General features: G+C 55.8%; 41 protein-coding genes (1 of these 41 running past the window's edge). 20 read left to right on the top strand and 21 right to left on the bottom strand.

The window, feature by feature from the left end; genetic code table 11:
* The 6 genes from selB to fdnG form a co-directional block, all read right to left on the bottom strand.
* Positions 1–1,329, bottom strand: the 5' portion of a protein-coding gene (gene selB, locus ACO0LO_RS22435) for a selenocysteine-specific translation elongation factor (protein WP_422967571.1). 603 nt of this gene lie to the left of the window's left edge; the window shows 1,329 of its 1,932 coding nt (coding positions 1–1,329); its start codon is at positions 1,327–1,329; its stop codon lies beyond the left edge, outside the window.
* A 13-nt stretch (positions 1,330–1,342) separates the two neighbouring features.
* Positions 1,343–2,794, bottom strand: coding sequence for an L-seryl-tRNA(Sec) selenium transferase (gene selA / locus ACO0LO_RS22430; protein WP_422967569.1), 1,452 nt, complete (start codon positions 2,792–2,794; stop codon positions 1,343–1,345).
* Positions 2,791–3,855 (bottom strand): formate dehydrogenase accessory protein FdhE, encoded by a 1,065-nt coding sequence (gene fdhE, locus ACO0LO_RS22425; protein WP_422967567.1) that lies wholly within the window; start codon positions 3,853–3,855, stop codon positions 2,791–2,793. The genes selA and fdhE overlap by 4 nt, the downstream gene beginning before the upstream one ends.
* A gap of 173 nt (positions 3,856–4,028) precedes the next feature.
* The gene (locus tag ACO0LO_RS22420) at positions 4,029–4,676 is read right to left on the bottom strand and encodes a formate dehydrogenase subunit gamma (RefSeq protein WP_422967565.1); all 648 of its coding nucleotides are present in this window, start codon (positions 4,674–4,676) and stop codon (positions 4,029–4,031) included.
* Positions 4,663–5,586, bottom strand: coding sequence for a formate dehydrogenase subunit beta (fdxH, locus tag ACO0LO_RS22415; RefSeq protein WP_422967564.1), 924 nt, complete (start codon positions 5,584–5,586; stop codon positions 4,663–4,665). Before fdxH ends, ACO0LO_RS22420 begins: the two co-directional genes overlap by 14 nt.
* A gap of 33 nt (positions 5,587–5,619) precedes the next feature.
* Positions 5,620–8,691, bottom strand: a complete 3,072-nt coding sequence (gene fdnG, locus ACO0LO_RS22410) for a formate dehydrogenase-N subunit alpha (protein ID WP_422967562.1) — start codon at positions 8,689–8,691, stop codon at positions 5,620–5,622.
* Positions 8,692–9,054: 363 nt separating this feature from the next.
* Between fdnG and ACO0LO_RS22405 the strand changes: the two genes are divergently transcribed.
* On the top strand, positions 9,055–10,647 hold the full coding sequence (locus ACO0LO_RS22405) for a methyl-accepting chemotaxis protein (RefSeq protein WP_422967561.1): 1,593 nt from the start codon (positions 9,055–9,057) through the stop codon (positions 10,645–10,647).
* Positions 10,648–10,778: 131 nt separating this feature from the next.
* Complete coding sequence (locus ACO0LO_RS22400) at positions 10,779–11,387, top strand: hypothetical protein (protein WP_422967559.1); 609 nt, start codon at positions 10,779–10,781, stop codon at positions 11,385–11,387.
* Here ACO0LO_RS22400 and ACO0LO_RS22395 read toward each other — a convergent pair.
* Entirely contained in the window at positions 11,384–11,671 is a 288-nt protein-coding gene (locus ACO0LO_RS22395; protein WP_422967558.1) for a hypothetical protein, read from the bottom strand. The two genes, ACO0LO_RS22400 and ACO0LO_RS22395, sit on opposite strands and share 4 nt — an antisense overlap.
* A gap of 161 nt (positions 11,672–11,832) precedes the next feature.
* Between ACO0LO_RS22395 and ACO0LO_RS22390 the strand changes: the two genes are divergently transcribed.
* The gene (locus ACO0LO_RS22390; RefSeq protein WP_422967556.1) at positions 11,833–14,202 is read left to right on the top strand and encodes a DNA polymerase II; all 2,370 of its coding nucleotides are present in this window, start codon (positions 11,833–11,835) and stop codon (positions 14,200–14,202) included.
* Between the two features lie 153 nt (positions 14,203–14,355).
* On the opposite strand, the gene ACO0LO_RS22385 is transcribed toward ACO0LO_RS22390, so the two are convergent.
* The 5 genes from ACO0LO_RS22385 to ACO0LO_RS22365 form a co-directional block, all read right to left on the bottom strand.
* Positions 14,356–14,748, bottom strand: coding sequence for a single-stranded DNA-binding protein (locus tag ACO0LO_RS22385; protein WP_422967554.1), 393 nt, complete (start codon positions 14,746–14,748; stop codon positions 14,356–14,358).
* 124 nt (positions 14,749–14,872) lie between these two features.
* Positions 14,873–16,030 (bottom strand): HlyD family efflux transporter periplasmic adaptor subunit, encoded by a 1,158-nt coding sequence (locus ACO0LO_RS22380; protein WP_422967552.1) that lies wholly within the window; start codon positions 16,028–16,030, stop codon positions 14,873–14,875.
* A 15-nt stretch (positions 16,031–16,045) separates the two neighbouring features.
* On the bottom strand, positions 16,046–17,617 hold the full coding sequence (locus ACO0LO_RS22375; protein ID WP_422967550.1) for an efflux transporter outer membrane subunit: 1,572 nt from the start codon (positions 17,615–17,617) through the stop codon (positions 16,046–16,048).
* Positions 17,618–17,645: 28 nt separating this feature from the next.
* Positions 17,646–19,205 (bottom strand): DHA2 family efflux MFS transporter permease subunit, encoded by a 1,560-nt coding sequence (locus ACO0LO_RS22370; RefSeq protein ID WP_422967548.1) that lies wholly within the window; start codon positions 19,203–19,205, stop codon positions 17,646–17,648.
* Complete coding sequence (locus tag ACO0LO_RS22365; protein WP_422967546.1) at positions 19,202–19,636, bottom strand: MarR family winged helix-turn-helix transcriptional regulator; 435 nt, start codon at positions 19,634–19,636, stop codon at positions 19,202–19,204. Before ACO0LO_RS22365 ends, ACO0LO_RS22370 begins: the two co-directional genes overlap by 4 nt.
* 365 nt (positions 19,637–20,001) lie before the next feature.
* Between ACO0LO_RS22365 and ACO0LO_RS22360 the strand changes: the two genes are divergently transcribed.
* The gene (locus ACO0LO_RS22360) at positions 20,002–22,161 is read left to right on the top strand and encodes a discoidin domain-containing protein (protein WP_422967544.1); all 2,160 of its coding nucleotides are present in this window, start codon (positions 20,002–20,004) and stop codon (positions 22,159–22,161) included.
* A 104-nt stretch (positions 22,162–22,265) separates the two neighbouring features.
* Here the strand turns inward: ACO0LO_RS22360 and ACO0LO_RS22355 are convergent, their stop codons facing one another.
* The 4 genes from ACO0LO_RS22355 to ACO0LO_RS22340 all read right to left on the bottom strand — a co-directional run bounded on the left by ACO0LO_RS22355 (position 22,266) and on the right by ACO0LO_RS22340 (position 27,610).
* Positions 22,266–24,044 (bottom strand): RecQ family ATP-dependent DNA helicase, encoded by a 1,779-nt coding sequence (locus ACO0LO_RS22355; protein WP_422967542.1) that lies wholly within the window; start codon positions 24,042–24,044, stop codon positions 22,266–22,268.
* A gap of 227 nt (positions 24,045–24,271) precedes the next feature.
* The gene (locus tag ACO0LO_RS22350) at positions 24,272–24,778 is read right to left on the bottom strand and encodes a spore coat protein U domain-containing protein (protein ID WP_422967540.1); all 507 of its coding nucleotides are present in this window, start codon (positions 24,776–24,778) and stop codon (positions 24,272–24,274) included.
* A 336-nt stretch (positions 24,779–25,114) separates the two neighbouring features.
* Positions 25,115–26,068 carry an alpha/beta fold hydrolase gene (locus ACO0LO_RS22345; protein ID WP_422967538.1) on the bottom strand — a complete coding sequence of 318 codons (954 nt, stop codon included), beginning with the start codon at positions 26,066–26,068 and terminating at the stop codon, positions 25,115–25,117.
* Positions 26,069–26,095: 27 nt separating this feature from the next.
* Positions 26,096–27,610 (bottom strand): flavin-containing monooxygenase, encoded by a 1,515-nt coding sequence (locus ACO0LO_RS22340; protein ID WP_422967536.1) that lies wholly within the window; start codon positions 27,608–27,610, stop codon positions 26,096–26,098.
* Between the two features lie 282 nt (positions 27,611–27,892).
* On the opposite strand from ACO0LO_RS22340, the gene ACO0LO_RS22335 reads away from it, so the two are divergent.
* The 9 genes from ACO0LO_RS22335 to ACO0LO_RS22295 all read left to right on the top strand — a co-directional run bounded on the left by ACO0LO_RS22335 (position 27,893) and on the right by ACO0LO_RS22295 (position 37,335).
* Positions 27,893–28,534 (top strand): TetR/AcrR family transcriptional regulator, encoded by a 642-nt coding sequence (locus ACO0LO_RS22335; protein WP_422967534.1) that lies wholly within the window; start codon positions 27,893–27,895, stop codon positions 28,532–28,534.
* Between the two features lie 186 nt (positions 28,535–28,720).
* Positions 28,721–29,254: an ECF-type sigma factor gene (locus ACO0LO_RS22330; protein WP_422967846.1), complete on the top strand. Its 534-nt coding sequence runs from the start codon at positions 28,721–28,723 to the stop codon at positions 29,252–29,254.
* Between the two features lie 75 nt (positions 29,255–29,329).
* Positions 29,330–32,164: a serine/threonine-protein kinase gene (locus ACO0LO_RS22325; protein ID WP_422967533.1), complete on the top strand. Its 2,835-nt coding sequence runs from the start codon at positions 29,330–29,332 to the stop codon at positions 32,162–32,164.
* Between the two features lie 430 nt (positions 32,165–32,594).
* Positions 32,595–33,401: a hypothetical protein gene (locus tag ACO0LO_RS22320; protein ID WP_422967531.1), complete on the top strand. Its 807-nt coding sequence runs from the start codon at positions 32,595–32,597 to the stop codon at positions 33,399–33,401.
* Between the two features lie 25 nt (positions 33,402–33,426).
* Positions 33,427–34,164, top strand: a complete 738-nt coding sequence (locus ACO0LO_RS22315) for a hypothetical protein (protein ID WP_422967529.1) — start codon at positions 33,427–33,429, stop codon at positions 34,162–34,164.
* 137 nt (positions 34,165–34,301) lie between these two features.
* The gene (locus ACO0LO_RS22310; protein WP_422967527.1) at positions 34,302–34,511 is read left to right on the top strand and encodes a hypothetical protein; all 210 of its coding nucleotides are present in this window, start codon (positions 34,302–34,304) and stop codon (positions 34,509–34,511) included.
* A gap of 144 nt (positions 34,512–34,655) precedes the next feature.
* Positions 34,656–35,609 carry a hypothetical protein gene (locus ACO0LO_RS22305; RefSeq protein WP_422967525.1) on the top strand — a complete coding sequence of 318 codons (954 nt, stop codon included), beginning with the start codon at positions 34,656–34,658 and terminating at the stop codon, positions 35,607–35,609.
* Complete coding sequence (locus tag ACO0LO_RS22300) at positions 35,564–36,130, top strand: lysozyme (protein ID WP_422967523.1); 567 nt, start codon at positions 35,564–35,566, stop codon at positions 36,128–36,130. The genes ACO0LO_RS22305 and ACO0LO_RS22300 overlap by 46 nt, the downstream gene beginning before the upstream one ends.
* Before the next feature lie 374 nt (positions 36,131–36,504).
* On the top strand, positions 36,505–37,335 hold the full coding sequence (locus ACO0LO_RS22295; protein ID WP_422967521.1) for a hypothetical protein: 831 nt from the start codon (positions 36,505–36,507) through the stop codon (positions 37,333–37,335).
* A gap of 97 nt (positions 37,336–37,432) precedes the next feature.
* On the opposite strand, the gene ACO0LO_RS22290 is transcribed toward ACO0LO_RS22295, so the two are convergent.
* Positions 37,433–38,272, bottom strand: a complete 840-nt coding sequence (locus tag ACO0LO_RS22290) for a hypothetical protein (RefSeq protein WP_422967519.1) — start codon at positions 38,270–38,272, stop codon at positions 37,433–37,435.
* Positions 38,273–38,639: 367 nt separating this feature from the next.
* On the opposite strand from ACO0LO_RS22290, the gene ACO0LO_RS22285 reads away from it, so the two are divergent.
* The 3 genes from ACO0LO_RS22285 (at position 38,640) to ACO0LO_RS22275 (ending at position 44,816) form a co-directional block, all read left to right on the top strand.
* Positions 38,640–38,876 carry a hypothetical protein gene (locus tag ACO0LO_RS22285; RefSeq protein WP_422967518.1) on the top strand — a complete coding sequence of 79 codons (237 nt, stop codon included), beginning with the start codon at positions 38,640–38,642 and terminating at the stop codon, positions 38,874–38,876.
* 1,002 nt (positions 38,877–39,878) lie between these two features.
* Positions 39,879–40,862, top strand: a complete 984-nt coding sequence (locus ACO0LO_RS22280) for a hypothetical protein (RefSeq protein WP_422967516.1) — start codon at positions 39,879–39,881, stop codon at positions 40,860–40,862.
* Positions 40,863–41,039: 177 nt separating this feature from the next.
* Positions 41,040–44,816, top strand: a complete 3,777-nt coding sequence (locus tag ACO0LO_RS22275; RefSeq protein WP_422967514.1) for a hypothetical protein — start codon at positions 41,040–41,042, stop codon at positions 44,814–44,816.
* 184 nt (positions 44,817–45,000) lie between these two features.
* Here ACO0LO_RS22275 and ACO0LO_RS22270 read toward each other — a convergent pair whose 3' ends face one another.
* Positions 45,001–45,924: an AraC family transcriptional regulator gene (locus tag ACO0LO_RS22270; protein ID WP_422967512.1), complete on the bottom strand. Its 924-nt coding sequence runs from the start codon at positions 45,922–45,924 to the stop codon at positions 45,001–45,003.
* 101 nt (positions 45,925–46,025) lie between these two features.
* On the opposite strand from ACO0LO_RS22270, the gene ACO0LO_RS22265 reads away from it, so the two are divergent.
* The 3 genes from ACO0LO_RS22265 (at position 46,026) to ACO0LO_RS22255 (ending at position 48,484) form a co-directional block, all read left to right on the top strand.
* Positions 46,026–46,862, top strand: a complete 837-nt coding sequence (locus tag ACO0LO_RS22265; RefSeq protein ID WP_422967510.1) for an NmrA family NAD(P)-binding protein — start codon at positions 46,026–46,028, stop codon at positions 46,860–46,862.
* Positions 46,863–46,945: 83 nt separating this feature from the next.
* Entirely contained in the window at positions 46,946–47,962 is a 1,017-nt protein-coding gene (locus ACO0LO_RS22260) for an alpha/beta hydrolase (protein ID WP_422967508.1), read from the top strand.
* Between the two features lie 90 nt (positions 47,963–48,052).
* On the top strand, positions 48,053–48,484 hold the full coding sequence (locus ACO0LO_RS22255; protein ID WP_422967506.1) for a nuclear transport factor 2 family protein: 432 nt from the start codon (positions 48,053–48,055) through the stop codon (positions 48,482–48,484).
* 303 nt (positions 48,485–48,787) lie between these two features.
* On the opposite strand, the gene ACO0LO_RS22250 is transcribed toward ACO0LO_RS22255, so the two are convergent.
* The 3 genes from ACO0LO_RS22250 to ACO0LO_RS22240 form a co-directional block, all read right to left on the bottom strand.
* A complete protein-coding gene (locus tag ACO0LO_RS22250) occupies positions 48,788–51,430 on the bottom strand; it encodes a DUF2235 domain-containing protein (RefSeq protein ID WP_422967504.1) in 2,643 nt (880 codons plus the stop codon).
* 172 nt (positions 51,431–51,602) lie between these two features.
* Entirely contained in the window at positions 51,603–51,947 is a 345-nt protein-coding gene (locus ACO0LO_RS22245; protein ID WP_422967502.1) for a hypothetical protein, read from the bottom strand.
* Positions 51,948–51,962: 15 nt separating this feature from the next.
* Positions 51,963–53,342: a hypothetical protein gene (locus ACO0LO_RS22240; protein WP_422967500.1), complete on the bottom strand. Its 1,380-nt coding sequence runs from the start codon at positions 53,340–53,342 to the stop codon at positions 51,963–51,965.
* A gap of 2,088 nt (positions 53,343–55,430) precedes the next feature.
* On the opposite strand from ACO0LO_RS22240, the gene ACO0LO_RS22235 reads away from it, so the two are divergent.
* Entirely contained in the window at positions 55,431–57,014 is a 1,584-nt protein-coding gene (locus tag ACO0LO_RS22235) for a hypothetical protein (protein WP_422967498.1), read from the top strand.
* Positions 57,015–57,671: the final 657 nt, after the last annotated feature.

Genomic DNA, 57,671 nt, shown 5'->3' with positions numbered 1-57,671 from the left:
GCGGCTCGCCAGTGCATCCAGCGCCGTCTGGGAAATGAGAATCGCATCATCGCCGCGCAGCCTGACCTCGGTTACGTCCTTCATCGCGCCCAGCCGTTCCGTGGGCAGGTGCGACAGGCGCGCCAGCAAAGAACGCTGCAAACCCAGCAGACTATGCTGCAGCAGCAAGGCTGTGTCATTGGTGTCGACATAGAGCGACAATGCGTCCAGCCAGGATTTACGCGCGGCAGTACGCCGTTTGCGCTCCGGGCCGAAAGGGTCAAGTACCTGGCCGCCGCCGATGGACCGCGTGGCCTGGGCGTTGCGCAGCAAGAAACGGTCACCCGGCACTGCATGTACCGGAGCCTCAAACACCAGTTGCGCGCGGGCATGCTGTCCCGGCGCGATAATGTCGCCGCCGTCGCTATCCAGCATCAGTACGTGCGCAATGCGGTGCGCTGCGCCCAGGTGCACATGCACTTGCGACCAGGGTTTCAGCGTCAGCCCGGCCTCGGCCAGCAGATGCAGGTCCACGTCCAGCCGTACGGAGCATTGCGCCATCGCGGGCGCCAGCACCCAGTCTCCGCGCGAAATACGCTCCTTGTCTGCGCCGGCAATATTCAGCGCCAGCCGCTGTCCCGCATGGCCGCTATCGGCGGCGCGGTTTTGTGCGTGGATGCTGCGCACCCGCACGGTATCGCCTGAAGGCGCCAGTTGCAGCGTATCGCCGATAGCAACCGAGCCCGCCAGCGCGGTGCCGGCGATGATCGTGCCCTGGCCGCTCAGGGTGAATACACGGTCTATCGCCAGCCGGAACAGGCGCTGTTCGTGTTGCTGCGGTATCGCCCGCGCCACATCGGCAAGATGCTGCTTGAGTGCGCTAACGCCGGCGTCGCCTGGCATGCCTGCCTGGGTGCGGAAAATTTTCGCTCCGGCAAACACCGTGGCTTCCAGCAGCGATGAAACAGCGGATTCGACTTCGGCAATGCGTTGCGCATCGGCGCGGTCGATTTTGGTCAGCGCCACCACGCCGTGGCGTATTCCCAGCATTTCCAGTATCGCCAGGTGTTCGCGGGTTTGCGGCATGATGCCGTCGTCGGCAGCCACCACCAGCAACGCATAGTCGATGCCGCTGGCGCCGGCAGCCATGGTGTGGATCAGTTTTTCATGGCCGGGCACGTCGATCAGGCCCAGCACGTCGCCATTCGGTAGCGGCGTATAGGCGTAGCCTAATTCTATCGAGATGCCGCGCGCCTTTTCTTCCTTCAGGCGGTCGGTATCGACGCCGGTCAGCGCGCGCGTCAGCGTAGTCTTGCCATGGTCGATGTGGCCCGCAGTGCCGACGATCATCAGAAGCCGATCCTCATTGCGCTTCTCCGCGCAGCAAGTTCAGCTGCTGCAGAAATTCCTGCTGCTGTCCGTGTTCCAGGCAGCGCAAATCGAGCCATAGCGTATCCTGCGCTATCCTGCCCAGTACCGGGCGCGGTAATTCGCGCAATGCTTTTTCCAGTTTGCCGAGCGCATTGCTTTGCCGCTGCTCCGGGTTGGCGCGTATGGCCAGTCCGTAGCTGGGCAACTGGTCCACCGGCAGTGCGCCGCTGCCGATCTGGCTCAGCATTGCTTGTGTGCCGACCAGGTAAGCGCCGCCAAGCACACCCTGCAAGGGGGACGCGATTTCCTCCGCCTGCCTTTGCATCGCCTCTCTGGGCCGGGTCAGCAGGCGTAGTGTCGTCAGCCTGTCGCGCAGCAATTCCGGTGCGCGATACAGCGCCAGCACCGGCTCCAGTGCCGCCAGCGTCAGCTTGCCTACGCGCAGCGCCCGCTTCAGCGGGTTGCGCTTGATCCTGGCGATCAGGTCGGCGCGGCCGACAATGATGCCTGCCTGCGGTCCGCCCAATAATTTGTCTCCGCTGAAGGTGACAAGGTCGGCGCCGGCGGCGACGGTTTCGCGGACGGTCGGTTCGCGCGGCAAGCCGTATTCAGACAGGTCCACCAGCGTGCCGCTGCCCAGGTCCACCGCGGTAGGAATGCCGCGCTCGCGCCCCAGTGCGACAATCTGCTCCAGGTCTACGCTCTTGGTAAAGCCGCTGATCGCGTAATTGCTGCAATGGACCTTCATCATCAGCACCGTATGCGGGTTGACGGCATTTGCATAGTCGGCTGCGTGGGTGCGGTTGGTAGTGCCTATCTCGCGCAGCTTTGCCCCCGCGCGCAGCATGATATCGGGAATGCGGAAGGCGCCGCCTATCTCCACCAGTTCGCCGCGCGATACGATCACTTCGCTGACGTCGCGTTCCGGCGCCAGCGTGCTTAGCAGCAGCAGTACCGCTGCCGCATTGTTGTTGACCACAGTCGCGGCTTCGGCGCCGGTCAGTTCACACAGCAGATTTTCGACGAGGTCGTCACGGTCGCCGCGCTTGCCGGTCTCCAGGTCAAATTCCAGGTTCATCGGTGAGGTCATTGCCCGCATGACTGCCTGTACCGCAACGTCGGGCAGCAGCGCACGGCCCAGGTTGGTGTGCAGTACGGTGCCGGTCAGGTTGAACACGCATTTCAGCGGCGATACGTCTGCGTCCGCCAGCCGGCTGGCCGCTGCGGCGGTGAGGGCGGGAATATCATCCGTTGCCACTTTCGGCACGGCGCCGCCCAGTGCATCGGCGCGCAGTTCCGCCAGCAGCTTGCGTAGCTCTGCCAGCACGCGGCTATGACCGTATTTTTCCACCAGGTTTCGCCCGGATGCCGAGCCCAGTATCTTATCCACGGAGGGCAAATTCACCGTTCTCACCACAGGGTTTTCAGGCGTCGGCTCCATCATTCCGGGGCTGACTCTGAAGCTGATTCTGGCGTTGATTCTGGCGCTGATTCTGGTGCTATATCGCCGAACCACAGCAACGGATTGATGCTGGCGCGCGAGTAGCCGGCTTCGCTGACCAGCACGTCCAGCGTCAGGCTGGCGAGGTCGTCCGCCAGCGGTTCGACGTCATAATCATGCTCTTGGTTGAAAATCTTGTGGTAGCCGTGGCAGTCGTCGCAGGTCTCCGCGCGCGCAAATTTGCGCGGGTCGTTGGCTTTGTTGACAGGGGCGGCAACGGCATCATCGGCATCCAGCGAACCCAGCCCCTGGTAGGCGATCTTGCCGTTCTGTTCGCAGCATGAACATTTGACGCGCACCATGTGCCATTCGCTGGAACACAGGCCGCATTGCAGGTAACGGTAGCCCTGCGACTGGCCGCCTATGCGGATGACGCTGGCCACCGGGTGAGAACCGCACACCGGGCACAAAGTGCCGGTTTCCAGCACCGGCACCAGCTGCGGGGGCAGGCGGCTGGCATGGTAGGTCCACAACACCTGCAGCGCGGCGGCGATGAAAGGCGCCTGCGCGGCATTCAGGCCATCGATGCGCTGTGCGATCACGGCGTCCGCCAGTTCTTCCACAGCGTCGGCATCCAGCACACGCAAACCGGCAATCACTGCAGCCAGTTCTACTTGCTTTTCCGCAACAATATCCAGTTTGTCGAGCAGGGTGGCCAGTATGCCGCGCCAGGCCGGGCTGCGCGGCGCAAAGGCCGCCAGCGGCGGCATTGCATGCTGTTGCGCCAGTTCCATGGCGGCATGATCGGGCAGCGCAATGCCGGAGGCATCCAGCGCCGCCAGCGTTTCGGCTTGTGCGGCGACAACTTCCATCATCAACGTCAGGTAGCCGCTCAGGGCCGGGTTGACTGGTATGCCGGGTACTTCGCCCGCAGCAAGCCTGCGCAGACGCGCAGCGCGCGGACTGAATACGCTGCCTGCATCTGGCGGAGGCAGCCTCAGCCGGGGGAAGGCCGTATGGTCCAGGGATTCGATTTCGCCGCGTTCGAGTATGCGTTGTACCAAAAGGTTTCCTATTCCAAAACAATGCGGATACGCCGGTGCAGCCGGGAAGCGGCTGTGCAAATATTGTAATACGGTTTGCACCTGCGGCGGAGCAAACGGCCAGTAAAGAATCGGGTAAAAAAAAGCGGGCCGCCGGTTTGCCGGCAGTCCGCTTTTACCGCAAGTTGCTTCCGCTACTTCGCGCGTGCGCTTTTTACAATTTCCTCAAACCAGCGCTGGTGGTGTTTCCTTGCCCAGCCATAGCTGACCGTGCCGCGCACCATCGCGCCTATCGATCCCTTGACCCAGATGCCTGCATAGATGTGCACGATAATGCTGGTAATCAGCGTAAACGCGCACACGGCGTGCAGCAGTGCCGCCGCGCGGATTACCGGGATGGGGAAATACCATGAAAAATACGCGCGCCAGATCACGATGCCGGACAGCAGCAAACCCAGCATGCAGGCGATCAGCGTAAAGAACAGCAGTTTCTGGCCGGCATTATAGCGGCCTACCTTGGGCAATTTGTCTTCGCGGTTGTTGACCACATCGTCCATTTGCTTCAGCCACTGCACATCGCCCGGTTCGGGCAGATTGTGGTGCCAGAAGCGCAGCACCAGAATCGCAAACGACAAAAACATCACCAGGCCGATAAACGGGTGCAGGATGCGCGTCCATTGTCCGCCGCCGAGCAACTGGCTCAGCCAGAACATCGAAGGATGGAACATGGCCAGCCCCGATATCGCCAGCAGCACGAAGCAGATCGCCGTGATCCAGTGGTTGCTGCGCTCGTTGGGCGTGTAGCGCAGTATCACTGGGTTGTTGTGTTTATCCCGGTTCATTGTGGTTCTCCTTCAGATCGGCTGCCGCCTGCTTTGCCTCGCGTTCCTCTTCCTCGCTGACCTCGTTCGGTCCGACGCGGGTGTAGTGGAAGAAGCCTGCCAGCGCCGCTGCCGCCATGCCTGCAACGGCCAGCGGCTTGGTCCAGCCTTTCCAGAAGCTGACCATCAGGCTGATATGCGGATTGTTCGGCAACCTGTGGTAGATGGATGGCGTATCCGCATGGTGCAGCACATACATCACATGCGTGCCGCCGACCCCCGCCGGGTTGTACAGCCCCGCCTTGTCGAAGCCGCGCGATTTCAGGTCCACGATGCGCTCTTCCGCATGCTCTATCATGTCTTCCTTGGTGCCGAACACAATTGCGCCGGTAGGGCAGGTCTTGACACAGGCCGGCTCCTGGCCGACGGCCACGCGGTCCGAGCACAGCGTGCATTTGTAGGCGCGATTGTCCTGCTTGGAGATGCGCGGTACATCGAAGGGGCAGCCGGCAATGCAATAGCCGCAGCCTATGCAATGCTCTTCGTTGAAATCGACGATACCGTTGGTGTACTGCACGATGGCGCCCGGCGCCGGGCAGGCTTTCAGACAACCCGGATCTTCGCAATGCATACAGCCATCCTTGCGGATCAGCCATTCCAGGTCGCCATGCTGGTTTTCATGTTCGGTGAAACGCATCACCGTCCATGAATGCTCGGTCAGGTCGCGCGGATTGCTGTAAGTGCCGTCGGTGTCGCCGACCTCGTCGCGCAGGTCGTTCCATTCCATGCACGCGGTCTGGCAGGCCTTGCAGCCTATGCACTTGGTGACGTCGATCAGCTTTGCCACCGTGCCGGTCACAGGTTCGCGTATGGCCGGCTGCTGCACCGTCGTTGCCGACACGCGTTTGATATCGAGAGACTGGTATGCCATATATTTCTCCTTGTCTGATCAGCCTGGGCTGGCCTAGGCTTTTTCCACTTTCACCAGGAAGGACTTGAATTCCGGCGTATGGGAATTCGCGTCGCCTACTGCAGGTGTCAGCGTGTTGATCAGATAGCCCTTTTTGGCTAGTCCCGTAAAACCCCAGTGTAGGGGCAGGCCGACGGTCTGCACCTTCTTGCCCTCTATCATCAGCGGCTTGATGCGTTTGGTGACAAGCGCCTTGGCAATGATGTGCCCGCGTTTGGAGCTGACCTTGATCCTTTCGCCAGCCACGACGCCGACTTCTTTGGCCAAATCTTCGCCTATCTCCACAAACTGCTCCGGCTGTATGATGGAGTTCAGCTTCGCGTGCTTGGTCCAGAAGTGGAAATGCTCGGTCAGCCGGTAGCTGGTGGCCACATGCGGGAAATCTTCGTGCGTGCCGAACTGTGCCTTGTCGTCGGCAAACACGCGTGCTGCCGGGTTGCTGGTGGCGCGCGGGTTTTTCGGATGCAACGGGTTGTAACCTATCGGGTTCTCAAACGGTTCGTAATGCTCGGGGAACGGGCCTTCGTTCATCGCATTGCGCGCGAAGAAGCGGGCCACCCCCTCGGCCATCATGATGAAAGGCCCCATACCGTTTTCCGGAGGCTCGTCCACCTTGAAGTCCGGCACGTCCGCGCCGCCCCAGCTGCTGCCGTTCCAGGCAACCAACTTGCGGGTCGGGTCGAAAGGCTTGCCGGCCACGTTGCAGGACGCGCGGTTGTACAGCACGCGGCGGTTTGCCGGCCAGGCCCAGGCCCAGTTCAGCGTCTGGCCTATGCCGGTCGGGTCGCTGTTGTCGCGTCTGCCCATATTATTGCCGGCCTGCGTCCACGCGCCGCAGAATATCCAGCAGCCGCTGGCCGTGCTGCCGTCGTCGCGCAGCTGTGCAAACGACGCCAGCTGCTCGCCTTTTTTTGCCAGCTGTTTGGTAGCGTCCTTGGGGTCGAACAGGTCGGTCAGCGCCTTGCCGTTGTATTCCTTCGCCAGTTCTTCCGCGGTCGGGCTTTCCGGTTTGGAATACGGCCAGGTCAGATTCAGGATAGGGTCCGGAAACTTGCCGCCGTCTTTCTGGTACATCTTGCGCATGCGCAGGAAGATGCCGGACATGATCTCCAGGTCGCTGCGTGCCTCGCCCGGCGCCAGTGCGCCCTGCCAGTGCCATTGCAGCACGCGGGAAGAGCTGACCAGCGAGCCGTTCTCCTCGGCAAAGCAGGTCGTCGGCAGCCGGAACACCTCGGTCTGTATCTTGGAAGGGTCCACCACGTTGAATTCGCCGTGGTCTTTCCAGAACTCCGCCGTTTCTATCGCCAGCGGGTCCATGACCACCAGGAACTTCAGCTTGGATAAAGCCTCGGTGGTCTTCTGCTTGTTCGGTGCCGATGCCAGCACATTGAAGCCCTGCGCGATGTAGCCGTTCATTTTCCCCTGGTGCATCAGCTCCAGGCCCTGCATCAGGTCGTAGGATTTGTCCAGCTTGGGCAGGTAGTCGAAGGCCCAGTTATTGTCCGCCTTGGCTGCATCGCCCCACCAGGATTTCATGAAGCTGACATGGAATTTTTTGTAATTCTGCCAGTAGCTGAGCTGGTTGGGCCGCAGCGGCTTGCTGGCGCGCGCGGCGATGTAGGCGTCGAAATCCTGCTCGGTTTCCGACGGCAAGGTCATATAACCCGGCAGCAGGTTGGACATCAGTCCCAGGTCGGTCAGTCCCTGGATGTTGGAGTGCCCGCGCAGTGCATTCATGCCGCCGCCGGCGATGCCGATATTGCCCAGCAACAACTGCACCATCGCGCCAGTGCGGATGATCTGCGCACCGGTGCTGTGGTGGGTCCATCCCAGCGCATACAGGATGGTACCGGCGCGGCCCGGCACCGCGGTCGACGCCAGCATTTCCGCTACCTTGGTAAACTTCTCGGGCGGCACGCCGCAAACGCGGGACACCATGTCCATCGTGTAGCGCGAGTAGTGCGTCTTCATCAATTGATATACGCAGCGAGGATGCTGCAGCGTCGGATCTATCTTGGCATAGCCGTCCGCCCCCATCTCATAGTTCCACGAACTCTTGTCCGCATACTTCTCGGTTTTTTCGTCATAGCCGGAATACAGGCCGTCGTTCAGCGCAAAATCCTCGCGCACGATGAAAGGCATGTCCGTGTAATTCTTGACGTACTCGTGCTGTATCTTGTCGTTGGTCAGCAGGTAATTGATGATCGCGCCCAGGAACACGATGTCGGTGCCGGTACGGGTCGCCACATAATAATCGGCAACCGAAGCGGTACGCGTATACCTCGGGTCGACAACGATCAGCCTGGCCTTGTTATGCGCCTTGGCTTCCGTGACCCATTTAAATCCGCAAGGATGTGCTTCAGCGGCATTGCCGCCCATGACCAGGATGACATCGGCATTCTTGATATCTACCCAGTGATTCGTCATCGCTCCACGGCCAAACGTCGGGGCAAGACCTGCCACCGTCGGACCATGTCATACACGCGCCTGATTATCGAATGCCAGCATCCCCATGCTGCGGACTGTCTTGTGTGTCAGGTAGCCCACTTCATTGGTGGAGGCGGATGCCGCCAGCATGCCGGTGGACAGCCAGCGGTTGACGGTTTTGCCGTCGTCCGATTTTTCAATGAAGTTGGCGTCGCGGTCCGTCTTCATCAGCTTGGCGATGCGGTCCAATGCATCGTCCCACGAGATTTTCTGCCATTCGTTGCCGCCCGGCGCGCGGTATTCCGGCGCCAGCAGGCGGCTGGGGCTGTGGATGAAGTCGATCAGGCTGGCGCCCTTCGGGCACAGCGTGCCGCGGTTGACCGGATGATCTGCGTCGCCTTCAATATGGATGATGCTTGCGGTCGCGTTCTTGGCGCCATCGCCAAGTCCGTACATCAGGATGCCGCAGCCCACGGAACAGTAGGGGCAGGTGTTGCGGGTTTCGGTGGTGCGCGCGAGCTTGTACTGGCGCACCTCGGCAAGGGCCGCTATCGGTGCAAAACCGAGCAGGGCCAGGCTGGAGCCTGCAACCGTGGAACTGGTTACCTTGAGAAACTGGCGGCGTGACATTTGTATCATGCTGACCTCTCAGTGGCGGAACCTCGCCGGAGCGAAGCTGGGTGAGACTACAAGTAAGAAGAAGCTGAGAATAAGTATATGCCGCTTTGCAATCAATTGCTGAATTTGATGAGATTGCCGGTACGCAATGTCTGCTTGCACAAATGGCCGCTGCATTGCAGTACCGAACCCGGAGTAAATGCAGGTATCCGGCCGGAGGGAGGCGAAAGGCGCAACTCACGCAAGCGGTTACTACGGATTGACGAAATAGTTTTCTTGGGCAACACTTTGTTACATGGAGTATTATCAAGAAATTATCGTGCCATCTGCTCTGGATGGCGACAGGGCCTGTGAAGGTTTTGCAGTTGACGTAAGGTATGCAAAATGAACAAACTGCTTCCGCAAAAACGCCGCATCAGGCATTTTGCCGCCCGCTTCCGTGCAGCCGTGTCCGGCGATATCACCGTCGATACCAGCCAGGTCATCGATGTCGCCGGCAGGGCGACGCCGGTGTTGCGCCATGGGCAGGCCGTCGTCAATCTGGATTTTGCGCTGGTGGACGGCTTTGCGCGGCAGACCGGCGTTGCCGCCACCGTCTTCGTGAAGGATGGCGGCGACTTCATCCGCATTTCCACGTCGATCAAGAAAGAGAACGGCGAACGCGCCGTCGGCACGCCGCTGGACCGCGCGCATCCCGGCTACAAACGCCTGATCGCCGGCGAATCCTATATAGGCTACGCCACCTTGTTCGGCATCCAGTACATTACGCAGTATGACCCCATCCGCGACCGCGGCGGCAATATCATCGGCATACTGTTTGTCGGCATCAACGTCAGCGACCAGCGGCAGATGGGCATCAGCGCCAAGGTGTCGCTGCTCACTTTCTTGCTGGTCAGCCTCGTGCTGGCTGCCGTTATCTGGAGCCTGGGCTCGTCGGCGCAGGAGCTGGCGCCGCAGCGCGCGACGGAGCTGGCCGGCCTGCGCAACCGCTACCTGCTTATCGCCATCATCGCCGTCGGCGTGCTGTCCGTGCTGCTGAACATGCTGGTGCAGCGCATGGTCAGCCGGCCGCTGCAAGAGGCGATGAAAGGCGCGCAGAAGCTGGCCGCCGGCGACCTGACGATGCTGCTGCACATCGGCCGCCGCGATGAAATCGGCCAGCTGATGCAATCCATCAACGGCATCGGTACGGGCCTGGCGGGCGTGGTCGGCAGCGTGCGCGCCGGCACCGACCAGCTGGCGCTGGTGTCCCGCGAAATCGCCAGCGGCAATACCGACCTGTCATCCCGCACCGAATCGCAGGCCAGCTCGCTGGAAGAAACCGTATCGTCGATGGAACAGCTGACGTCCACGGTGCGGCAGAACGAAGTCAATGCGCAGCGCGCCAAGGAACTGGTCACCTCCGCGTCCGGCGTTGCCACACAGGGCCGGCATGTGGTGTCCCAGGTCGTGGACATGATGGGCAGCATCCAGCAAAGCTCACACCGCATAGGTGACATCATCGGCACCATAGAGGGCATCGCCTTCCAGACCAATATCCTGGCGCTGAACGCCGCCGTGGAAGCGGCGCGTGCCGGCGAGCAGGGCCGGGGCTTTGCGGTGGTGGCCACGGAAGTGCGCAGCCTGGCGCAGCGTTCTTCGGGCGCAGCCAAGGAAATCAAATCGCTGATCGACGATTCCGTCAACCAGGTCAACGCCGGCAACCAGCTGGTGGAGCAGGCAGGCAAGACCATGGGCGATATTGTCGCATCGGTACAGGACGTGGCTGACATCATGAACCGGATCGCTGCCGCCGGGCGCGACCAGAGCGAAGGCATAGGCGAAATCAACCAGGCCATTGCGCATATCGATGAAATGACGCAGCAGAATGCTGCGCTGGTGGAGCAGGCCGCTGCCGCCACGACCAGTCTGCACGAGCAGGCCGCCAAGCTGTCGCAGGTGGTGGGCGTGTTCAAGCTGGTACAGGCGGGGCGCTAAGGCCTTGAGGTGCAAAGCATGATATGCAGGCAAGCGCTCACTCAGCAATTACCCAAAAATTCACGGATATCGCAGACCTGAAAAAATTAGGCCAACTGGCTTCGCAATCCGAAAAACTGTCCGGATTGTTCTTGCCCAGCGTATCCGATGCCTACCTGGAAAGCCGCTTAAAGCTGATGATAGTCGGCAAGGAAACTCGCGCATGGACGGGCGGCCTGCATCGCGCCGCCGGTTTCCGCGATGAACAATCGTACGTCGAGTTCTCGATGCAAGCCCATGCGGACTTCCTGTTGATGCAGCCGCAAAAGCACAAATTTTTCCAGTTCTACCGGCAGGCGGTCAATGCTGTCGCAGTGACCGAGCCTGCTGCGGGCAACAATGCCGTGTGGGCCAACTTATTCTGCGTCAGCTCCAACGCCAATAGTCCTACGGATTTGCCGGCAGCGATATTCAGGGATATCCGTGACATGTCCCGGGCACTGCTGCTTGCGCAGGTGGATATCCTGAAACCGGATGCGATCCTGTTCGTTACCGGCCCCGGCTATGACCGCTACCTGAAAGAATTCTTCGCCATCACCGATGGCATCGTGCATGAACCCAGGGCATTGTGGTCGTTCCGGGCTAACGGCATCCCGGCTTTTCGCACCCATCACCCGCAGTGGGAAAAAGGCAGGCAATACCGGCTGCGGGCTTTGCAAGAGATATTGAAGCCGGCGCCCGCGCGCGTGTCTATTGGCTAGCGCCTGGGTAATGCAAACATCGCGTCTGCAAGCGCATCGGCAATGGCGGAAATCTCGTCATTGACTGCCAGCGAAGCCAGCAGCCTGGATACGGCACTGCGGTCCGGCCGCCCGGTTTGAAATTGCTCCTGCACCATGTCTATCACCTCATCCATGTCGTCCAGCGAGCAGGCATCCTGCGCCCGCTCACTGACGGCCACGCGCAGCCTGGCGAAAAGCGCCGCTACGTCGGTGTCATTTTTTCGTGTTTCTTCGGGAAGAAGGGGGTTGTCGCTGCCGGTCATATCATTCCATCTGGAGAGTCTGGGGCATCCACTACAATATCCACTATAGCGCAGCCTGCGCAAGTTTTCCAAAATCGAGGAATGCACATCCGCAGCCCCGCAGGGACGGACTTGGCCGATAATACGGATATTGCCCGAAAAGAGCCTTAGAGAGTCTTCACTTGAATCAGAATACCCGCCCGGCGTTCATCCTTACCCGCCACTGGCGCGATACCGCAGACGGAACCGAAATAGAATTTTGGGTAGCGACCGACGACGGCCCCCGGAACATACTGCTGCGGTCGCAGACGTCGGTCGCGTTTGCGGCTGCGGAGCATCGTGAACAGATAGAATCCCTGCTGGCCGGCGTGCCCGGCGCCAATGTCCAGCCGCTGGCGCTGAAGACCTTCAGGCAAGAGCCGGTAATCGGCATATATTGCAAACAATACAGGCAGATATCCCGGCTGGAAACGGCGCTGATGCAGCGCGGTATCCGGTTGCACGAAGCGGATATACGCCCGCATGAACGCTTCATGATGGAACGCTTCATCACCGCCTCGGTACAGATAGAAGGCGGCGACGAAAATGCCGCAACGATACTGGACTGCAAACTCAAGCCCGTCAGCAATTACCGCCCTGCGCTCAGCATGGTGTCCATCGATATCGAAACCAGCGCCCATGAAGACCTGTATTCCATTGCGGTAGAGGGCTGCGGAGACCGCAGGGTCTTCATGCTGGGCGCCGCGCCGGAAGAACAGCCGGGCTGCGATTTTGTGCTTGAATATTGCGAGTCGCAAAAGCAGATGCTGGAACGGCTCAACGACTGGTTCCGCACCTACGATCCTGATGTCATCATAGGCTGGAGCGTCGTACAGTTCGACCTGCGCGTGCTGCAGGCGCATGCAGAAAAATGGAAGGTTCCGCTGATCCTCGGCCGCGCCGGCAAAGCCATGGAATGGCGCCGCCATAGCGCAAAGAAGAGTCATTATTTCGCCTCCGCCGCCGGGCGCCTGATCATAGACGGTATTGAGGGCTTGAGAGCCGCGATGTGGAGCTTTCCTTCATTCAGCCTGGAAAACGTCGCGCAGACCATGCTGGGCGAGGGTAAGTCCATCGACAATCCCTATGACCGCATGGCTGAGATTGAACGCCGCTTCCACGAAGACAAGCCGGCGCTGGCAAGGTACAACCTCAAGGATTGCGAGCTGGTCACACGGATTTTTGCGAAGGCCGGCCTGCTGGAGTTTGCGATGGAACGTGCCAATGCCACCGGCTTGCAGGCAGACCACTTCGGCGGCTCCATCGCTTCGTTCAGCCACCTGTACCTGCCCCGCATGCACCGCGAAGGCTATGTGGCGCCCAACGTGGGGGAGATACCCGGCACCTCCTATCCGGGCGGTTTTGTGATGGAGTCGCAGCCCGGCCTCTACGATTCGGTGCTGGTGCTGGACTACAAGAGCCTGTATCCCTCCATCATCCGCACCTTCCTGATCGACCCCATAGGCCTGGTAGAAGGAAGCATTGCGCAAGATCCGGCAGACGCCGTGCCGGGGCCGAACGGCACGGTCTTTTCCCGTACGCGGCATTGCCTGCCGGAGATCGTCCGGCAGATCTGGCAGGGCCGCGACGCCGCCAAGCGCGACAAGAATGAATCGCTGTCGCAGGCGCTGAAGTTGCTGATGAACGCGCTGGCCGGCGTGCTCGGCGCATCGGAGTGCCGCTTCTTCAACCCGGACCTGGTATCGGCGATCACGCTGAACGGCCACCGCATCATGAAGCAGACCCGCATCCTGGTTGAGGAGGCCGGCTATGACGTCATCTACGGCGATACGGATTCCATCTTTGTGTGGCTGAAGCGGAGCCATAGCGAAGCCGAGGCACACGAGGTGGCCGACGAATTGGTCGGCAAGGTCAATCAATGGTGGAAGGAGCATCTGAAAGCGACGTCCGGGCTCGAATGCTGGCTGGAACTGGAATTCGATACGCACTACCAGAAATTTTTCATGCCGACGATCCGTGGTGAAGAGTACGGCAGCAAGAAGCGTTACGCCGGCCTGGTGGTCTCGCCGGATGGCGCCGAAGAAATCATCTACCGCGGGCTGGAAACCGTACGTAGCGACTGGACGCCGCTGGCCCAGCAGTTCCAGCAAGCGCTGCTGATGCGCGTCTTCAAGGGCGAGCCCTACCGGGAATTTGTGCTCGACTATGTCGGCAAGACGCTAAGCGGCGAATTCGACGAGCTGATGGTGTACCGCAAACGCCTGCGCCGCCAGCTGGACGGCTACCAATCCAATGTGCCGCCGCATGTGCGCGCCGCGCGCCTGGCGGATGAATACAATGAAAAGCACGACAGGCCCAAGCAGTACCAGAACGGCGGCTGGATCAATTACGTGATCAGCATCAACGGCCCTGCGCCCACGGAAATCGCCGGTGCGAAAATCGATTACCAGCACTACCTCAGCAAACAGCTGCAGCCTATCGCCGATGCCATACTGGCGCCGCTGCATGACAGTTTTGCCGGTATCACCAATGTACAGGGCAGCTTGTTTTAAAGCACCGGGATAGCCGTAGAACCGCTGACGAGTTGCTTGAGCCGTCTACAAAAGCAAGGGGCGTAGCCTGGATGGAGCGCAGCGCAATCCGGGAGCGCGCCACAGGCCGCGGGTAAACATCCCGGATTGCGCTGCGCTCCATCGGGCTACTTATCAGGTTGACGAGAAGTCGTCTTCCGGATCTGCGTCATGCGGAGAAACCGTATCTCCCGGCTTCGTTAGACCTTGCGCCGCCAGCCGCTTGCGCTTGACATGATATGGCGTCAGCACCGCATGGGCGATCAGGTCTACCGCCGGGCGCGCATTGCCCTGCTTGTCTTCCCATACCTTGGGCGTCAGTGCGCCGGAAAGCGCAACGCTGTCGCCGTCGCCCATTTCCGTCAGTACATATTGCACATGGTCGTCGAAGGCGATGACGTTGCAAAAGATGTGGTCGCCGTCGGCAACGGCCACCTTCAGCTTGCAGGTGACGTATTCGCTGCCGGACTGGCCCGCGCGTTTTTGGGCCGGGCCGTACAGCCGGCCGGTGATGAGGGCGTCTATCATGATAGGGGAGGGAGCTTGCGTAAGCTGTTACAGGGTATAGCGCGGATCTTACAGGCTATTACCCGCCTGCGGTAGCAAAGACGGCGGCGGATGGCCGTCTTTGCCCGCATGGGATTACCGAAATTTATTTAGCCAGATTCTTTTTGACAATGGCATCGGCCGCATCGGCGGCTTCCTGAACCGGCTGGCTCAGCGTCTTGGTTGAATACATGGGTGCTGCCGACATCGGCGCGCCCAGCATCGCGCCATCGGCATGGCGGATGTCTATCGTGACGATGGTGGACAGGCCCACGCGCAACGGATGCGCTTCCAGTTCCTTGGCATCCAGCGACACCCGCACCGGCACCCGCTGCACGACCTTGATCCAGTTGCCGGTCGCATTCTGCGCAGGCAATAGCGAGAAGGCGCTGCCGGTACCGGCGGACAGGCCCAGCACCTTGCCGTGGTACACCACTTTATTGCCGTATACATCCGCCTCTACCCTGGCGTCCTGGCCGACGCGGATATCGCGCAGTTCGGATTCCTTGAAGTTGGCATCCACCCATAGCTGGTCTAGCGGCACGATGGACATCAGCGCTGTGCCTGGTGTGACGCGGCTGCCGACCTGCACGCTGCGCTTGGCCACATAGCCCGTTACCGGCGCCAGTATTGCGTTGCGGCGCACGGCCAGCCAGGCTTGCACAAAGTCCGCTTTCGCGGCGAGCACGCTGGGGTGGCCTTCTATATTGACACCGGCAACGCCGGAGCGGTTGGCATCTGCCTGCTTGACGGCGACTTCCAGCGCCGCCTTGGCGTTTTCCACCGCCTGTTTTGCATGCGCGATGTCTTCACCGGAAACGGTATGGTCGGCCGCCAGCGGCAGGCGGCGGGCCAGGTCGTCGCTGGCGTCTTTGAGCGCCAGCTTGCGCAGGTCTATCGTTGCATCGTATTGCGCCACGTTGGAATAACGCTCGCGCAACTGGCGCACCGTTGTGCCCAGCCGTGCCTCGGCCTGGCTCAATGCCACGTCGGCGTCGATAGGGTCCAGCTTCACGACTTCGGCGCCGGCCTTGACCATCTGTGTTTCATCGGCACGTATTTCCTGCACATTGCCGGCCACCTGCGAAGACAGGTTGACCAGATTGCCGCCGACATAGGCGTTGTCGGTATCCACTTCCTTGGACAGCACCAGCACATAGTAGATGGCATAGGCGATCCCTATCAGGATGAAGACCAGCGTAATGCCCAGCAGTACAAACTTGCGTTTGCTGGAATTTGGATTGGTTTGGGTATCAGTCGTCATTGCAAAAATTCCGTTTTATTTTGTTGTCTGGGTCAGCGCGGCGGTGGGTGCAGTAGGTGCGATAGGCGCAATAAGCGTAGTAAGCGCGGAAGCCGGAGATGCCGATGCTGCGGAGGGAACATCCGCGCGGTAGCCGCCACCCAGCGCTTTCACGAGCGACACTTCGGTCTGCAACTGCTGGTCCTTCAGCTGCAGGCTCGCATATTCCTGTTTGGACAGGGCCAGCTCTGCATTGAGCACCGCGCCGCGTTCCGCCAGGCCCTGCTTCAGCCTGGCTTGCGCCGTCTTCAGCAGGTCACGGCTGGCGTGCACGACCTCGTCCTGCTGTGCGATCTGGTTTTCCACGCCGCGCATATTGACGGCCTGCTGCGCCACATCGCGCACGGCATTGAACACACTCTGGTTGTAGTCGGCGATCATTTCATTGCGCTCCGAGCGCACCGAGCCCAGCCTTGCCTCCAGCCGCCGGCTGTCAAACAGCGGCAAGGTTAGCGTGGGGCCGATGAACAGCGTGCGGCTGTTGCCCGCAAACAGCTTGTCCAGCGACAGCGAATCCAGCCCTACTGATCCGGTCAGGCTGATATCCGGGTAGAAGGCGGCTTTTGCCGCATCCACACTGCTTAGCGCGGCTTCCACGCGCCAGCGCGCTGCCTGCAAATCCGCCCGGCGCGCCAGCAGTTCCATGCCCAGCGACGCCGGCAGCGTATGCGGCACGTCGGCCAATTGCTGCGGCTTCAGGCCGGCCAGCGCATTGCTGTCGCCGGCTACCAGTGCGCGTAAAGCTTCTTTTTCCATGCCTGCCTGTGCTTCCAGTTGCGCCGCCTGCCGGTTCAGCATGCTGAGGTCGCTCTCGGCCATGCGCTGCTGGTCGGCCGTCGCCAGGCCGCTCGCAATGCGCCGGGCCTTGTCGGCGACCAGGCTGTTTTGTATCGCGATGGTCTGGCGCAGGTTTGCCAGTTGTGCCCAGCCGCCTTGCAGGCTGAAGTAGCTCTGCGCAATGGCTGCGGCCAGTGTCTGTTCGGCCTGCGCATAATCGGCGCGGCGCGCATTGGTTTCACCCAGTGCAGAAGCTATCTGCGCGCGGTGCTTGCCCCACCAGTCGAAGTCATAGCGTGCCTGCACCTGCAATATCGTCTCGGAATAGGTGGCGCCGCCTATGGGCGCCGGAAACAGGCCGTTGCTGGAATAGCGCTGCCGGTTGGCCTGCGCGTTCAAATTGATATTGGCGCCTTTGTCAGCGTTATTGAACTCCAGCGATGCGCGCGCGGCGTCTATGCGGGCGGCCGCCACTTCCAGCGTGGGGCTGGCGGACAGGGCTTGCGCGACCAGGCTGTTCAGCTGCGCATCGCCATACTGCGTCCACCACTGCCGGTCGGGCCAGCCTTCGCGCGCGAGCCTGATGCCTGCCGCCACCTGCGCAGAGGCGATGTCCTGCTGCGGGTACAGGTTGTGGTCTTCCGGCACCGAGGCGCAGCCTGCCATGCCTATCGTTAGTGCCATTGCTGCCAGCAGCGGCAGGGCACGGGGTTTGTAGGTCAATCCTTGCACGGTCTTTTCTTTTCCTGCCCGTTGAAAGGGCTTGGTCATTATCGGGTTCATTGTCGGGTTTATCGAGTTAGTCCATCGCAGCATGGTCAACGACCACGGGTACATTTTTCTTGGGCGGGCGTATTACCAGCAGCATCGGCAATACCAGCAGCGTCAGGATCAGCATCAGCCAGAAGTCGTTGACATAGGCAATCATCGATGCCTGCCGCGTGATCTCGCCATTGATCACCTGCAGGCCGTTCTGCGTCGCCAGGTTGTAGGTGGATGCCACCAATGCATCCTGGTAAGCCGGGCTGGCGTTCGATACCTTTTCCACCAGCGATGCATGCGCGATCTGCGTATTGCGCACCAGCAGCGTCTGCACCAGCGCAATGCCGATGCTGCTGCCGATATTGCGGATCAGGCTATAGATCGCCGTGCCCTCGGCCCGCATTTCCGGCGTCAGCGTGGCAAAGGTCGCCGCGCTCAGCGGTACGAAGACCAGGCCCAGGCCTACGCCCTGGATCACGCCCGGCCACACGATGTCGCTGGGCGCCAGCACCAGCGTATAACGCGACATCTGCCACAGCGAGAATGCGGTAATCGAGAAGCCTGCGGCCAGCAGCAGGCGAAAATCCACCTTTCCCACCAGACGGCCCACCAGCAGCATCGCCATCATCGTGCCGAAGCCGCTGGGCGCCGTCACCAGACCGGCGATCTTGGCCGGATAGCCCATTAGCCCCTGCAGCATGGAAGGCGTCAGCGCGCGCGTCGCAAACAGCACCAGGCCGACGATGAAGATGAACATCAGCCCTGTCACATAGTTGGAATTCTTCAGCAGCCGGTAATCGAAAAAGGATTTGCCGGCCGGCCGCAGCGCCGTGTGGGCGATGAAATAGCAAAAGCTCATCGCCAGCACTATTGCCTCCACCCAGGTTTCGCGCGACGCAAACCAGTCGTTCTGCTCGCCGCGGTCCAGCAGCATCTGCAAGGCGCCGATGGCAATGCTCAGCGTGGCAAAACCGAACATGTCAAAACTCATGCGCCGCGCCGCCGGGGTCGTGCGTATGTATTTCCAGATACCGTAAAAGGCCAGAGAACCGATAGGCACGTTGATGAAGAATACCCAGCGCCAGTTATAGCTGTCCGTCAGCCAGCCGCCCAGCGTGGGGCCGAGGATGGGGCCTATCATCACCCCCATGCCCCACACCGCCATGGCCGAGCCATGCTTTTCGCGCGGGTTGATGTCCAGCAGCACTGCCTGCGACAGCGGCACCAATGCTGCGCCAAAAATGCCTTGCAGCAGCCGCGCGCCGACGATCTGCGCCAGCGACATTGATATGCCGCATAGCACGGAGGCGAGCACGAAGCCCGCCACGGAAACCAGGAAGATGTTTTTCTGGCCGAAGCGGTCGCACAGCCAGCCTGTCAGCGGCGTCGTAATCGCAGCGGCCACGATGAATGAGGTCAGCACCCAGGTGATCTGGTCCTGCGAGGCAGACAGGCTGCCCTGCATATGCGGCAACGCCACGTTGGCAATGGTGCCGTCCAGCGCCTGGATGATAGTCGCCAGCATGATGGAAATCGTGATCATGCGGCGGTTGATGCCGGCGTCTGCCGGCGCAACGGCGGGCGATACGTCGCTCATAGCGCAGACTCGGCAGCGGCGTTCAGCGCCTCCAGCAGTTCGGTGGCCGCCTGCAGTTTCGCGGCATCAAAGCCGGCCAGGAATTCGATGCGGAATTGATCGGCCACATCTTTCACCTTGCCGTACAGCACGTTGCCGGCCTCGGTCAGCACGACCAGCTTCACGCGCCTGTCGGTCTGGCTGGGCAGGCGTTCTACCAGCTCTGCTTTCACCAGCCGGTCCAGCATGGAGACCATGGTCGGGTCTTCCACGCCCAGCTTGTGTGCCAGCTCGGTTTGCGACAACGGCTTGCCGGCCTTGGCGATGACCGCAATGGCCATCCAGCTGGCTTGGCCCACGCCCAGATGCTTGAGGCGGCGGTCCAGCGCTTGGCGCCAGCTGCGCGCGGAGTTATGCAGTGCCGCGGAAAAGCGTTCTTCTATGGTTGACAACGATAAGCTCTCTAATGGTTAGATGTCTAATCATAAGATAGCACGGTTTCTTGTGAAGAACAACGGCAGCGAGACGAGATAACCCGAGACGGCAGAGCCCTACAGGCTGTAGGAGGAAATTGAGGAAGGCGTTAAATTTTCTTAAATTTGATCTAACTCCGGCTAAAAATATCTCAAAATGGCAAATGCAAGCAATCTGTCACAGGAGTAATTAAGTGTAACTTTTATCAAAATGTCGCCAAGCTGTAATAGTCTTTTCATACTCTCAGGAAAGTTTTTGCATCATCGGCGTCATCGCGTGAGCGCCAAAAGGCCGCCGCGCACCCCCTATACGATTTAAATATTCGATACCCAGGAGAATAAAAATGCGCAGCACTGGACCAGGATTCATGCGGCAGCTACGACAGATACCCACGCTTATTTTCAGCCTCGCGCTGGTGCTGACGCTGGCAGCTTGCGGCGGCAGCAGCGAAAGCGATAACGACAGCGGCAAGAACGCGGTTGCCGCCAGGGGCGCCGTAAGGGCAGACCTGGTGCCGCAAAAGAGCGCCAAACGTGGCGTTGCCTACGGCGGCAACTCGGCGGCGGATTTGACAGTGCTGTCCAAGGGCATCAGCTGGTGGTACAACTGGTCGCCAACGCCGGAAGCCGGCGCCGCGGGCGTCTATAAATCGCTGGGCGTGGATTTCGTGCCCATGGCCTGGGGCGGCACGCCGACCGTTGACCAGTTGAGTTCGCAAGTGCCGGATGGCGGCAAATACCTGCTGGGTTTCAACGAACCGAATTTTAAATCCCAGTCCGACAAGACGCCTAGCCAGGCTGCCGCGCTGTGGCCGGTACTGCAGGAAGTGGCCAAGCGCAAGGGCTTGCAGCTGGGCGCGCCCGCCGTCAACTACTGCGGCGATTGCGTATCGGAAGGCGGCGTCACCTTTACCGACCCCGTTGCCTATATGGATGCCTTCTTCGCCGCCTGCCAGGGCTGCCAGATCGATTATATCCCCGTGCACTGGTATGCCTGCGATGTCAGCGCGCTGAAAAGTTACATCGACCGCTTCCGTAAATACGGCAAGCCTTTGTGGGTAACGGAGTTCGCCTGCGGCGACAATCCGCACGACAGCATCACACTGGCGGTGCAAAAGAACTACATGACAGCTGCAGTCAACTACCTGGAAAACGAGCCCATCGTCGCCCGCTACTCGTGGTTCTCCGGCCGCAATAGCTCCATCCCCAATGTCAATCTGCTGGGTGCGGACGGCCAGCTGACCGAACTGGGCCAGCTCTACGTCAGCCTGCCATTCGGCCTGGGCGACGTGCAGCTGACGCCGCTCTCAGCCAGCGCTTCCGCCTCCGAAAACGCCGACACCGGCCCGGCCAAGGCCATCGACAATAACCTCGGCACCCGCTGGTCCAGCGGCTTTACCGACCAGCAATGGCTGACGCTGGACTTCGGCGCCTCCGTCAATGTCACGCATGTCAGGATCAACTGGGAAAATGCCCACGCCAGCGAATACCAGCTGCAAACCTCGCAGGACGGCCTTGCCTGGACGACCATCAAATCCGTCACCGGCAGCAACGGCGGCATTGAAGATATCACCGGCCTGAGCGGCAGCGGCAGGTACCTGAGGATGAATGGCGTCAAGCGCTCCACGCCTTACGGCTACTCCATCTACGAGATTGCCGCCTGGGGTTCGCTGACACCTGCGCCGCAGGGAACAGTGCGCGCCACCGCGTCTTCTTCCGAGAATGCCGACCTGGGCCCGGAAAAGGCGATCGATAAAAACGCCGGCACCCGTTGGTCCAGCGGCTTTAGCGATGCACAGTGGATCACGCTCGATTTCGGCGCCGTCACCAGCCTGTCCCGCGTGCGCATAGATTGGGAAAACGCCCATGCGACCGAATACCAGATCCAGGTGTCCAACGACAATGCCAACTGGACCACGATCAAATCCATTACCGGCAGCAATGGCGGCGTGGAGGATTTCCCCAACCTGTCCGCCAGCGGCCGCTACCTGCGCATCAACGGTCTCAAGCGTTCCACGCCTTACGGCTATTCGATCTATGAGATAGAAACCTGGGGCGGCGACACGTCCAACCCCGTCGCGCCACCACAGTCTACCGATCCGGTGGCGCTGACCGCAGTGGCCGCTGCCGCTTCCGGCTCTGAAAACGGCGGCCTCGGACCTGAAAAAGCCATCGATAAAAACATCGGCACCCGCTGGTCCAGCGCCTTCAACGATGCACAATGGATCACGCTGGATTTTGGCGGCATGGCCAGCTTTTCCCGTGTGCGCATCAACTGGGAAAATGCCCACGCCAGCGAATACCAGATCCAGGTGTCCAGCGACAACGTCAACTGGAGTCTGGTCAAATCGGTGACTGGCAGCAATGGCGGCGTGGAAGATTTCTCCAGCCTGTCGGCCAGCGGCCGCTACCTGCGCATCAACGGCGTCAAGCGTTCATCGCAGTACGGCTATTCGATTTTTGAGATAGAAACCTGGGGCACACCGCCCACGGCGCAGAAGTAAGGCTTGACCGTCTGAAGTTGATTTGCCTCCCCCTCCGAAGGGATTTACGGGCCATTTTGGCCGTTTTTTTTACTCGAGAAAAGGGCAGGGACAAGAGTAAAAGGCTAAGCAGGGGCGACAAATTCCGCCATGAAGGTCTTGACGGCATGGGTAGGAAACTCCACCGTCACTTGGTCGCCGGCCACGGCCACCACGGTGCCGATGTCGAACTTGGGCACCTTCACCTGGCTGCCGATGGCAATCAGCGGACCGGTCTGCGGCACTGGTGCGTCAGGCAACTGCGTCTCCATCGTCAGCGGCAAAACCGTATGCTCGCTGCCATCCGTCTCCATTGTGGGCATCAGGCTGGGCGGGGACAAGCAGTTGTCGCAGGTGCAGCAGCGCTCGAAGCTGCTGTCGTCGCCGAAATAATCCAGCAACAGCTTCCAGCGGCAGAAGCCGCTTTGCGCATAGCCGACCATCTGTTCCAGCGCGGTGCGGTCGCGTTCCTGCTTGTCCGTGTAGCCTTGCGCCAGCACAGCAAACAGGTTGGCCTTCGGCACAAGCTGTCTGACCGCGTAGTTCAGTCTGCGGTCCTGGCGCAGCAGCTTGCCGTCCTTGAGCAGCTTCAGGCAGATCTTCAGCTTGCTCGCAGAGATAGTATCCAGCCTGCCTTTGATATCGGCGAATGAGAACGAGGCCTGCTCCGAACCCATTTCCTTCGCTGCGCCAAATACCGCGTGCAGCTCTTCCGCCACGGGATAATTCTTGGCCAGGAAAAATTGCTGTATCCGTTTGTCGTCCGCAAAATACAGCAGCGTACAATCCGCCGGTAAGCCGTCGCGGCCCGCGCGGCCCGATTCCTGATAATAGGCTTCCAGGTTGGCCGGCACCTGCAGATGCAGCACAAAGCGCGTGTCGCTCTTGTCTATGCCCATGCCGAAAGCATTGGTCGCCACCATGATGCGGCGCTCGCCTGTCATGAACAAATTCTGGTTTTCCTTGCGCTCGCGCGCCGGCAGCTTGCCGTGATAGCAGGTCACGCTCTCGCCTGCCTGCTGCAACTGCTCGTACAGCTCCTGTACCGCTTTCACCGTGGCGGCATAGATGATGCCCACGCCCGCAGTCTCGTGCACCAGTTTCAGTGCCTGCGCCTGTTTTTCGTCCGCGTTGGTCGCCTGAATCACCCGGTAGCGCAGGTTGGGGCGATAGATGCCGGTATTCACCACGTTTAGTTTGGGCAAGCCCAGTTGCCTGCCGATGTCGGCAATCACATCTTCGGTGGCGGTAGCCGTCAGCGCCAGCACGGCAGGGCGCCTCAGCGCACTGATTGCCGCCGCCAGTTCCAGGTAGGCAGGGCGGAAGTCATGGCCCCATTGCGAAATACAATGCGCCTCATCGATGACCAGCAGCGAGATGCTGGTGCCATGCAGCACCTGTAAAAATTCCGGCGAGGTCAGCCTCTCCGGCGTGCAAAATACAATGCGGGCCTGGCTGTTCCGGATACTGTCCAGCGCCGCCAGCTCTTCCTCGCGCGCCAGGCTGCTGTTGACCTGCACTGCAGGGATGCCGATATCCGCCAGCTTTTCCAGCTGGTCTTTCATCAGCGAGATCAGCGGAGACACGACAACGGTCGTGCCCGCCAGCATGGATGCGGGAATCTGGTAGCACAGTGATTTTCCGCTGCCGGTGGGCATGATCGCCAGTGTATCCTTGCCGGCCAGCACGCTGTCGATGACCGCCTGCTGGCCGTCACGCAGGCGTTCCACGCCGAATACCTTGCGCAGCAAGCTGGCGATGGTTTTTTTTACCGCAAGGGATTTTTTTGCATCGGCCCTGGCGCCCGCCGGCGGCGTGGATGCGATGCCTTCTGCGCTCCCTTCAGTGATGCCTTGTTTGTTCATGCCTTTCATTTGCTCTGGCTTTCTGCATGAGGTGAAACCCGCAAACTGCGGTATGTCTGTTTTGCCAATGTAATGTCAGGCGCCGCCAAGAGCTATAGGAAGCCGGCCAAGGCGCGCGTAGGAGCAGGAGAGGGAGGCAGGTTCAGCGGGCGTGCTTAACACTGCGGCAGAATAAAAAACGCCACCGTCAAGGTGGCGTCCATACCTGTACGTTCAGAGCATGCAGATCAGTAAGTGACTGTCACCATCACCGAATCGGTAAAGGTGCCGGTAACGCCCGGCGTCTGGCCCGAAGGGATGCGTGCATACACATTGGTGGTGGCGCCCGAGCCTGTGCCTACATGCGGCACGCCGGTCAGCGCCGTGTTGCCCCATGTAGTGGAGCGGCCTGCGTCCTGGTACAGCGAGTAGCTCAGGTAAGCCGGTGTTGCCGCACCGTTGGACAGACGGCGCAAAGGAGAAGCGTCGCTGGAGCCGGAAGCTGCATTCGCACCCTGGCTCAGCGTGATCACGGCAGGCGCTGCCAGCGAGCAACTGGTCGTGACCGATGCCGATACGTCCTGGTTGGCCGTTGCATTGGTATTGAGCGGGTCGTAAATCGTCGTAAAGCCGGTCGTGCTGACCGTGCAGTTGTTCGTCACGGTGACGGTATTGGTCATCGTGGTGGACACATTGGCTGCATGCAAAGTTTGCACTGCACAAAGTGCGCTTGCTGCAATGGCGACATGCTTCATGAGAGTGAGCTGCTTGCTAAAAAAGGCAAATTTCATTTTTATTATCGTTGCAGAGCACGGTTAAATGTGTTTCAGAAGGTTAAATTTTAGTAGGTTTCCCGTTTGAAATATACGTGTTGTTGTGTATTTTTGGTGATTTAGGGCAATTTATTTAGACTTGAACTCAGCAAGATAGCGTTGCGATAACGCAAGTTGGTGAGTAATCATGCATTTTTACTCTTAACGTGCCGTTACGCCAACTTTAAAGCTTTACCGGTGCGTGCCGATAAGCCGTCACCGCCGGGTTCACGCCGCGTTTATTTCTGCTGGGTGTTGCCTGATATTTCTACGAGGGGCTTAAATAATTTTTTGTGCAGTGCGTGATATCCATGCCGCCACATGCTCCGGCATCGTTATCGGCAGCATATGGCCGCCTTCGACAAGCTCCAGTTGCAGCGCAGGCAGCGCGGCTTTCATCGCTTGCCCCTGTACCTGCCAGTCCAGCACGCGGTCCTGTTTTCCATATAGCATGGCAAAGGGCAGCGCCAGTGACGCATAGGCATTCATCATTGCAGGCAGGTCGTCTGGTACTGCCATCATGTCGGAAGACGTCGCATGGAAGCTTTTCGGCCGCAGCCCCAGTAGCCCGCCTGCCGCTATCGCAAAATTCTTTGGCGGCCGTTCCGGGCTGAACACCATGTCCAGCACCGCCTGGCCTTTGAAGACTGACATGGGCACCGCCATCGTCCAGGCCACAAAGCGGCGCACCGCCGGGGAAGGGATGGCGAGCGCGCGGAACGAGGCCGGCACGTCTTCCACCAGATGCGTCAGCGGCGCGATCAGTGCCAGCCCGCCGGCGCTTTCCGGATGCCGCAGCGCCACGTTCAGCGCCACGGCGCCGCCCAGCGAATGGCCGACCAGCAGCGGGCGTTGCACGCCCAGAGTTTGTATCAGTTTAGCCACCACGTCGCCCTGCGCATTGAGCCGCGCCGGCATGCTGTCCGGCCGCGTGGAGTGGCCGGAGCCCGGCCTGTCGATGGCGATCACGCGGAAGCGGCTGGACAGCAAGCTCATCAGCGCATACGCAAAATGCCCGGATTGCCCGCCCAGGCCGTGGATCATGACAATTACCGGGCCGCTGCCCTCATCCAGATAGTGGATGTGCGCGCCGTCGATGTCGATGAACTTGCCCTTAGGCGGCAAAGCTTTCTCGACGCGGCCGGCGATGATGCCGCTGAAAGCCGCCAGCCCCAGTAAAAATAGCAATATGAACAGTGCGCACGCAGCGATACAGGCTAAGAGTAGGGTCATTGCATTCCTTTATGGATGAGATGGATGTTAAACAGCAGCGCCGGCCCGCCCGAATTCCATCGCGCCGTCCTTCAGCGTGCTGAACTTCAGCGCCATCGTATCGAGCACATAATTCTGGTGCAGCTTCCACGGCTTTTTTGATCCCTGCTTGGGCAGTATGCCGGTCGCGCGCTGCACGTAGCCGGAACTCAGCGCCAGTGCCGGTTCTTCCGTAACGGACGGGTCGTTCCTGCGCGGCGCGCACCACGCGTAGCCGCCCGCATCCATGTGGCGGATCAGGCGGCACATATACTTGGCCGACAGTTCGCACTTCAGCGTCCATGACGCATTGGTATAGCCCATTGCCACCGCCAGGTTGGGCACATCGCTGTACATCATGCCCTTGTACATAAAGGCCTGCGACAGATCCACGGGCGCACCATCGACCTTCAGCTGCATGCCGCCCATCATCTGCAGTTGCAGGCCGGTGGCGGCCACGATGATATCCGCCTCCAGTTTTTCGCCGGAGGCGAGCAGCAGCCCGGTTTGGGTAAACGCGGCGATGTGATCGGTGGCGACGGAGACGGTGCCGGCGCGTATCGCAGTGAACAGGTCCGCATCCGGCACCAGGCACAGGCGCTGGTCCCAGGGTTTGTAAGTGGGCGCAAAGTGTCTGGCCACGTCGTAGTCCAGTCCCAGCTGTTTTTGTATTTCATTGAGCAGGTGGCGCTTGACGGCGCCCGGCTTTTTGCGCGCCAGGTTGAAGAAGTAAATGCTCAGCAAGATATTCTTGAAGCGCGTCAGGCTGTGCGCAATGCCGGCGGGCAGCTTGCGCTGCAGCCATGCGGAAACAGGGTCGATCGAAGGGCGCGCGACAATATAAGTGGGCGAGCGCTGCAGCATCGTCACATGCGCGGCGCGCTGCGCCATCTGCGGCACCAGTGTCACCGCCGTGGCGCCGCTGCCGATAACGACCACGTGCTTGCCGTCATAGTCCAGGTCCGCCGGCCAGTGCTGCGGGTGCACCAGGCGGCCGGCAAACTGTTCCATGCCCGGCCATTGCGGCATGTAGCCGTCCGTATAGTTGTAGTAGCCGCTGCACATGGACAGGAAATTGCATGACAGCCGCACGGGCGTGCGCTGCGGCCCCACCTCGGCATCCACCGTCCACCTCGCCGTGCTGGAATCCCAGGAGGCGTGCGTCACGCGATGGCCGAAGCGTATCTTTTGCTCTATGCCGAACTCTGCCGCCGAATCCCGGATGTAGTTGCGGATGGCGTCGCCGGAAGCAAACGACTTGTCGCTGCGCCAGGGTTTGAAGCTGTAGCCCAGCGTATACATGTCCGAATCCGAGCGCACGCCGGGATAGCGGAACAGGTCCCAGGTGCCGCCTATGGCATCGCGGCCCTCCAGGATGGCAAAGGTCTTGCCGGGGCAGGTGGTCTGCAGATGATAAGCGGCGCATACGCCGGACAGGCCGGCGCCGACGATCAGCACGTCGAAATACAGCGTGTCTTCTCCTGCCTGCGCGCCTGGCGCACTACTCTGTTCATTTTGAAGCATCAGGGTCTCCTGTTGTCCATGTCCGGCAAAACCGTCCGGTGGCCTGTTGTGTTTATAAGTGTTCTGTTTGGCAGGCTTGCCGGATATTGTTTATCTTGTCATGCACCCGGCTTCATTCGATATTAGGGTGTTCACCCTAAATGTGCAACCTAAATTAGGGTGCTTACCTTAAAATGCTGCAATATGCTTATATTAAGCTGTGCTCTAAGCCCCGGTTTGCGGTGCCCGATGCAAGCCAGGGCTCACAGCGCAGCGTTTGAACCCAGAAAGATGCAGTCCACCATGACCACAGAACAGGCCCCCAGCCGCCGTCCCACGCGCGCCCGCATACTGGATGTTTGCCAGCAACTGTTCAACGAGAGCGGCCCGCTGGCCGTGACCACGGCAGAGATCGCGCTGGCCGCCGGCATCCAGGAAGGCAACCTGTACTACCACTTCAATAAAAAAGAGCAGATCCTGGAAGCCTTGTTCGATGATTTCGAGCGCGCGCTGCGCGACGTCGCCGTGGCCGACCTGGCCCATGGCGACAAACCGGAGCGCTTTGGCCTCTATATGAGCGGCTGGTTCAGCCTGATGTGGGAATGGCGCTTCTTCTACCGCGACGGCGCCGCCGTCTGCAGCCTGGCGCCGTCGCTGCTGTCCCGCATAGAATCGCTGGCCGATGAAGTGCAGCGCAATGTACGGCGCGTGCTGGACAACATGCAGGCTGCGGGTTTGCTCAAAGCCACACCCAGGCAGATGGAGCAACTGGTGGTCAACGGCTGGATAGTGTCCACCTACTGGATAGACTACCTGCGCTCACGGCATGGCATCAACGCCATCACGCGCGACCATATCAGCTGGGGCGCGGCACAGGTCATGGGCCTGTTCGAGCCTTTCCTGACGGCGAAGGGGACAGGCATGCTCAGCATAGGCGCGCACTGAGCCCACTCTGATGATCAGCGCTGTCGGCCAGCCTGCATGCCGCCCTTCCGAAAGACAGCACGCTGATGTTTTTCTTCAACCTGGATAAGTTTCCCGACATGGAAAAATTGCAAGGGCAACAAAACCTGTGTAGGCTGATGTTGCTGTAATTGATAAATTTTACACGGCGTCGTGTGATAGCCCGGTCTGGCAAAGTCTGACGAACATAAAAACCAAGCATCCATGCAAACTGACTTTGAAGCCCTCTATGACGACCTTCGGCGCCTGGCCCGGTCCCAGTTAAGCCGCAATAAAACCATCACGCAGCTGAATGCCACGTCGCTGGTGCATGAATCCTATCTGCGCCTGCTGAACGCAGGGCAGCTGCGCACCGACGAACGCGGCGAATTCATGGCCTACATGGCGCAGGTCATGCGCAGTGTGATCGTGGATTTTGTGCGTGCCCGCTCGGCGGAAAAGCGCGGCGGCAACAATGAACATATCAGGCTCGATACCGACATGAGCGAAAAGCTGCCCACGCCGGAAGCCGAGATTTTGCACGTCCACGAGGCGCTGGAAGTCTTGTCGGCCTCCGACCCGCGGCTGGGCAGCGTCGTTGAGATGCATTATTTCGGCGGCATGTCGGAATCTGAGATCGCCGCCGTCCTCGGCGTCTCCGACCGCACGGTGCGCCGCGACTGGGAAAAGGCCCGCCTGCTGCTCGCCGTCGCCCTGCGATAGTCAGCTAGTCAGCTAGTCAGCTAGTCAGATAACCCGATATTTTCTTTCAGTGTCTTACCATAAAAAGAGGCTTCGATGATAGACGCGGAACAGCTCAGCAAAATCTCTTCACTGCTTGACGTGGCATTAACCCTGGAGCCCGAAGCCCGCGCGCATTTTATCGAACACCTGCCGGAACCGGACGCGCAGTTCAGGGAAGTGCTGTACAAAATGCTGGCGTTGTCCGAGCAAGGCACCGGCACAGGGATGATCGACCAGCTGCCGCAATTTGACGATCTTCCCGACGCCGAGGATTTAGTTGAAGGGGAAATGATAGACGGCTACCGGCTGCTGCGCGAACTGGGGCACGGCGGCATGGGCACGGTCTGGCTGGCCGAACGGGCCGATGGCCTGATCCGCAGGACGGTTGCGCTCAAGCTGCCGCTGGTGAACATGCCCCACAAAATGCTGCTGCAGCGTTTTGAAAGGGAACGTTCCATCCTCGCCGCCTTGTCCCATCCGCATATCGCGCGCCTGTATGACGCCGGCGTGAGCAAGGCAGGGCAGCCTTACCTGGTGATGGAGTATGTGGAAGGCATCAGCATCAACGATTATTGCGATGCCAACCGTCTGACGATACCGCAGCGCCTGCAGCTGTTCAGCCAGGTGCTGGAGGCGGTCCAGTATGCGCATGCCAACCTGATCATCCACCGCGATCTGAAGCCGGCCAATATCCTTGTCACCGGCAACGGCGAAGTGCGCCTGCTGGATTTCGGCATTGCAAAGTTGCTGGAAACCGGCGAGGCCGCCAAAGATGGCGGCCTCGCCGATAAAGCCGACATCACCGGCTTTGCCGGATCGCCGCTGACGCTGGATTACGCGTCGCCGGAGCAGCTGATGTCGGAGCCGGTCAATATCGCATCCGACATCTATTCACTGAGCATACTGCTGTATGAACTGCTGAGCGGAGAACGCCCCTATCACCTGAAAGGGCTGACCCGCGGCCAGGTAGAACAGCTGGTGCTGGCGCAGCAGCACAAGGCCCCAAGCGCCGCGCTGGATAAGGCTTCTCCCACCCTCTCGCGTTTCGATACCAAATACAAGCAGCTGGTGCGCCAGCTGAAGGGGGATCTGGATACCGTCATCCTCAAAGGCTTGAAGCGCGACCCGGCGGAGCGCTATGCCACCGTCGATGCGCTGTCCCAGGACCTGCAGCGCTGGCAAAATCATGAACCGGTGCGCGCCAGGCCCGATACCCGCTGGTATCGCACCAGCCGGTTCATCCAACGCAACCGGCTCGCCGTCAGCCTGTCCGGCATTGCCGTAGTGAGCCTGTCGGTAGGCTTGGGGATTGCGATATGGCAGGCGCAAAGCGCGCAGCGCGAAACCAGGGCAGCAGTGGCGACCGAAGCTTTCCTGACAGGCCTGTTCAAAGCCAATTCAATGGACCAGGATGATCCTGTCCAGGCGCAGCAGACAACGGCCCGCGTGTTGCTGGAGCGCGGGTCCGAGCGCATCATGGGTGAGTTGAATAATGCACCCGAAACCAAGCTGCGCATCCTCAAGACGCTTGCCTCGCTGAACCAGGATCTGGCGCTGGATGAACCCGGCTACCTGCTGCAAAAAAAGAGGCTGGAAATATTCCGCAGCCTGCATCCCCGCCAGAGCCCGGCGCTGGTGACGGAGCTGTTGGACACTTTTTTTGCCGCCAACTCCTCCGTTTCGGGCCTGGCCGGCGCACCGGATTATTTGCAGCAGGCAGAAAAAATGCTGGACGCGCTGGGCGATTATTCATCCCCGCAACGCGGCCGCCTGGAGGTGGGTAAAGCCTATCTGCTGGACAGCGACAACTGTGCCGCGGCAAAACATTCGCAGCGCGGCGTCGAGTTGCTGCGCCGCGCGCCGCCGTCGGAAGAGCTGACCGATGGTTTGCTGGTGCTGACCGTTAACCTGACCTACTGCGGCAATAGCGAGAAGGCGCTGGCGACAGGGCAGGAAGCGATCAACGTCATGAAGGCGACCGGGCGCCGGGCAAAACTCTATTATGCGTATGCCGCCATGGCCGACGCCTATTCGGCGCTGGGCAAGATCGATCTGGCCATACAAAGCTCCCGCGAGTCCATTGCCGCGGCACAGAAAAAGCTGGGCCCTCACGACGTTCCCAACAGCAACCTGCTGGCCGTCTCTTCCAACCTGGCAAAAAAACTGGTGCGTGCCCACCCGCGCGCTGCGCTCGACCTGACTCAGCCATTGACTGAGCTGGCGATGAAGGATGTGGAGCACTGCGATAAAGACACGCTGGTGTCGATATTGATACAGCAGGCGCTGGCGCACGAACTGCTGGACCAGGGCGATGCCGCAGTCAAGGTGATTACGCAGGCCAATGAGCTGCTTGCCAGCTTCGATGCCGAAGACGGCCAGCGCGTCATGCTTTACGATGCCCAGGCCGAAATCCTTACCACCCAGGGCATGCTGGACCGCGCAGCCCAATCGCTGGCCAAGGCGGCGGAGCTGCATGCCAAGCTGCACCACACCGGCACCGGGCAGATGGATTTCCATGTGCTGCACCAGGTGGATTATCAGCTGCGGCGCGGCGACGCTGCCCAGGCCAAACGTGATCTGGACGGCGCCTTCCTGAAAAACAAGGACCCGAAGGTCGTTTCAAGGCAGCGGCTGGAATTGGCCGTGCGGAGAAGCGAAGTCGCCCTGATGCGGCATGACTGGGCGGAAGCCTTGGCCGATGCCAGGGAAACGCAGGAAACCGCCAAGCGTTTCTCCACGCCGCTGTTCGTGCGTGACCTGCAAGCCAGGGCATGGGCAGTGGAAGGGCATGCTTTGCAAGCGCTTGGCAAACCGCAAGATGCCGCTTCGGCACTCAAAAACGCGGCCGCCATCCATGCAGATATGCTGGCGGGCGTGCCAGCCATTTAATCAACCTTGCCGGTACATCTGGCTCTGGCAATATAAAAATCCCCAAAATCAAGGCCCGATCGGCATTCGCCGAGATCAGCCTTGATTTTTTGCATCCGCAGGACAGGGCCGGTATCGGCCCTGTCCCGGGTTTGCCATCCGCTGAATTCCTTCCTCCCTGTCTTTCACCGCCAGGCAAGACGCCGGCACCGCTGTTTCTCTGTCATCTCAAATATTTTCAGAATGCGTGTCCGGTTTGCCGATGCAATTCCGTACTCATGCATGAGAGCTTTTAAATTTAAAAGTTTTTACTGAAGCCGGATCGAAAAAACCGCCCGCTTGCCGCCGAATGGCTTGCCGCGGTAACTCATTTTTCGGGTATTCAGAGAGAAGGATCGTAATCATCTAAAGCACCGGGCAATGTGAAAACCTATCACCTAAGAGATAAAAAATGCTTAAACGAGGAAAAATTTTGCGGGATACCAGCATCGGCGACGGCTTGCTATCCATCGACGGCCAGCAATATCCATTCAAGCTGGATGGAATCTGGAAATCCGATGTGTCACCCAAAGTGGACATGGTCGTCGAGGCGGCATTTAGCGGCGCCAATGAAATCAGTTCCATCACGGTAGTGGCGGACAACCAGCTGGCGAAAGAGCAGGCAGAGCTGGCCGTGGCCGCCATGAAAGAAAAGAGCGCCCAGCTGGCATCGGGCGTCGTCGCCAAATTCGGTATTGAAGTGTTGGTCGCGATGGCCTTGCTGATCCTGGGATGGTTCTTTCTCAATACCGTATCCATACAGATTTCTTCCAGCTACGGCGTCGGCATTAGCTTCTGGCAGACCCTGGCGATTGTTAATTCACCGGCTGGCGTGATGAATTCATTTGGCGCTGGCGGCATAGGCGGCGGTAGCGGCGGCTACGGCTTCCTGGCTATCGTGGCATTGATTGCGCCGATGGCGCCCTTCTTCTGGAAGGACCCACGCGCGCATCTCGGCGGCTTGCTCCCGCTGCTGTTCATGATCTTGATGGCGGCCATGATCTATTCCGGCATTCATGACGGCATGAAGCAGGCGCAAAACGCCGCCTCCAGCTTTGGCGGCCAACAGGCGCAGCAAATGATCGCCGATATGACGGCCAGCATGACGGCGCAGGCAATGAAAGCAATCTCCATCGGCATGGGCGGCTATCTGTCGGTTGCCGTGGGCCTGTATTTTGCCGGCAAGGGCGTCATCAAATTCCTGGCTGCCAAAGCCTGAATCCATTCACACCAGAGGAAATACCATGTTCAAATCTTTTGTAACCTGCTTCGCAGCGGTGCTGGCTATTGGCCTGGCCGGCTGTGGCGACAAGGTGCCTGCCGACACGTCCAATAAACCCAACCTGGCGGATGCGACGTCGCAAAAAACGGTGGAGGCCGCCAAACAGGTAGCGGTGCAGTCCAATCTGCCCAAAGCCAACCGCGATACGCCGATAGACAGTTTTGTCGAATACAACAGCGGCAACCAGCTGATGTTCGCCTATCTGGCCCTGAACGCGATGCCTATCGACTACAAGGAAGTGTTGAGCCGCTATTCGATGGACTACGCCCGGCAATCCGACGAGTTCAAGAAAAACGACCTGCTGACTGCGCTGAAACCGAAAGTCGATAGCGAAGTCGCCAAGGCCAAATCGCAGCGCTACGTGAAGATGTTCGTCAGCAATCCGATTGAAAAATTCGATTTTGAGAAGAAGGGATTTCCCGTATCCGAATCCATCTGGCAAGCGACCAACTACCGTTATTTTTCCGACAATGCCGAATACAAGATCGGCTTCACCAATGGCGAAGGCTTCCGTTATCTGAAGCCGGTCTCGGAAGAAGACGCCAGAAAAATAGAAGAAATGCGAAGCAAATACGTGCCGCTGCAGATGGCCGTGTATTGCTACCTGCAGGATGCCGATATCTCCAACAAAACCATCAAGGCCGAAATCATCAAGATCACACTGGTCGACAAAAAGGGTGACGTGCTGGCAAGCCAGTGAGTGCGATGGCGGAGGCGGCGCGGCAGTGAAAATTGCTTCGCCATAAGGCTTCGTGCCTCAGCCCCCGACATCGGCACTGCACGACGAATATCGAAAAATTTAAAAAAATCAGATCCCCATTGTGAGGAGATACAGCAATGAAGCTCAGGACAAATAAGGGCCAGCACCTCTGGAGCATATTTTTAATCATGGGCGTAGTGGTCGAAGTTGCGGCAGTGCTGCTCATCATCAAGGTGGACCCCACAATGGTTCACGTTACGGCCAATGTAGAACTCTTAAATCAAGATAAAGCAGCCAGCCCGGGGATATGCGGAAAACAGACCGAATGGTTCATCTGCGCACCGTAAGTTAGCGCAAAGCGGGGTTGCGCGAGCAGGGCCGATACCGCTCCTTGTTGATGAAGAGGGCCACGGCCTATTGGAGCCAGTCCTCCGTCAAGGCGCGGGAAGCAGCGAGTATGTCCAGAAACACTTTTTACAGGAGCACTTCCCTTGAGTAACGACTACGACGGCGGCCGCAATGACGGCGGCCAGTTCGATGGCGGATTGGGCATGAATGCGACCCATAGCGAGCAGGCGATGTATGGCGTGACCTCACACGACACGCCACAAGGCGCGGCTGCGAAGGTGGAGTTTGCCCGCAGAGCCGCTGGACTGGCCCCCCACACGGGTGCATTTATCCCCACCGGGCAGACGGGCGGTGGCGGATATTCGGGCCATCGCGATATCGGTGATGGCAAGGGCACGCGGTTTTTCGTCTACCTGTGGCGTTTTGTGCTCTGGTGCATCCTGGCGCCTGCTATCGTCGCCGGGCTCTGCTGGGGAGCACTCTGGGAAGGGCGAGTGCTCGACGGCCCTACGCTCGCGCGCCGCCTGGCTGCCTCCGCATTCCCCGGCGAGGTATTGCCGGAGCCTTCGGAACTCCTGCCCGCAAAGGAGTTAATGCGCCCAGTTGACCCAAAGACCATGATGGCCGAGTTCAAGGCACCGCTGCATGGCGCGGGCGATTCGATCAACGCCCGCCGGCCACACCTGGGCGCGCAGGCGTATCGATGTCTGATGGCGGCCGGCTGCCGCGAGCAACTCGCCCGCACTGATGCGTTTTATGCAGAACGCTTGCCTCGACTGGTGATAGTCAACTACTTAGGGCATCAGGTTGAAAAAGGAGACGAGAAGGCTGCTCGCGTCATGTGTCTCATGCCGCTGTTGACGGGGAGTTCGTATAAGGATGCCTTACTCGCTAGGGATACGTGTGCTGAAGTGATGCGGATCAATCCTGGGTCGGAGGCGGCTCGTGTGATTTATCAGAGGCTGATGAGTAATTGGTCGATGTGGGTTGCGTTGGGGGTATGGGTGGGTGGAGCCGGGGTTTGTTTTTTCGCGGGGGTAAGGGGATTTTGTTGGATGAGCCAGGATTCCATTATGGCATTGCTGACATGTTCCTGATAAAACGGATTAGTCGATGCCGCTTGCGTCTGCTTCTGAGACGGAGTCAGTTGCGTGGCCAGTTTTGCGACCAATGTTCTTACAATGAATACTCTGTGGCTAACGGCGGCGTCAAACTCGGCCAGACTGCGACGCTGGACCAGTGTAACGAACTGCTGCTGCAGGATTTGCTGAAGGCGGACACTGCGATCAACAGTTGCGTGCATGTGCCGTTGAACGATAACCAGCGTGCCGCGTTCGCGTCGTTTGCATTCAATGCCGGCGGCGGGAAGGTTTTGCCTGGCCTAGTTAAGCGCCGCGTGGCGGAACGGGAAGTTTGCTTTGGGGGGGCGCATGAGAGCTTATATCAAGCTGCTAATGGCAGCTGCAGCCATCGTTGCCCTGTTCGCGGCTGCGCTGGATCTGGAACATCGCGGCGTCGCACAAGGCAGAAGTGGGACCAGGAGAAGCTGGAGACGGCCGAAGCCGAAAAGGTGGCGTTGCTAACTCGCGTTAAAAACAATGAACGTATTGCAGAATAGCAGGCGCCAGACAACGAAAAAATCAGGAAGGATAACCAGGATGAAAAAGCTGCTTTTCGCAACGTTAATGCTAGCCCAGCAGGGCTGCGCCTCGCAACCTCAAGTGTCCGTAATGGATCTGCCTCCGGCTCCGAAGCCAAAGGCCCCAGCGTAGGTGATGCAGCCATTACCGGAACCGTTGCACTTCCGAACAAGATTAATCGAGATCTTCAAGATCTTATGAAAGAAGCGGACAATATAGTTGCGAGCTGCAGGGCGCTTCAGTTTTTTGTTATTCTTAACGGCGAGAAACTACACTAACATTGAAATCATAAAAATTACCGCAAAGAACTCATTGTTGTTATATTGTTAGTTCAACAATGGAGGATTTCACTATGTTTACCCTCGCGGCTGCATGCAGTGCATGCACGCCACCAGCAGCATCGTTCAATTTACTAGATTGGACTTTTTGGCAAAGCGCCTTTGCTTTAGTAGCGATTATTGTTTCGGTCGGCCCATATATAGTTTCGTTGTTTAAGAAGGGGCTGTTGGTGGCTGAGGTGTACGAACGAATATCTGTTACCCATGTACTTGGCAATCCCAACGTAAATTTGCATATAGCGGTTCGTAATATAGGGGGGAAGCCTATTCGAATCAGATCAATGACCCTGTCCATAGTCCTTCCTGATCAAAACACTATGGTGCTTGGAATGAAAACGTACGCACGACAAAACAATCCCCAGCTAATATTTTCATCACAGGTCCTAAAACCTGGTGAGGAAGAGTTTTATAACTTTACATTCTTTAATGTATTTTCACGTCACGAAGATATTCAATATCGAGAGTTGACGAATGACTTTATTGCTGACTTACGGGAGAAGAGAAGTCATGAGCCGGACATGCAGAAACTTGTTCACGTTTCTAATGAGCTTTTGGTGCGTGCAGAAACTATCATGAACCGCCATTTCAGGTGGATGGGTGGCGATAATCACTGTACTTTAAATATCGAGACCGAAGCGACTGGAGCAAAAAAGAAATTTAGATTTGGCAGTTCGTCGTTGCTGGTGACGAGTAAATTTAGATTTCTTCTAATGGAGTCTGACATTGCATTATTGAAGTCCTACAATAAGGAGTTTAGCCATGGCTTAGGTATTTTGCAATTTGATTCCAACATTCAGAGGCCGGTCTTCGTGGAGCGAATATTGGAAGGAAATCGTGTTACTTAGAACGGGAAGGCACTTTGTTATGCTCGCACTAGCGGATATATAAAATTGGGGCGGCCGGTCAATAAATTTTCATGTGTAGTAGACAATTGCACCCATGTCACTCGATGCCAAAAATCGCAGCAACTGCCTCCTGTTCTTTGGGAAACGCATGCCTCATATTTTTTTCAGACCGCATAATTTCTGCCGCTTTTTCTACGCTCGCTTTATCTTCATCGGCTCCATCTAGCATGCGCTTCAATTCGGTCAGTAATTTTTCTTCGATGTCTTCTAACAAATACTCTGGAAATATTGGTTGTTCCGTATGAGAGTCGGTCCCATAGATCGCCGTTCGAACCAGTTGTTCTGTTCCCGCTATATCGACTAGATGTGCAGGTAACCCATTACTTAAAATGTACAACTTTGCAATCGCAGTATTGATAATTGCACTGTACGTTCTAAAGAGTGCCCATGCTAAGTCCGAGATATATGGCCTAGCTGTAGAAGGTCTCTGTGACGTTATAAAATCAATATTGAACGTGTTATAAAGAGTGGCAAATACATCTCGAAATTTTTGTTCCTTCTCGCAAATTTTGACAGCTTCGTTAAATTTCAGCGTTTTCATAATTTCGATCAGATTTTTTAATTGTGCGTATTCTCTTGCATCGGCCCAAAGTTGATCGATTGCCTCTAATCGTCTTTTTTCAAACAATGTTTGTCGATTCGCTAGTCCCGTCACAGCACTTGATCTCAATGTCGCTATATCATTTTCGTTAGATTTTAAGTCCGATGCACTCTTTTGCTTTGCTCTAGAGAAATCTGATTTTAGCTCTGCCAGTTTTGCGTCAAATTCATATTTTACGCTCGCCGTTAACCTTGTTTTAATGACATTTTTAAGAAGCCAGGCAATACATAACGTAAAAGCACTTGAGCCAAGAGCGGTAACGAGTTCGGTGAACATACAATCTCCTATTTGTTAGCTCTATGATATCTCTTTTCAAAGCTTATTAAACGTTGTTAGTCTAATATCTTCAATTTAATGGTTTTTGCACACGTCAGAACTAGGACAAGGAGTGGGAGCGTGGGTAATATAAATGAATGTGCGCGAACCATATTCCCGGCTGATATGAACGCAATCTGGAACATTTCGGCGTCCCCCTTTGAGCCGCTTGACGAGCGGCCGGAGGCATTTCTTGGTTATCTGGCGTCGATCATCCGGCTCAGCATGAGTCGGGCCAGGCCGAGGCAGTCAGTGCATGCTTCGGCATGGTACCTCACTGGGCCGATATGAAGCTCGCCAAGTCGACATCTATCGCGCACGGAGACAGTTGCGGCAAAACCTTCTATCGCATGCTTGGAAGAAGAAGCAACTTTGCATTGTCCCCGCCGCAAATTTCTTTAAACCGAACTACGAGACCGGCAAGCCCGTTCGCTGGCAGATCTGGCGCGCCAAGGATAGGCCAATTGGCATCGCAAGAATTTGGGAATGGAAGGCAGATGGCTCTGAGCGCAAGCCGCTGGTGTCGTTTTCGATGCTGACGATTTACGCGCACAGCCTTTCTTAATGGAACGCCACTTCGTGACATTAAGGGCGGAGACGGCGGCCTTGTGGCGGTGAGGCTGCCACAAGCCACTTCGCAGCTTGCAAGCTGCTCAGATTCGTGAGGCGAAAGACAGCGCGCAGGCGCTGTCTTTCGTCCGCACTCATCCCGCGTCCGTACCGGACGCGGATTCGATTCCCGCGCGGCGATCAAAATAAAAAAACCACCCCGAGGGGTGGTTTTTGTATTTTGGTGGGACGGCGTCACCCGCATTGCCGTCGGAAAGGTCCATTTTTATTGGATGTTCCTAATTCTGGATTTTTAAGTTGCCCCCAAAGTTGCCCCCAGCGCCTATCACAACTTGACCTGCTTACGACGTTAATTGGCTAATTTTCATTATTGGTGTTGGGGCTGTCTTGAAAAAGTTGCCCCCAACTCCAAAAGTTGCCCCCAAAATCGAGAAAAATTATCTAATTCCGCATGAGTTGCCCCCAACCTCATCTTAGCGATCACGTTTTTGACAATGGCTGGCTGGTGAACTGCACTTAAATATTAACAAAAAGACTTTATTTTTTATTTGACTGCATGAAAGTTGAGATGCTCCAAATTTTAACCAAGACGACGGGGAAAGCCTCTTCGCTAGTAGTCAATGAAGCGGATGCCCTATGCTCGTTCGCCAGCGCGATGTTAGCCCATTAAACAGCTAGTCGGTGGGTCTGAGGTTATATTTTAAAATTGTGAATATGATACAAAAATATATGCTTATTTCCCTTGGCCAAATCAAAGATTTGAAGGCGCGAGCCAGTCCTATATTACAAATTTTTTTCTTCTAATGCGATGTCGATCACTCAAATCTCCTACTCGTCACGATAAGTAGGTTTGTGCTCTGGACGTGGGTTAGCTTTTTTGTGCAAATCAACAATTTGCAGTATCGAATGCGTTTCGCTAGGCAGGTAAAATAGCATAATACTGTGTTTTTAAGCAGTATAATGTACGCACTCACACACACCCCCAATTGAGGTGAACATGGCGTCAGCGGCTGAAATAGCGGTAAGGTGCTTCGAATCGGTAGAGGAAATCCGGGACTTCAAGGGGTATCACGAAGGTAATCCGCTGACCACCCAATCCTATCGGCGCTTGGTTGGTTATTACAATTTGCCGGCGAAAATGCATTGCTGCGTTGAAAAGTCGAACGGCAACTTATGCAAGCACGAGCACGGCAAAGGTTGGGTCGTTGAGAAGCAGGATGGCACCTGTACGTTAATGGGTAAAGACTGCGCCAATGACAAATTTGGTGCCGATCCAAAGTTGATAAAGGATATTCTCAACTATACGAACGCGATTAAGCGCCAAGCCAAACTATCCAAGATCCTGGCCCACCTGGAAAAGCGCTCCGAGCGGATGAGTGCTCTCGCTGAATTGCGCAGCGCGCTCGAGGGTCTGTACGCACGTGTTCACGAGTTGTTAGCCGAAATCGGCACGCAAACGACGAAGCGGCTTCAGGACATGTATCGCTCCAGGTCTGCCGAAGTCACTGTCATCGCGGTGAAATATCGCGAGCATGTTGAGGATGGTCGGATGAAGAAGGAGCGTAGTGCATTTACGCACCGCCTTGGGCTGTTAAACGGGTTGGCTATCGTATCCCGCGAGTCCTACACGCCAATTTATATCGCCGTCAGCAATATCTTGGCAGCGTTTGACGCGGCAGAAAAATTGAGCGATCAACCAAAAAAGGGAGAGGTCGATGCGCTGGTTGGACGTCTCGACGACTTTGAAAAGACAATGTATCAAGGAAACACTTTGCTTGCCTATGAAGCACAGTTCATGGGAAATAATATGGAACTGCTTTGTTTTCTGGTCGATGATCGGGCAGAACGATACAAGTGTGCACGGTTCGCGATGCACCAAAGCGGTGTGCAAGGTGGGAAGGACAATGCGAAAATTTGGCTTTCCGATCGCGAAGCCGATTTATGCAAACATCTAGCTGTGGATCAAATCAATATTCGATAGGTGGAATCGGCAAAGCAATATTGGGCAGGGGAAGAAAGTACATGTCCTCTCACCTATGAGTCGTTGAACCATGTGTTAGCAAAAGCAGGGCTCTGTACGCACCGATGACCGCGCTCGTCGCCTCCCTGGGATTCATTCCTATCGCAATTTAACATCCATTCGATGGGCGCAAACACAATGAATAATCTGCTGGACGTTCCAATCGCATCAGTCACCGCACTTACCCCGGAGCGAGCCGTTCTAGTAGTGCGCGCAATTCTTCGAGCCGAATGTGGGTATGCCAAATTAACGCCGGCTGCATTGACAATTTCTACTCGGCTCACGATTGCCGATGGAGGCATTGACGCAGAGGTCAAGCCACCCGTTGGATCAACTATTCCAACAGATTGCATTTTCCAGGATGGGGCTACGGGTTTCCAGATCAAGTCAGGAACGGCATTCAAACCTTGGACTGTCAGTTCCGTCCGCAGCGAACTGGTGAACAGTAAAGGGCAACTGCATTCGGAGGTTGAGCGAATTGTCCGTCGCGGTGGTCGCTATACGTTGCTTTGCACGGGTCATGACCTGACTCCTGAACAGCGCAATGATTCGATTAGTCAGATTGCTTCGATTCTCGATGAAATGGGGTTCCCAGGATACGAAGAGAAGATTCAAGTCTTTGGCGCGAGTCAACTTGCTGAGTTTGCGGAGCGCTATCCCGGGACGGCATCGTTGATGGCACCAGACCCGATCCAGGAGGCGTGGGTACTGGAGGAGTGGCAGCGCGACGCCCAATTGGCAAATGCCTTTGAACCATCGTCCGAACAGTCGGAGATAATTGCCCAAATCCGGGCAGGATTGCAAGGTGAGACCAAACATATCCGCGTTCTGGGTGAGACCGGCCTTGGAAAGACTCGCATCGTTCTTGAGTCGGTCAAGGATGAAAACATCGCACCCTATGTACTATATATTCAGCACGGCTCACTATTCGGGCAGACGAAACTTTTTCGACAATTGCTGAAAGCTGGCTACGACAAGCCGCTCATACTAGTTATCGACGAACTTCCAGAGTTCGAGTTATCAGATATCTGGAGACACTTAAAGCCGCTCTGCGGTAGCCTGAAAATTGTCTCGATTGACCATGGAAGGGATGAGACTCACGATGAGGAAATCGAGCGACTCGATACACCACGTCTACCAGATGGAATCATACGAAAGATACTGGCCACCCAAGTTGGCGACAAGCAAGAACTGCACCGATGGGTCACGATCTGCGAAGGGTCGCCGAGAGTGGCCCAAGCGGTTGCGGAAAATCTTCGCGCCAACCCGGATGATCTACTGAAGCCGCCATCCACCGTACCAATTTGGCTCAGATTTCTACATGGCTACGGCCGGCGCGACGAGGCCTCCGCAAGGCAGGTAGACTGTGTAACCCAACATTTGGCTTTGTTTAGCCGATTCGGTTACGAAGCGCCGGTCGGGGATGAGGCGGTGTACATCTCCGAGCTGATTCGAAAGATAGATCCTACTCTTGGGTGGGCAAGGTTCCAAGAGGTCATTCTACATCTTCGCGCGCGGAGAGTTTTACAGGGTAGTAGAACACTTTTCTTTGTACCGAGGGCCCTTCACATCTACCTATGGAAGCAGTTCTGGGAGCGCTATGGTCGCGCGTTTGATTTCACCGAGACATTCAGTTCCATGCCAGAGTCGTTGCATACGTGGTTCATGAATATGTTCAAATTTGCCGGAGGTGCAACTACGGCCCACGTCATTGATGATGTCCTTAGACCAGATGGCATCTTTGCCGAGCACGCACTATTAACCTCGGCAAAAGGGGCGCGATTCTTATCCACGTTAGCCGAAGCCAATCCCGCTGCGGTATTGAGACTCCTCGAAGCCACCGTAGGAAAGTGGACAGATCAGGAACTGTACGATTTCAAGCAGGATCGACAAAGCGTCGTCTGGGCACTTGAAAAAATTGCGGTATGGCCAGCCCATACCGTAAGGGCCATTCAAGTCTTGGCCCGGTTCGCTGCGAATGAGAACGCAAATTTCTCAAACAATTCTACTGGCACGTTAGTCGGACTGTTTCGCATTGGCCCGGAAGTTGCCGCGACGGAATCGTCACCGGAATCTCGGCTGCCAGCGCTTGTAAAGCTGCTTAGGGCGCCTAGGGATGTGGAACGCGTTCTTGGCCTCAAAGCAATCGAATCTGCGCTCGATAGTCGTGGCAGGGGCATGCGGATAGTCGGGCCGGAGTATCAAGGACTGAGACAAAAAGCCAAGCTCTGGAGTCCTACAACGTATAGCGATTGGTGGAAAGCTCATCTCATTTACTTTCAAACGTTGATCGACGAGACGCGAAATTGGCCGTCTTCTCTGCGCCCGGAAGTCTGCCTTGCCTTGCTGAACGCTGTTGAACAGCAGATTAAAACACCTCCATGTACCGAGTTGGCGTTCCAGGTTCTGGAAGCGCTAATTAACGACGACGCGATGGCGCCCGGGAAGCTCAATGAATTTTTCTGGCATTCACAAGAGTATGTAGATTGCGAAAAGGGTTCCATTGTTGCCAGCAGACTGCGCGGCATTGAACGTCGCTACACCAGACGAAATATGGCCAGTCGATTTCAAAGATATGTGGTTGATGTCGATTGGATGGAATGGGACGAGCATTTCCGTGAAATGCATCAAAAGGGGAAGACCCGATCCAAGACGCTTGTCAATGCACTGGCTCGCCGGATTGCCCGGCGCCCCGAAAAGCTAAATGAAGTTCAGCATCTGCTTGCGCCTGCAGCAAATACTCCGGCGTTGTGGCATTTCGGCGACCAGTTAGGGCTCAACGACCAGGCACGTACGCTGCTGATGCCTCTCACTCGGCTGGCGCTGGAAACTAAACATCACGTGTGTCTGCACGCCTACCTGACCGCAATCCGGCGCACCGATTCGAAGCTCTATCTTTCTACTGTCACCGGTTTCGTTAATGAGAAGGCCTCTGCTTGGTTGGGCGTGTCAATTGCACTTCGCTCGGAGTATGAAGACGAACTGTTCGTGCAATGCTTGGACGCACTGGAAAAACGATGGGTCGAACCGCGGCTTTTCGGAATGCTTGGGTTCGGGAAGGTTATTGAATTGCTTCCTGCAGAAAGAGTGGCGCGTTTATTTAGTCAACTGCGCGAATATGGGTCTGAAGAGGCGATTTTCCTATTGGTCGAACTGCTCGACTCAGTACCGCTCAATGATTCTTCGCCTTTTAGTTCGGCCTTCGTGTTCGGAGCGGTGACAAAAGCAATTCCGGGGGAGACGGGCCGCGACGTAATGAGAGGCTATCACTGGAAAAATGTCTGCGAGAAATTGATCAAATGGGACAGAACGCGCGCACTTTTGCTGCTAGACGAGTTGCTTACCGGAATGGGTAAAGTGTACCGCCTAAGTTATGACACGTATGCGGAGCCGTTGGCAACTAATCTGGTTCGGACCGATCCCGCTGGGGCATGGGATATTGTAAGAAAACACATCGAAGAATCGCTTCCAAAATGGCGTAGTGACCTTTTCAATTGGCTCAAGGGCGGTTTATCCACATTCGAAGGAAGAGAGCAGCGAGGTGCCATAGCCGACCTTCCGGTTTCTGAAATTCTAAAATGGATTGAAGTGGACCCAGGGCCCAGATCGGTATTAATGGCTCATGCTGCTCCGCGGAGCCTCGACGATGAGACAGGCGGTCAACTGACACGAGAATTGTTGAATAGATACTCGGGGTTTGATGGTGTGCGAAGTGGAATCAGCGCGACTTTTGGATCGGGCGGTTGGACCGGTCGGACCAGCGATTACCAGAAACGAAAGCGAGACAAATTTCGTCGATGGCTGGCAGCGGGCTTTGAGGCCGACGTTACGCAATGGATTGAAGCCGAGATTGAAAGTTTGGATCTGAAAATTCAACGTGAAGAGATAAATGAAGAGCGTTCGCGATATGACTGACTCAGGCCTCGTCAATAGTGACTATCTACACGTCATGCACAGAAGCTGTCTTTTGTTGCTTTGCATCGAAAATTTACCTACATATAGAAACAATCCTGTTCAGAAAACTGAGCAGGAGTTTGGAGTGATCGACTTGGCGTTGCTAGGCATTATTCGACGCTGGCGCATTCGTGACCAGACAAGCTTAGTGGGTCAGCGTACCCTCCACGGCAGCCGACTCTAACTGCCGCCACCGCCCAGGAGGTTGCCCATGTATGCGCCGGAAAGCAGTTGCAAACGCATATAAAGACGAATAGCCAACTCGCTCAGCAACTTCGATTAGTGGAGTGTCATGAGTTCGCAAAAGGTCACGCGCGACAGTCATTCGCCAGTCCGTAAGGTACTTCATCGGGGGGCCGCCGAGAACTTCCTGGAATATACGCGCAAACGTTGCACGAGACATATTGCTCAGCCTTGCCATTTCTTCCACTGTCCACGTTTTGCAAGTGTCTTCATGCATTGCCTGCAAAGCACGTGACAAGCGTGGGTCAGAAGCGCCACGGAACCACGCAGGTGCATTTGCGCTGCTTGCGAGCCCCGTTCGAAGTCCAAGAACCACCAAAACGTCCAGCAGCCTGTCTAGTACCGTTTGACGGCCAGGCTCCGCACCTGCAAGCTCCCTGGACAAAATCTCGACCACGCCGTGTATGGAATTATCGATGCGTGACGGGATGGAGAGCACTGGCGGCAGCGCATTAACCAGTCCAGCACCAATGTCTCCAGCGAAGCGATATGCCCCGCATAGAAATATCGCTGCACGCGGATCAAGCTTTTCCTCATCAGCAGCATGTTGGATTCGGAAATCCTCTGGAGATACGCAGAGGGCGCCGGGTTCATGGGCAATGAAATGATCGGGTCCCCCTCGAACGAGCGCCAGGTCACCGGGCCTTAGTTCAAGGGGGCTATCGCCGCCTTCAGTCCACAACCAAGCTCGCCCCTGAATCACCGCGTGAACGGCTAGCTGAATCGTGCCCGGCAACCTAAGGCCCCAAGGGGCTATGGCAACAGATCGCGCAAATACGCCGCCGGATGCGCGTGCCCTTACCAAGTGTTCTTGAAGTATATCCATGATTTGAGCGTATCACACAAAATATTGAGCGTCAAACATATTGAGACGCTCATTCATCGCCTCTAAAATCACCCTACCGATTAAATCACTAGGGAAAAACAATGAACTTACCAACGAACAACTGTATCTTGGTACTTGGCGCTACCGGAAAGACTGGCGCCCGGGTCGCTCAAAAGCTGGCGAAACGTGGGATCTTAGTCCGCAGAGCTGCTCGTACGAATGCCGACATCCGCTTTGACTGGAGCGACCCAGCAACCTTCGGCCCAGCTCTTCAAGGGGTCTCAGGTGTTTATCTAGTTTCGCCTGTGATGCGGGTCGATTTTGCGAGCATCGTATCTCGCTTCCTTGATGAGGCGGAACTGGCCGGCGTTCGCCATGTGACCTATCTCAGCGCATACGGTATCGAGCATGCGCCTCTCGAAGTTGCGCTGCGCGCCGTGGAACTGGATCTTGCCTCGCGCAAGTCGCTCTCGCATTCCATCCTGCGCCCGGCCTGGTTTATGCAGAACTTCTGCGAAACCTTCCTCAAGCCGGTGAACGACGAAATCATCGTACCGTGTGGCACGGGCGCCGAAGCTTTTGTTAGCGCAGAAGACATCGCCTCTGTGGCGACATCGACGCTGATCTACCCATCGCTACACTCCGGACGTGAATATGCCCCGACTGGTCCCGAAGCGCTCACCTTTGACGAGGCAGCGAACCTCATCTCGAACGCAGTCGGTCGCAAGATAAGCTATCGGAATATCGATCGCGACGTATGGGTAAACGCAATGATACAGGCGGGTGTACCTGCCGAATATGGCGAGGTACTCCGCAATCTTACCGAGACGGTCGCAAGTGGGCGCGGATCTCAACCGAACGACGATGTTTTTTTTGTGACTGGCGCAACGCCAATCCGTTTCGGAGAATTCGCGATCAAGACCGCCTCCGCTTGGTAAGTCGCTTTCTGTTGGATCGGCCACGCGCACCGGTCCAAATTTTTTTTGCCGCGTCCCCTGATAAAACTAACTAGGAATTGAACATGAAAAACAACATCAAAGCTTTGTTTGCCGCGCTTTTGTCGGCCGCATCCGCTCTCGCACTTGCTGCCGGTAGCTACGGCGTCGAGCACAACACTCAAGCGTTCCTTGAAGCGCTGGCGGCTTCTGGCGGTAAGCCGCTGGAGACGCTCAGCCCGATTGAAGCCCGACAAGTGCTGGCCGGCGCACAGGCCGGCGCTAAGCTGGCACCGGCCGATGTAAGTGAGAAAACCATTACCGTCGACGGCAAGCAGATCAAGCTGAATATCGTTCGCCCGATCGGTGTCAAGGGCCGGTTACCGGTCTTTGTATTCATCCACGGTGGCGGGTGGATCCTCGGTGATTTCCCGACCCACGAACGCTTCGTACGAGACATGGTGGCAGAAACCGGCTTCGCTGCAGTGTTCGTGAACTACACACCATCGCCGGAAGCGCACTATCCGGTGGCGATCAATGAAATCTACGCCGCCACCAAGTGGGTCGCCGAACATGGCGCCGAAATCAATGTTGATGGCAAGCGCTTGGCGGTGGTCGGGAATAGCGTCGGTGGCAACATGGCTGCAGTCACCGCCTTGATGGCCAAGGAGAAGGGCGGCCCGGCTATTAAGTCGCAGGTGCTCTTTTGGCCGGTCACGGACGCGAATTTTGAGGATGCGTCCTATGACGAGTTCGAACAAGGCCACTTCTTGACTCGTCCGATGATGAAGTGGTTCTGGAATGCCTACACGGCAGACCCGATCCAGCGCCAGGATATCCATGTATCGCCCCTGTTAGCGACGCCAGGTCAGTTGCATGGCCTACCGCCCGCTTTGATCATTACCGCGGAAAAAGACGTGCTGCGAGATGAAGGCGAAGCCTACGGACGCAAACTCGACGCTGCCGGCGTACCTGTGGTCACAGCCCGTTACAATGGAATGATTCACGATTTCGGACTGCTCAATGTAGTTAGCAATGTGCCGGCGACGCGGGCCGCCCTGCATCAAGCAGCCGAGGAACTGAAAGCACGGCTGAGTAACTAAATTGGATTGAGGGAAGGGAGATATTTTCTCCCTTTCGATATTGAATACTGGATGAACTCATCCTAACAGACTTATTTTTGGAGAGATAACATGACAAAAAAAGAGTACTCAACATACGCGCCCGTTAAGCCGTACTTCGACCTTGTCCGAGAAGCGCTAGGCGATCTCGTCGACGGGGACCACTTCTTCGACTGCGTAAATGAGGAGACCATTTACGAGGTCCGCTATGACTTCCCCGGATGGCCTAGAATCATCAAGGGCCGAGCCGAGCTGATGGAGAGTTTCCGTGGCTATGGCAAGCACATCGAGTTGCACTCAGTTGACCATCTTACCAAGCACGTCGCGGACGATGGACAAGTCGTTGTGATCGAATACGATGTCCACGGGACGATTCTTGCTTCTGGAGTTCGTTACAACAATCGGTTTTGTTCAATCATCGTTCTCGCCAATCGACAAATTGCTCATTGGAGAGATTATATGGATTCCTTGGCAGCATGGAATGCGTTGTCTGTAACTAACTAATCAAGCCTTCTTGTTAATTTGGTGCTTGTTCCCTAGCGCATGATACGTCTTCAGAGATATACATCGTACTCAATGACCTAGCATGACAATTCCCGCTGTTGCGTTGTAATCGGATGAGAAATGTTGCACCCCATCTTGGCCTAACTCATCCGATGTGGCCATCACTGAATTGGTATAGAAGGGGAAACTCCTTCAATTTGCTTGGCCTGACTGAGGCTGACCCAATAAATAGTTCCGATCAAAGGTAGAATTTCCGGTAATAGGACACAGACTATTGTGTGCCCCTTATTCACTTAATCACCTCTACTTGAGACAATTCTTATCCACGAGGGCCTTGTCTGTCAGGTTTCCGTCAAGAGGCCCGGCCAGCTCGCAGACTGCTAGACTGCCATAGCCCTTGTTGTTAGAGTAGAATTGATTCGCCTTGCTTGGCACGAGTAGAATCGCATCGTTAACGTAGAGAAAAATTTCTCCGTCACGTTTCGCTATAAAGCGCACGCTCGCGGTTTTGGCGGAGGACGCCATAGTGGTCATCGGATATTCAACATCTCCGAGCCGCCCCACTCGGGCGATGGGTTGGAACCATTGCCCGCTCCACGACCTTTTCATTGGTTCTGCCAATGCATACACTAGGGTTTCGTTGAAGGTAGGAGCGGACACTCCTCCCACGCCAATCGAAACTGATCCGTCACTCCAGGAGTCCAATTTGGTCAACGTAAGTTGGTAACCGTGACCCTGTTGCACTTTTCGGGCCGAGGCCCAACACAATTTCGTAGCGTCGAAGTTCGCCGATGTCGTTGCCCCAACTTCGGACTGCTCTGAGCAGAATGCGCCTGCTGAGCTGGCGGCACGCAGAATGGTATGGTAGCTGATGCCGACGATTGCATAGCCCAGTGCAAGTGCAAACAACAAGGGAATCAGCCGATCGGCCAGAATTTCCCAGACGCAGATTAGATGAACATTACAGCGCATGAATCTCGCCACCTTTAGCGTCGGCGTCGACGGCAGCGAATGTCCCCCTTTTTCGACTAAGTCAGTATCTTTGAGCACCCGGCACAAAATTGCCGTCCTCCATGCGATCACGGCGCTCGATATTAGTATAAGCATCAGTATCGTGCTCCATACCTTACTGGATGTTCCGCTGAACCAAGCAATCAGCAAGAGTAGAGCTCCTAGAATTGTTAGAGCGATAGACTTAATGAGCGAGCTCTTTGAGGAACGGACTGCCCAGTCAAGATAGTTCTTGCTATTTGAACGATGCCACGCATATCGTGATCGATCATGAATACGTTGAGCGAGAAACTGACCAGCTCCATATGAGATAACAACTAACACTAGTGCGGCTAGCATCTCAAGTGGCTGATTCTTTAGAGCCTGCAACCATGCCTTCGCGGGTGTCGGTACCACGGAGTCGGCCAATTGGAAGAGGTCTGTTGTCCATCCCTGCCAGATTATAGTGAAACATCGCGACCAGTTCCCGAGGGTCTTGACAAGACTGGTGCCGATCCACGGAATTGAAGATAGGATGAACTTGGCCACCTTCGAGTAAAGCCCAGCCGCATAAGGAAACGCGACAACGGACAATGTTGAAAAGAGGCATGCGAAATAGGTAACCCTACGCCACCATACCGTATCGTGCACCTGACGGACCATCTCCGGGTCGACAGGTTGTTCCGGAGGATTCAGAGATGCGATCGCATTCTTCAGGGCATCGGTGCGCGCTGCAGGATCACCGACTGTCGTCGCCGGCTGAGCACTTGGCGGGGAGCTACTTGTGTAGATGTCGGTGAAACCATGCATAGTAAGAAGCGTACCGTCAGGCGCGAGCACATTGAATGTGCTTGGTAGAGAAATTGGAGCATAGGCATCGGAACCGTATGCCATGCGCATGACCACACTACCGTGAACAGTCGGTACGATAGGTTTTTTATTTATATCGCAGCCCATCTCCAGCGATCGTGGTGCATACCGGTAGTAAGATGCAACACCTGAACGTGAGTCATAGATTCGTGCGTATGCCGAGCGGTCCTCGGCAAAATTTTTTAAAACCGCTGAGTCCAGACGTAGGCCGGTCCCTCTCAATTGGCTGACCATCCAGTCGAACGAGACTAGAGACAACTGATCTTCCGGGTAACCACCGCCTACGTTTGAGTGTGCTCCCGGAAACCAGACTTGCGTGATTCTTTTTAATGTTGAGTCGCTACTTATGGATTCCCTCGATTCATCGAATAGAATCGGGTGAAATGTCAATCGCTGATCGTCAAGCGAAAGAGCATGACACGCGCGTCTAACATTCTTTGACAGGGTACGGTCGGCGGTAACCATTGGCCAGATGAGCAGAGAGATACCCCACTTCAACTCATCAACCGGCATACCGTAGGCAGCGACGGTATCCCAGAGGCCAAGGAACTGAAATGGGATATTTCTGCGCGCTTTCTTGAGTGCGGCGTTTGCAGTTCGGTTGAACGGCCACAGCAGGCTATCTCGTAACCGCCTTCCAAGCCAAACGAAGGGGCTTCGGGAAGTAAAACGTTTGTCGCGGAAACGTCGATAAGCCAGAACCGCGTTCGAATGCAACTCTTCTTCTGATCCAAAGGGTACCAACCCTTGATTGTCTATGAGTCCAATCAGCATTCGGATCGTGAAAGCGCCGCGGCTGAACCCAAATCCATATATCTCGTCATTGTTTTCCTCCCCGTCCTTGCCCACGTAGTTCCTGCAGATAAACTTATACAGGTCGATGACATTACGCTTTAGTCCATATCCGAATACTCCACCGAGTGCGGCCAGGTATTTGTTAGAGGAGGTACCGACGCCATCGTCGTATTTTGCAAGTTGGTCGGGCATCGCTTGGTCGACAGCTTGGAATAGTCGCCAGACATTAGTCTTTTGAGCTTTTGCTGAGCTGTTGCCAGTGCCATCTGAGAAAACAAGGATCCGTTTCATTGTTATTTTCCAGCGAGAGTCTGACGGGAGTCATCCTCTGGGTGTTGACTGATGTTGGGGAGTGGTCGTTGCTACTCGGGACGGGAGAATGCACTTTTTGACGAGTTGTATTCCATTCGGACTCCTATGCTTGGTATTGGCAAGACTAATCGTTTTACCCGTTAATGCTCTATCAATTTAGAGTATTTGCTGCCCTTGCTACAATTCCGATTTGCGTATATATCTGTACCGCGCTGTAGGATCTTTGAGTGCCGGCATTAGCGTCCGCAACCATTTGTGATGCGACCAGTATTTGATGATCGCAAACGTTGATATCGGACGCCGATGATGTCGACCCGCCACCTGCAATGAGCATATCGACGTGGGTTTTCGCTGCAATTACCCATGCTACATAATCTTGCAATCTTGGACCGCTTCCAACAGGAAAGGGGGAAGGCGAGGGAAGTCGTCCACCGGAAATCACTAATTGGGCAGCAAGGTCAGCTAGGTTGTTACTAACATCTCCGATCAGAGCCATCGACTTCTCCTGTAATCATTTATAAATAGCCACAACTTGAATAAAAGAGCCAATTAAAATCTCTAAAGTCTTGAGTCCAGCTTTTGCTTCAGCTCGTCTATCAGCTGCGGTCGGATTGTTTAAGACTTCGATTAATTTTTCATGAGCATTCTGAGTTTCAGATATGATTTTCTCTAAATCTTTACTAACTAAATTTTTATATTCCTCGGACGTTGGTATTGGATAGTTTTTTAATTTTTCAAGAATCGCAGAGCGTTCAATTAAATTTCCTTTTTTTGTCCGGAAGTCATTCTGATAAGCGGCTCGAATCCGTTCATTTGCCAATCCGCTTGACACAAAGGTGCTCTTCATTGTCGCTACCACTTCAGTGCCTAGTTCACTAATCATTCCGTTTATTCGCTTCCATCTAGGAGTACCTGCGTCATTTTCCTTGTCGTTTTCGTCGACTTTTGTGTTTACGATTTTGCGGATGAGTTCCACTGATCCGTCTGACTCCGCGATCTGGTTAAGCACGTTTACGACGCCTCCAATAGCTCCCAGTTCTTTCGTGAGGTTGTCGTCTGTTACTCCATTTATCTTGGGCAGAATAGCGACATGCTCCGCAATGTCGTTATATTTTTTTCTTACGCTCTCAGCTTTTTCTGCTAGATCCTTTGCGTTGTCCGCGACGGACTTAGTAAGGTCCTCTCTATAGCCACCCAATACACGGTCAAAGCGAGATGGCTGTGGTTTCGCGGCGTTTTGGAGTAAGTCCAGGTAATTTGAAAAGAAAATTAGTGCATCAATTTGTGCTTGCGTTTTTATAGCGTCAATCTGAGGGTAGGTTATATTTTCGAAAAGAAACCTTACTACGTTCAGTTCCTTCGTATCCCAAGTCACAGTCGTGCCATTTCCGTAGTCGAATGCCTTCTGTCTCGAAAGCTCTAAAATCGTTAAAAGACAACCAGTCTCTACCTCGGAATAACAAATTGAGTTACATCCTTGGTAAGAGGGGTTTTTTTCACAGCGCCTTAGCGCTTCACAGGAATTCTCTATGGCCTTCCACTTTCCGGAGTTAACCAAGAGGGAAATCGTACTTGGACGCCCATCAATGAAAATTCCTGTTGGAGGCAGCGGCGCATGAGACGGACTGGGATCATTGGCAATGCCTTCTGCGTGGCGTAAAAAAATCGGTTCACCGGCGATTTGGCACGTGTCATCCTGGGCGATTGTAATTTTCCGAAATGTGTTTTGTGCCATTACGTTTTTATCATCGACCGATTTTACGGTGTCAGTCAGTTTTTTAGCAGCGTCGGTGAAATCGGTGGTCGTTGCGATTTGGTAGCTAGCACAACCGGAGATGGTTGCGGCAACAATAAGTGCAAATAAGCGCTCAAGCGTGAGTAACAGCATCATTTGTTTCACAATAACCTCTCTGCCCGCGTTAAAGCGAGATGTGATAACGGAAAATTTCTCGTGTTGATTATTCAGACAATATGGATGCGTGTCCAACTGAAAACGGTTTAATTCAAATAGACAAAGCCTCGCTTTGAAATTGGCGATGAATGGCAAATTTCGGCTTTATTCAACTCTTAGAAAATGAAAACACGTCGCAAGCAAGTGCCAGCGAACATTGTCAACAGTGAAGAATTCCCGAGGCTATAGTTGTTTTATTTGTATTTGAAAAATATAGTCTATTTTTATAAAAATACAAATATTAATTTAATTGCTACAAGGGGCCTTCTAGCGGACGCGCAAACAACGAATCCTACGTCGGCGCAAGCTTCGGAGAGTTTTGCGCGAAACCGTCGATCAGGGCGCGCACCCGTCTACTCAGCCACTTGAGTAGAAACGCTAAATATGCACGCGACCTTGCAAAAATGCTTGATGGCGGATAGGGCTTCCTACTGCACAATGGCTTTGTGCCTGGGCAAATCAGGATCAACTACGCCATGGGTCATTAAGTATTCAGCGAACCCTTACAGGCGTTGACGAGCAACCGAGGCAAGAAGCGACAAATTTTTGGCATTCACGTAGGAGTGAACTGCTTCCGCTTCGTCAAGATAGTTACACCCTTGCTCTTGATTGCTGCAACGGGGAGGTGTATTCGCCCACCGCCGTTACCTCGGTTGGGTTTCAAGCCGGTAGTTACCGTAGGAGAAAAAGGGGCTCTCGGTCGAGCACTGAGACGCTCCACAAGAGCCTGTTCTCGCTGCCCTCCTCGCGCATGGAAACGCTATTTTTTAATCAGCATATGAGATTTTTGGCGATCATGATGTTCAATCATATTGTTGCCAAAAAATAACTCTTGATATTTCCAATTTTGCATCTAATCTAATTGCGATATCGTGAATGCAACGGTAAAAAAGGCATTCGCCGGAATCAGCTCAGAGGAAATCCATAATGTCACGCTTACACTGTCGGGTTGCAGGGTTAATGCCGCTGGTCTTTAACGCTTGTGCCTTCACTTTTGGTCCGCCCACCACGAAGAACTCGGCGCCATCGCTGAGCACCTCCTTGCGCAAGACAATTCAAAAATCTATAAAAAAATCTTGGCAATGCTTGGAACTACTCTTGAGCAGGCGGCTGTTTCGATGGACTGCGTAAAGAATGTCGGAATTTCAAAAGTATCGTTCAAAACCACAACACCTCTAATATCCGTCGCCCAAATGTAATCCATTTTAATTCGAAGAGGGGAAGCGGCATTTCGAGGATTACATTGAGCGTAATTGGATTGCTGTTATGAAAAAGGGAATGCCATAAGGACTACCACTGCACCGATGTTTCTATTCAGTTCCCTGGACTATAAAAGCCAGTTACGTCGGAGTGGAACCGTACGATATTGTAAATGTCATATGCCGCTGTCGCCAAAGTAACGGCTCGAACCTATCAGATAGCCATAAAGCATAAAGATGAGGCGGGAAGTCGTTTTGATGTTGATCCACGCTGTTGGCGCGACCCAACAGCTACTCCATGTTGGGGCGGTATGTCGAAATAAGAATAGCACTGCGGTCGATGGATTCTTGAGCAGCGACGACATCCGATCATATATGCGGGAAGGTAATTTCGTTCGCGTGAGTACGTTGGGGAGACTGCGTACCGAATGGGATGGTATTCCTGCAGACATGAAGGCCAATACTTCGAAAAGCATTATTGCAGACGCCGCTGAAGTCATGTCTACGAAAGGTGACGTTGCCGGGTAGGCGCCGGAATGGGCAGAGGAAGCATTAGAAACTTCCTCGCAAATTTTCGACTGAATGAAATTTTTTGCGATAGAAAATGATAAAGATCGCAAATGGCAACTAAGCTTCGAAGATAGAAAGCGGTCTACCCACGTATAAAATGGGTTGAACGCTAGCAGATTATCAAAGCAGGCGCGTTTGGTTGCGCCGCTCACAGAGCTTTACAAATTAAGGTTCGCACCTATTTTTTACAAGATCACAATATGGAGTTATCCATGAATAGTGTCACGGACCCTGTTCGTCAGAAATTAAGTGTTTCGTCATGGTGGAACAAGCTGGCTTGGATGATCTTCCCATGATGAATGAGCATATTGTCGTGATTCATGGCATTGGCAGCCAATTGCTTAGTGAAACGATTCGCGTTGCGGCGCGTCGCTTTGGAGAAGCGAGAATGAGCAGTGTTTTACGATCTATCTGTTTTGCATTTGCTGCGCTGAGTTGCGGTTGCACTAGCCTGACAGAAATTCGCACCCATCATGGATCAGGGGAGGACACACCCATCATCGACGCGCTAAATCCGAGTAATGGATGTGGAAACGTAGGCAGCACTGCGACAACCCGTGCAAACTCGATTGAAGACTATAAAGATTACTGGGCTGGCTATACTGAATTTGACGACGAAGGGTGGTTGTACAATGCGGGCGGCCAACCGAGTCAAATGGAGGTCGTGCAGAAACGTCTGAAGCGAGAGCTCAATGATCCCGTTTTCGCAGAAACTGACTTTCTCATTGTTGCGTTTGTCCACGGTTGGCACCACAATGCACATGACAATGATTGTAATGTTCATGAATTTCGGGCTATGCTAAAAATAGCCAACGACCAATACGCGGCGGCGACCAGATTGGATACAAAAATCCGCCATCGTCGCATAATAGGTGTGTATGCGGCGTGGAGAGGAGAGTCAATTGACTCGGAAATCTTGAGTGTTACTACAGTTATTGATCGCCGAAATGCTGCCGAGCGCGTGGCAAAGGGAGACGTGCGCGAACTATTCGCACAGTTGCGAAAACTTCAAATTGGTGAGTCCCAGAAGCCAAATTCGCGTTCAGATCGTATGCGGACAGTTGTAGTTGGTCATAGTTTTGGTGGACTCATTGCCTTTCACGGTTTGTCTCCCGCTGTATTGAATGAATTGACACTCACAAAACCAGAAGAAGGCGCAGCGGGTTGCAAGCCGACTATCTCGCGACCTTCGGCAATAATTCTGCGAAAGGACCGTATAGAAAAATCTGAATCGCTATCGCTTGAACATGACAAGACGCCTCCCGTTTTTCCTGACATGCTGATATTGATTAATCCTGCATTTGAAGCAACTCGATTTGAGGCGCTGCATACTCTAATGAAGCCGAGCGATGGATGCAGATACCCCGAGGATCGGCCGAAGGTAGTCGTATTGACTGCTGATAATGATAGCGCAACAGGGCCTATCTTTACACTCGGCAGGAGAGTTTTGACCTTGCTTGAGGCGTACCCTAGCGACAGTGAATCGAATGTCCATGCGCGGGAAAAGGAGGCAAATATTCACGCTATTGGATTCACAGACCGTTACAGGACGCATCGATTATGCTTGATCTCTGATGAAAATGGCACAAAGCGAGCGGTTGCTGTTTTGACGCCTCCCACTCAAGCCGATTGGTCTGAGCCTGATCCTTATGCTCCTGTATGGGTTGTTAGAGCCCCAAAAGAAATTATTAATGGCCATAATGGCTTTTTCTTTGCGGCTCGCGATCCTGATATGGGCAAACAAGAGCCATATCTATTGAATTGGCTTGTGGGTTTGCACTTGTATGGGCCAGGGGAAGATTCGCCAGTGATGGCTCCGGCCAATTCGTGCCGTGAGCAATAAAGCTGAAACTCTTGGGAAAATTAAATTTGAATGCCATGCTAATGAGCATTGTTGATTTAAATCGAAAATTGACCCCCACGTTTAGCACACAATCCTACTAATTAAAATGAGTAGGGGATCTGAGTGACTGACGTGACATTATTAATAATAATCTGACGTTGGTACCTTCCTGACCAAGTCCCGCTCCGGGCAATAGCCAAGAAGCTCGGTATCTCCCGCAATACCATCCGGTGCCACCTGCGCTCGGAAAAATGTCTATTCGGCACGCCAATCCGCCGGTGCCTTCGATTCATACGCCTTCCGACTTTCAGGCTGGCTCAAGACCTAGGCGGCAAATTTCGTAAGCAGACTCGCAGTCCCAAGCATCTCCACGAGGAGTTTAACAATTTAGTATTTAAGGGGGCGTACGGAAGGTGCGCGGCGTTCGCCAGTCAATGGAGGGAGAGTCAAAAGAGTGGGCCAATGCGCTGACGAGCAATTTACGGCAATTGAGCAAATTGTTCTTTATTATGGGAAACTATTACCCTTTGATCGATAACTAAGAATTATGCATACTCGGCAGATGCAGGAAATCCCCGCAAAAACATCTCCTATAGCCAAAAATCCATTCCAATTAATCTGCCATAAATTCAAATCTGATCTGGCTGTGCCCAATGT

This window comes from Undibacterium sp. TJN25 (assembly GCF_049339885.1).
GTDB lineage: Bacteria > Pseudomonadota > Gammaproteobacteria > Burkholderiales > Burkholderiaceae_D > Undibacterium.
This window is presented reverse-complemented; position numbering and strand designations above follow the sequence as displayed.

Excerpts from the sequence above, each read along its gene's own strand:
- selA (WP_422967569.1), bottom strand. The coding sequence starts at position 2,794 with ATGATGGAGCCGACGCCTGAAAACCCTGTGGTGAGAACGGTGAATTTG.
- ACO0LO_RS22420 (WP_422967565.1), bottom strand. The coding sequence starts at position 4,676 with ATGAACCGGGATAAACACAACAACCCAGTGATACTGCGCTACACGCCC.
- fdxH (WP_422967564.1), bottom strand. The coding sequence starts at position 5,586 with ATGGCATACCAGTCTCTCGATATCAAACGCGTGTCGGCAACGACGGTG.
- ACO0LO_RS22405 (WP_422967561.1), top strand. The coding sequence starts at position 9,055 with ATGAACAAACTGCTTCCGCAAAAACGCCGCATCAGGCATTTTGCCGCC.
- ACO0LO_RS22395 (WP_422967558.1), bottom strand. The coding sequence starts at position 11,671 with ATGACCGGCAGCGACAACCCCCTTCTTCCCGAAGAAACACGAAAAAAT.
- ACO0LO_RS22385 (WP_422967554.1), bottom strand. The coding sequence starts at position 14,748 with ATGATAGACGCCCTCATCACCGGCCGGCTGTACGGCCCGGCCCAAAAA.
- ACO0LO_RS22380 (WP_422967552.1), bottom strand. The coding sequence starts at position 16,030 with ATGACGACTGATACCCAAACCAATCCAAATTCCAGCAAACGCAAGTTT.
- ACO0LO_RS22375 (WP_422967550.1), bottom strand. The coding sequence starts at position 17,617 with ATGACCAAGCCCTTTCAACGGGCAGGAAAAGAAAAGACCGTGCAAGGA.
- ACO0LO_RS22370 (WP_422967548.1), bottom strand. The coding sequence starts at position 19,205 with ATGAGCGACGTATCGCCCGCCGTTGCGCCGGCAGACGCCGGCATCAAC.
- ACO0LO_RS22360 (WP_422967544.1), top strand. The coding sequence starts at position 20,002 with ATGCGCAGCACTGGACCAGGATTCATGCGGCAGCTACGACAGATACCC.
- ACO0LO_RS22355 (WP_422967542.1), bottom strand. The coding sequence starts at position 24,044 with ATGAACAAACAAGGCATCACTGAAGGGAGCGCAGAAGGCATCGCATCC.
- ACO0LO_RS22350 (WP_422967540.1), bottom strand. The coding sequence starts at position 24,778 with ATGAAGCATGTCGCCATTGCAGCAAGCGCACTTTGTGCAGTGCAAACT.
- ACO0LO_RS22345 (WP_422967538.1), bottom strand. The coding sequence starts at position 26,068 with ATGACCCTACTCTTAGCCTGTATCGCTGCGTGCGCACTGTTCATATTG.
- ACO0LO_RS22340 (WP_422967536.1), bottom strand. The coding sequence starts at position 27,610 with ATGCTTCAAAATGAACAGAGTAGTGCGCCAGGCGCGCAGGCAGGAGAA.
- ACO0LO_RS22335 (WP_422967534.1), top strand. The coding sequence starts at position 27,893 with ATGACCACAGAACAGGCCCCCAGCCGCCGTCCCACGCGCGCCCGCATA.
- ACO0LO_RS22325 (WP_422967533.1), top strand. The coding sequence starts at position 29,330 with ATGATAGACGCGGAACAGCTCAGCAAAATCTCTTCACTGCTTGACGTG.
- ACO0LO_RS22320 (WP_422967531.1), top strand. The coding sequence starts at position 32,595 with ATGCTTAAACGAGGAAAAATTTTGCGGGATACCAGCATCGGCGACGGC.
- ACO0LO_RS22315 (WP_422967529.1), top strand. The coding sequence starts at position 33,427 with ATGTTCAAATCTTTTGTAACCTGCTTCGCAGCGGTGCTGGCTATTGGC.
- ACO0LO_RS22310 (WP_422967527.1), top strand. The coding sequence starts at position 34,302 with ATGAAGCTCAGGACAAATAAGGGCCAGCACCTCTGGAGCATATTTTTA.
- ACO0LO_RS22295 (WP_422967521.1), top strand. The coding sequence starts at position 36,505 with ATGTTTACCCTCGCGGCTGCATGCAGTGCATGCACGCCACCAGCAGCA.
- ACO0LO_RS22290 (WP_422967519.1), bottom strand. The coding sequence starts at position 38,272 with ATGTTCACCGAACTCGTTACCGCTCTTGGCTCAAGTGCTTTTACGTTA.
- ACO0LO_RS22280 (WP_422967516.1), top strand. The coding sequence starts at position 39,879 with ATGGCGTCAGCGGCTGAAATAGCGGTAAGGTGCTTCGAATCGGTAGAG.
- ACO0LO_RS22275 (WP_422967514.1), top strand. The coding sequence starts at position 41,040 with ATGAATAATCTGCTGGACGTTCCAATCGCATCAGTCACCGCACTTACC.
- ACO0LO_RS22270 (WP_422967512.1), bottom strand. The coding sequence starts at position 45,924 with ATGGATATACTTCAAGAACACTTGGTAAGGGCACGCGCATCCGGCGGC.
- ACO0LO_RS22265 (WP_422967510.1), top strand. The coding sequence starts at position 46,026 with ATGAACTTACCAACGAACAACTGTATCTTGGTACTTGGCGCTACCGGA.
- ACO0LO_RS22260 (WP_422967508.1), top strand. The coding sequence starts at position 46,946 with ATGAAAAACAACATCAAAGCTTTGTTTGCCGCGCTTTTGTCGGCCGCA.
- ACO0LO_RS22255 (WP_422967506.1), top strand. The coding sequence starts at position 48,053 with ATGACAAAAAAAGAGTACTCAACATACGCGCCCGTTAAGCCGTACTTC.
- ACO0LO_RS22250 (WP_422967504.1), bottom strand. The coding sequence starts at position 51,430 with ATGAAACGGATCCTTGTTTTCTCAGATGGCACTGGCAACAGCTCAGCA.
- ACO0LO_RS22245 (WP_422967502.1), bottom strand. The coding sequence starts at position 51,947 with ATGGCTCTGATCGGAGATGTTAGTAACAACCTAGCTGACCTTGCTGCC.
- ACO0LO_RS22240 (WP_422967500.1), bottom strand. The coding sequence starts at position 53,342 with ATGATGCTGTTACTCACGCTTGAGCGCTTATTTGCACTTATTGTTGCC.
- ACO0LO_RS22235 (WP_422967498.1), top strand. The coding sequence starts at position 55,431 with ATGGTGGAACAAGCTGGCTTGGATGATCTTCCCATGATGAATGAGCAT.